This window comes from Neotabrizicola paludis, assembly GCF_044142105.1.
GTDB lineage: Bacteria > Pseudomonadota > Alphaproteobacteria > Rhodobacterales > Rhodobacteraceae > Pseudogemmobacter.
In genome coordinates this window covers 1-52,135 of record NZ_JBGTYM010000008.1, presented here as the reverse complement: position 1 = coordinate 52,135, position 52,135 = coordinate 1, and the positions used below count along the sequence as shown (strand labels likewise).

Genomic DNA, 52,135 nt, shown 5'->3' with positions numbered 1-52,135 from the left:
AAGATGGGCTGATCCTTCTGGACGAGGTGCCGGTGATGGTGGCCGGGGTAACGGTGCTGACCGGTACTGCGGGATCGGGCGGCAATGCCTGCAACGCGGCCCCTTTCGTGCTGGTCCTGCCGCAAGGCGGGCCGGCCCGGCTCGACGGACCGCTGGACAGCTGTGCCTGGATGGAACGCCAGGTGCAGGAGGCGGCGCTGGTCTTTGCCTCCGAGGCGCTGCCCGGCGCTGCGGGTGAGGTCTGGACCTGGACGCCCATGGGCGGCTTTGCCGAGGCTCTGCCCGAAGCCTTTACCCCCGACGCCGGGCAGGGCTGGGAGGCGATGACGGGTCTGGCCAGGGCGCATCCGGTCGAGGCGCTGAAGCTGGCCCCGGTCTATGCCATGCTTCAGGCCGGGCTGGGCGCGGCTTGGGGGGAGTTCGCCGAAAGGATCGAGGGGCTGGGGTCGGGCGACCTGGTCGCTGGCGGCTATCGCGGCGAGGCCTGCCTGAAATTCACCTGTGAGAGCGATTTCGCCGTGCTGTGGCTGGATCAGGCCGGGCAGGGCGCCTATGCCTATTGGCGGGTCGACGGCAAGGGCTGGGTCTGGCCCGCCGATACCAAGACCTGGCCGGCCTGGGTGGCCGCGGACCTGGATCAGACGCTGCGGCGCTAGAAACTTTTCAGAGAACAGTTTCTTTACATCGGAAAGACATGATGGAAAAGGCCGAAGCTGTACACTTCGGCCTTTCGGTTTTAAGATTTTTATAAAAAATCAGTGTGTTGTGATCAGTTCCGCGCGCGGTCGACCATCTTGCCCTTGGAGATCCAGGGCATCATGGCGCGCAGCTTTTCACCGACCTTTTCAATCTGGTGTTCGTCATTGATGCGGCGGGTCGCCTTGAAGAAGGGCTGGCCGACGGCGTTTTCCTGCATGAAGTCGCGCACGAACTTGCCGGTCTGGATGTCGCGGAGGACTTCCTTCATCCGGGCCTTGGTCTCGTCATAGGGCAGGATGCGCGGGCCCGAGACATATTCGCCATATTCGGCGGTGTTCGAGATCGAGTAGTTCATGTTGGCGATGCCGCCTTCGTAGATCAGGTCCACGATCAGCTTCACCTCGTGCAGGCATTCGAAATAGGCCATTTCCGGCTCGTAGCCAGCTTCGACCAGGGTTTCAAAGCCCATGCGGATCAGTTCGACCAGGCCGCCGCAGAGCACGGCCTGCTCGCCGAAGAGGTCGGTCTCGCATTCCTGGCGGAAGTTGGTCTCGATGATGCCCGAACGGCCGCCGCCGATGGCCGAGCAATAGCTGAGGCCGATATCCATGGCCTTGCCCGAGGCATCCTGATGGACCGCAACCAGGCAGGGCACGCCGCCGCCCTTGGTGTATTCGCCGCGCACGGTGTGGCCGGGGCCCTTGGGCGCCATCATGATGACATCGACGCCGGGCTTCGGCTCGATCAGGCCGAAATGCACGTTCAGGCCATGGGCGAAGGCGATCGCCGCGCCTTCGCGCAGATTGTCATGGACGTATTTCTTGTAGGTCGCGGCCTGAAGCTCGTCGGGCATGGTGAACATGATCAGGTCGCACCAGGCGGCGGCTTCGGCGATGCCCATGACCTTGAGGCCTTCGGCTTCGGCTTTCTTGGCCGAGGGCGAGCCTTCGCGCAGCGCCACGACAAGGTTCTTGGCACCCGAGTCGCGCAGGTTCAGCGCATGGGCATGGCCTTGCGAGCCGTAGCCCAGAATGGCGACTTTCTTGTCCTTGATCAGGTTCACATCGCAGTCGCGGTCATAGTAAACGCGCATCTTGCGTCTCCTCTTGCTTCATCTGCCGGCAGGATAGGATTTTCCTTCGCGCGGATCGTGCAATATTTGACGATTTTCGCGTATTCTGCGAATGATCATGCAAGAATTTGTCTTGTGATGGATTATTCATGCAGCTTGATGAAGCCGACCGCCGCATCCTGCGCCATTTGCTGGCGGAACCATCCCTGCCGCGCGCCGATCTGGCTGAACGCGCCGGGGTAACGCCGGCCACCCTGTGGCGGCGGATCGAGAAGTTGCGGGCGGGCGGCGTGATCCTGGCCGAAGCGGCGGTGATCGACTGGCGGCGGATGGGCTATGAGGTCGAGGTCTCGTTGCGCTTCACGCTGGAAAAGTCGAACCCGCGCGCGCTGGACGAATTCATCGCCGCCGCGCGCGACGTACCGGAAGTGATCGGAATCGAGACCTTCCTTGGCCGTGTCGATGCCCGGCTGAACGTCATCGCCCGCGACATGGGCCATTGGACCGAGCTGTACCGCGCCCGCATCCTGGCCTTGCCGCATATCGCCGAGGTCGAGGCCTTGATGCTGGTCTCGACCATCAAGGACGCCGGGGGGCTGCCGATATGATCGACCTTGACGATATGGACCGCAGCCTGCTGCGCGCCCTGGCTGGCGATGGCACGCTTTCGGCGGGCGAGCTGGGGCGGCGCCTTGGACTGAGCCAGCCCGCCGCCTGGCGGCGGGTGCGGCGGCTGGAAGAGGCAGGGGTGATCGCGGGGCGGCGGATCGTGGTCGATCTGTCGAAGCTGGGCTTTGGGGTCACGGTCTTTCTGGGGGTGAAACTTGCCACCAAGGGCCGGGTCAGCCTGGAGGATTTCGAACGCGCGGCCACGGCCATTCCCGAAGTGCAGGTGGTGCAGCATGTGCTGGGCCTGTTCGACTATCGGCTGCGGGTGGTGGCACGCGACCTGGCGGATTTCGAGCGCGTGCTTCGGCGGCGGATCATGACCCTGCCGGGGGTTGGCAATCTTGAGGCCAATGTGCTTTTGACCGAGGAGCGACGTCCCGGCCCGCTTGGCGCTGCGGATTCGGTCGTGAAAGGGTGATGCGGGGCGGGTAGCCTGCCGCCGACCTGGCAGGGAGAAGAGCCATGAAGATCGTCAAGCTGGAAACCTTTGGCACGGAATTTGTGTGTTTCGTCCGGGTGACGGATGAGACGGGCGCGACCGGCTGGGGCCAGCTTTCCACCTATTGCGCCGATATCACGGCCGAGGTCTTCCACCGCCAGGTCGCGCCCCATGCTCTGGGGACTGATACCGAGGATCTGGAAGACACGCTGATCCGCATCATCGAACGCGAGCACAAGTTTCCCGGCAGCTATATCCGCCGCGCACAGACCGGGCTGGACACCGCGATCTGGGATCTGCGCGGCAAGGCGGCGGGCCAGCCGGTGGTTGCGCTTCTGGGCGGCACGCCGGGGCCCTTGCGCGCCTATGCAAGTTCGATGCGCCGCGACATCACCCCCGAAGATGAGGCCGCGCGGCTGTGCAAGTTGCGCGACGAACAGGGCTTCACCGCCTTCAAATGGCGGGTCGGTGCGGAATATGGCCGCGACGTGGACGAATGGCCGGGCCGGACCGAGGCGGTGATCGAAACCGTGTCGAAGGCGCTGGGGCAGGGGTATGACAAGCTGGTCGATGGCAATTCCGCCTTCACCCCTGCCCGCGCCATCGAGGTGGGCAAGCGGCTGGAGCAGAATGGCATCGGCCATTTCGAGGAGCCCTGCCGCTATTGGGAATACGACCAGACCGCCGAAGTGCGCCGCGCCTTGCAGATCGATGTGGCCGGGGGCGAGCAGGATTGCGAGTTTGTCATGTGGCAGATGTCGATCGCGAAGCAGGCGGTCGATGTGCTGCAACCCGATATCATGTATCTGGGCGGCATCTGCCGCACGCTGGAGGTTTGCCGCATGGGTCATGCCGCGGGCCTGCCGATCACGCCCCATGCCGCGAACCTGTCGCTTGTCACCATGTGCACGATGCATCTGTTGAAAGCGATCCCCAACCCCGGCAAATATCTGGAGTTTTCCATCGAGGGGCTGGATTACTACCCGTGGCAGGACGGACTTTTCCTTGGCGACCCCTACCGGATCGAAGCGGGCCATGCCATTGTCCCCGACGCGCCCGGCTGGGGCGTCGAGATCAACCCCGACTGGCTGGCGCGCGCCGCCTATCGGGTGTCCGAGAAGACCTGAGGAGGAACGCGATGCCCGGACTGCTGCCCAATGTCGACCCCGAGGGGCTGGAGGAATTTTCGGTGGTCTTCACCGACCGCAGCCTCAACCACATGTCGGCCAAGTTTCAGGGCGTGATGCGCGATGTCTCGGCCCTGGTGAAAGAGGTTTATGGCGGCACCTCGGTGGCGCTTGTGCCGGGCGGCGGTACCTATGCGATGGAATCGGTGGCGCGGCAATTTGGTCGGGGCAAGGTTCTGATCGTGCGCAACGGCTTTTTCTCGTTCCGCTGGAGCCAGATCTTCGAAGCGGGCGGGTTCGCCACCGAGACCACGGTGATGATGGCACGCAGCACGGGCAATGCGCCGGGGGCGCCTTTCGCGCCGCCGCCGATCGAAGAGGTGGTGGCCAAGATCCGCGAGGTGAAGCCCGAGGCGGTCTTCGCCCCGCATGTGGAAACCGCGAGCGGCATCATCCTGCCCGACGATTACATCGCCGCCCTGGCCACAGCGGCGCATGAGGTGGGCGCGCTGATGGTGCTCGACTGCATCGCCAGCGGGTGCATCTGGGTCGATATGCAGGCGACCGGGGTGGATGTGCTGATCTCGGCCCCGCAAAAGGGCTGGAGCGCCTCTCCCGCTGCCGGGATCGTGGTCATGGGTCCGCGCGCCGAGGACCGGCTGGCGGCGACGACGACCGATTCCTTCGCGCTGGATCTGAAGAAATGGCGGGCGATCATGGCGGCCTATGAGGGCGGCGGACATGCCTATCATGCCACCATGCCGACCGACGCGATCCTGGGGATGCGCGACGCCATGACCGAGACCAAGGCCATGGGCCTGGCGGCGGCGAAAGACGCGCAATGGGACCTGGGCCGCAAGGTGCGGGCGATGTTCGCCGAACGCGGCATCCGCTCGGTCGCGGCCGAGGGCTTCCAGGCGCCGGGCGTGGTGGTCAGCTATACCGACGATCCGGCGGTGCAGAATGGCGCCAAGTTCCGCGACAAGGGCGCGCAGATCGCGGCGGGCGTGCCCTTGCAGATCGGTGAGGGTGACAGCTATCGCAGCTTCCGTATCGGGCTTTTCGGCCTGGACAAGCTGAAGGATGTCGATGGCACCGTGGCGCGGCTGAGACGCGCGGTTGAGGCGGCGCTGTAAGGTCCCTTGGGCGAATTCGAAAGCTCCGGCCCGGATCCTTCAAAGGCTCCGGGCCGATTTCTTTCAAGAGAACGGCGCTCTAGCTGACGCCAAGCCCAGCCTTCATCAGCGTCTTGCGCAGGGGCGCGAGCGAGTAAAGCGCGTCCAGCGCGCCTGCCCGCAGATCGCGCAGCCCCTGCGCCCCCAGCATCGACGCGCGGTTCAGAAGGTCGATCCCTGTCACGCGCGCAAGCACTTCGGCATGGCGAGCCTTGTGATAGGCATCCAGCATCTTTCTGCTGCCAAGATCATCCGGCGCCTGCTGGGCCAGATCCAGAAGCACCCGCAGATCACCCAGCGACATGTTCAAACCTTGGGCGCCAATGGGGGGCACGACATGGGCCGCCTCGGCTAGAAGGGCAGTGCGTTCGCCCATCATCCGCGCCGCCACCTGGGCGATGATCGGCCAGAGGCTCCGGCGGCTGACAAGGGTCAAAGGCCCTAGAATATGGCAGGAGCGCGCATTCATCTCGGCCTCGAATTCGACGACGGGAAGGGCGGCAAGTCGTTGAGCTGCCGGACCTTCCTCCATCCAGACCACGGCAGAGCAGGGCTTGCCATCGCGATCTGGCAGGGGGACGAGGGTGAAGGGGCCGCCCGAGCGGTGAATCTCGGTCGAGACATTCTGATGCGGGATCGGATGAGTCACGGCGAAGGCCAGCGCCTTCTGGCCATAGCGCAGGGTGCGGACCGGAATGTCCAGCGCCGCGCGCATGGGCGAATTGCGGCCATCGGCGGCTAGCAGCAGCCGAGCTGCGACGGTGCTGCCGTCAGACAGGGTGACCAGCGCCTCGGCCTCGCGGGTCAGGAGCGCCTTGGTGGCTGTGCCGGGACGGAAGCTGACATTGGAAAGTTCGGCTAGCCGCGCCACCATCTCGCGCCGCAGCAGCCAATTGGGCAGGTTCCAGCCAAAGGGCTGCTCGGAGATTTCGGAGGCGTCGAAATCCTTGATCACGCGCGGCTCGGCCACTGGTCCGCCAGCGTCGACGATGCGCATGATCTGCAGCGGCGCGGCATGGGGGGCGAGCCTGTCCCACAGGCCCGCCGCTTGCAATACGGGCAATGAGGGTTGCAAGAAGGCCGTGGTGCGCAGGTCGGAGGCGGGGTCGCTCTCGGCCGCCACGGGCGGTTCGGGATCGACGCAGATCACGCGGAACCCGGCAGAGCCGAAGGCGGCCGCGGCGGTCAGCCCGGCGACACCGCCGCCGGAGACGAGGATATCGGTCTGGATACGCATCAAGGACCTGCCTTTCGGCCCCGGTCTAGCGCAGCCAGCGGCGCTTGGCGAGGCGGCAAAGCGTCCCGGTTGGTCCCTCGGGCCGCGGCTCAGGGCCAGCTTATCGCGATGAAGAAGACGAACATCAGCGGCACGGCGGGCAGCGCCGCGAGTGTCAGGGCGAAAAGCCCCCAGGTCTTGATGGCAAGGACGAGGCCCAAGAGAAGAACCGGAACCAGCCAGAGGATCATCTCGGCGGCCCGGTCGGTCGGCGCGGCTTTGCCGGTCAGCGGCGCGGCATGGTCGTTGCGGGGGGCGGCGAAACTGGTGGGCAGGTCGGCGGCAAGGGTCATGGCTGGTCCTCCGGGGCGCGTCGGGCGCAAAGCGGCATTTCACATGCAGCTTCAGATACGGAGTCTGCGATAAAACCAAAGAGGCGTGTTGCCGCAGTGCGGCAATCTGTCAGGGGCGGAGCCGGGCGTCTGCCCGGAGGCGGGGCGCATCAGCGGCGTTCAGCCCTGGGTCAGCCGCGCGAGAAAGCCTGCAAGATCAGGCGTGTGGTGGTGGATATGCGGCGCGGGTGCCGGATCCGGCGCAACATGGACGGTGCGCAGGCCCATGGCATGGGGCACTTCAAGATTGCGTGCGTCATCCTCGAACATGGCCGCTTTTCCGGGCAGGAGCCCGTCCTTGGCGAAAACCAGCTCGAAGGCCTCGCGCTGGGGCTTGGGGCGGTAATCGGCATCCTCGACGCCATAGACCGCATCGAAGACCCCGCTCAAGCCGCGGGCGGCCAGGACCTTGGCCGCATAGGGCCGGTCGGCGTTGGTAAAGACGATTCGGCGGCCGGGCAGAGCGGTTATGGCCGCGGCCAGAGCCGGATCGGGGCGCAGGGCCGAGAAATCGATGTCATGCACCGCTTCGAGATAGGCGCTGGGCTGGATGTCATGTTCCTGCATCAGCCCCGCCAGCGTGGTGCCGTACAGTGCCCAGTAGTGGCGGCGCAGATGATCGGCCTTTTCGCGATCCACTGCCAGCCGGGCCATGACCCAGTCGGTCATCTTCACTTCGATCTGGTCGAAGAGCCGCGCTTCGGGCGGGTAAAGCGTCTTGTCCAGGTCGAAGACCCAGGTGGTGACATGAGTGAAATCATCTTTCGCCATGGTTTCTTCTAGGCCGGGCCTGCGGCATTTGGAAGGGTTGAACGGGCATTGACGCGCGACTAGGGTCGCGCGTCAGGGAATGGAGGTCCGAAGGGTGCAGAAAGATGCCTATACGCTGATCCTTGAGGCGATCGAGGCGGGGACATACAAGCCGGGCGACCGCCTGGTGGAAAGCGAGTTGGCCGAGCGGCTGGGCGTCAGCCGGACGCCGGTGCGCGAGGCGCTCCAGCGATTGGAGACCCAGGCCATGCTGACGCGCGACGGGCGCAGCCTGATCGTGGCGACGCTGGATCACAACCAGTTGGCCGAGCTTTACGCCGTGCGCAGCGAGCTGGAAGGCCTGGCGGCGCGGCTGGCGGCCCGGCATGCGACCGAGGAGGAAATCCGGGTGCTGAAAAGCATGGTGGCCGAGGATCGTGCCCTGCTGGGCGGCGATCCGCGCGCCCTGAGCCGGGCGAACAAGCGCTTTCACCGCCAGATCCACCTCGCCAGCCACAACCGGTTCCTGGTGCAGCAGCTTGATCTTGTGCATCGGTCGATGGCGCTGATGGCGAACACTTCCTTTGCCGCCGAAGGCCGCGACGAAGTGGCGTTGGACGAGCATGAGGCGATTGTCGCCGCGCTGGAGCAGCAGGATGGCGAAGCCGCCTATCAGGCGCTCAAGACCCATATCAGCAAGGCATTCGAGACGCGGCTGCGGGTCGAGGCGGGCGAGCTGAAGCTGCGCTAGGTGCGGCGGGGCTGGGCCCGGGGCGAAGGCGGCGCGAAAAGACTGATGGTTCTGGCCGCGCCTGGTGTCGCGCGCAGAGGCGCCGCGAGGCGGGCCGGGAGTGCTTCGCCATGGCCTGGCTCGCCCGGGTCGAAAAGGCCATGATGGGTCTTGTCCCAGTAGAAGGGCCGCGCCGCCACTTCCCACAGCGCCTTGTAAGCCGCGAGCGCCGCCAGTGGAAAATACAGATGCAGCGTCGGCACCCAGAGCGGTGACAGCCGATGGCCCGAGCGGCGCAGTGCGATGATCCCCGTGGCGATGTTCAGCGCCTCGGAGATCAGGAACAGCGCGATCAGCAGAGGCAAGCCGCCGGGCGGAAGGCTTTGCGCCAGGGGATGCGGCAGGCCAAGCGCGAGCAGCCAGAAGCTCCAGAGCAGGGGGGCGAGCAGCGCTTGCAGGATCGAGCCCAGGAACATGACCTGAAAGCCCAGAAAGCGCCGGGGGCCAAGCTGGCGCCAGAGCAGCACTGGGTCGCGCATGTGCACGAGCCAGGTCATCATATAGCCCTTGATCCAGCGTGAGCGCTGCTTGACCCAGGCGAGGGGACGGCAATTCGCCTCTTCGCCGGTCACGGTGTCGATCAGCTCGGTCCGGTAGCCATGGCGCGCCAGGCGGATGCCCAGATCGGCATCCTCGGTCACGTTATGGGCATCCCAGCCGCCCAGCTCCTCAAGCACCGAGCGGCGGAAGAACAGGGTTGTGCCGCCCAGGGGTACGGCAAGGCCCAGACGTGCGATGCCGGGCAAGATCAGGCGGAACCAGGCGGCATATTCTATGGTGAAGCAGCGCGACAGCCAGTTCGTGCGCGGATTGTAATAATCCAGCACGCCCTGAAGGCAGGCGACATCGGGGCCACAGCGCTGGAACCGCGCCACGACTTTGCGGATCTGGTCGGGTTCGGGCGCGTCTTCGGCGTCGTAAATGCCGATGATCGCGCCCCGGCAATGGTCAAGCGCCAGGTTCAGCGCGCGGGGTTTGGTCGTGATCCGCCCCGGCGGGGCGATCACGACCCGCATCCAGGGCGGCAGATCGGTCCCGGCCAGGGCGGCGCGGGTCATTACATCCTCGGCCTCGACCACCAGCACGACCTCAAGCAAGTCGCGCGGGTAACTCAGCCGCGACAGCCGCCGCACCAGCCGGGGGGCGATGCCGCTTTCCCGGTAGAGTGCAACGATCACCGAAACGGGCGGCAGGCGGGCAAGATCGGGCAGGGGCGGTTCGGGCGTGGCCGGACGGAGGGCGGCAAGGCAGGCTGCGAGTTTCAGGCCCATGGCAAGAAACAAGGACAGGACGGCCAATGCCAGGAGAAGCTGTGGCAGAAGAAGAGGCGCGATCGCAAGGCTTGCCGCGACAAGAATCGCTACGAAAACAAGATATTGTCGCACGGTCGCGCCACCCCAGACATTGCCCCAGTCGCGGCAGCTTTCGGCCGCAGCGACGCGATTCTCGGCCAGATGCGCCAGCCTTGGGCCATGGCGCAGGTGAAGGGCGGCCTCGATCTCGCTCGCGCGGGCCAACGCCATGGCGACGGGGCCAAGCCGCGCCTCGAGCAGCGGGCGCAGGCGGTGAAACGCCTCGGGACGCGACGTGACCACGATCACCACTGCCCCGGCGCTCCGCCAGGGAAGAAGGCCATGGCGTAGGCAGCCGGTCAGCCCGAAGCGATCGATCAGCCGGGGATCGGGCGGCGGGAAGCGCGGATCCACCCGGGCCGCGCCGAAATAGCGGGCAGCGGCGTCAAGCAGGCGATCTTCATCCAGCGCGCCGCGTGCGATCAGCGTGGCCGAGTCGGCCGGTGTCTGCTGCGCGCCGCGTGCCAGCGACTGCAAGAAATCATCGGGCCTTGCGAGCCCCTCGCGCAGCAACTGCCGCGCGAAACTTTCGGCGGCGCGTGCTGACGCGCCAGGACCCGAAGCCTCGGGTATCGGGTCTACCGTCGGCAAGGCCAGGGCCCGAGGTGTCGGAGGCGCCAAGGCAGGCAGGTCGCCCGGCGCCCGTTCCCGGAGCATCAGCAGTGATGGCGCCATATTTCCCCCCTTGTCCGCCGCCAGGGGAAGGCTGCGCCCACGGGGTTAATCGCGGGTTAATGGCAGGTTAACGGGTCGATGCAGGGGCTTGGCAGCGCGCGTCAGGCGCTGCGGCGGGCCTGCATCGCCGCGGCGAAACGGTCGAAGAGGTAATAGCTGTCCTGCGGGCCGGGGCTGGCCTCGGGGTGGTACTGCACCGAGAAGACCGGCCTGTCCTTGAGCGCGATGCCGCAATTGGTGCCATCGAACAGCGAAACATGGGTTTCCACCACGCCTTCGGGCAGAGTGTCGGCATCGACGGTGAAGCCATGGTTCATCGAAGTGATCTCGACCCGGCCGGTGGTCAGGTCTTTCACCGGATGGTTGGCGCCGTGATGGCCGTGGTTCATCTTGCGGGTCTTGGCGCCAACGGCCAGGGCAAGCATCTGATGGCCAAGGCAAATCCCGAAAAGCGGCAGGTCGGCTTTCAAGACGCCCTGGATCATCGGCACGGCATATTCGCCGGTCGCGGCCGGATCGCCCGGGCCGTTCGACAGGAAGACGCCTTCCGGGTTCAGGGCCAGGACATCCTCGGCCGTGGCGGTGGCGGGCAGGACGGTGACTTCGCAACCCGAAGACGCCAGGCAGCGCAGGATGTTGCGCTTGGCGCCATAGTCGATGGCGACGACGCGCAGCCCCGCGCCTTCACGCTTGGCATAGCCTTCGGGCCAGGCCCACCGCTTCTCGTCCCAGCGGTAGCTTTGTGCGCAGGTCACGTCTTTCGCGAGGTCGAGGCCGACCAGGCCTTTCCAGGCACGGGCCTTGGCGACCAGGCGTTCGATGTCGAATTTCCCTTCAGGATCATGGGACAGCGCGACATGCGGTGCGCCCTGCTGGCGGATCGCGCGGGTCAGCCGACGGGTGTCGACGCCGCCCATGCCGATGCGGCCGATCTTTGTCAGCCAGGCTTGCAGCTCGCCGGTGGCGCGCCAGTTCGAGGGTTCTGTCGGGTCCCATTTCACCACCATGCCGGCGGCGGCGGGGGTGGCGGTTTCGTCATCTTCCGGCGTCACGCCGACATTGCCGATATGGGGGAAGGTGAAGGTCACGACCTGGCCCGCATAGGAGGGGTCGGTCATCACTTCCTGATAGCCGGTCATCGCGGTGTTGAAGACCAGTTCGGCCACCATCTCTCCCGTGGCGCCGAAGCCCTTGCCGTAGAAGATCGTGCCATCGGCGAGGGCAAGGCAGGCGGTAGCATCGCGCGGGGCGGGCATGGGCGACTCTCCTATCGGCAAATTGGCGCGAACGTAAAGAGGCAGGCGGGCGGGGTCAAGGGCCGATGGGAAAAGGATTTTTAAATGAAATCAGTATCTTATCTTTCTGCGCCAGAGTTGCGTGGCTGGGCGGGCTGGGGTATGGTCAGGGCTTCGGAGAAACCATGGGGATGGCCGGAGATGTCTTTGCGCGAGCGGCTTCAGACCGCGTTGAAAGAGGCGATGAAGGCAAAGGAGGCGGACCGGCTGTCGACGCTGCGGCTGATCAACGCCGCGATCAAGGACCGCGACATCGCCAACCGGGGCGAAGGTGGCGAAGGTCTGGTGCAGGAGGCCGAGATCGTCGCCCTGATGGGCAAGATGGTCAAGCAGCGCCAGGAGTCTGCCCGCGCCTATGAAGAAGGCGGGCGGCTGGAGCTGGCCGATAAGGAGTTGAACGAAATCAAGGTCATCCAGGAGTATCTGCCCCGCCAGATGACCGAGGCCGAAGTGGCCGCAGCGGTCGAGGCGGCCATGGCCGAGACCGGGGCCGCATCGATCCGCGATGTGGGCAAGGTGATGGCGGCGCTGAAGGCGAAATATGCGGGGCAGATGGATTTCGGTGCCGTGGGCGCGGTGGTGAAGGCGCGGTTCGGCTGAAACAGAGCGGCGCTTTCCACGGCGTTTACAGTCGTCTTCCGAAGGTCTTCCTTTTGTCTTCCGAAGGTCTTCCGCATCGTCTTTCCCTTTCGGGGGAACTTTCGAATGCCGGGGGCGGTTGATCCGGCAGGCCATCGCCTGAAAAGGAACTGACATGCCCGCCACATCGAAAGCCCAGCAGCGCGCGGCCGGGGCCGCGCTTGCCGCCAAGCGCGGCGAAGCGAAGATCAGCGAATTGAAGGGCGCCTCGCGCGAGATGTTCCGCGACATGACGGAGGCCGAGCTGGAAGAGCTGGCCTCGACGCCGCATGACGGCCTGCCCGACCGGGCGCCGGACGCGGATTAGCCCGGGCGTTTGAGATTCGGGGCCAGCAAGGGCGGCGCTCTCTGCGCCAGGACGCAGCTGAGCGGAATAGCCGCGTGACGGGCTGGCCTTCGACCCGACTTGGCGGCAGAGTTCCGGCCATGACGTTCCTTCTGTATCCGCTGGCCGCGCTGGCCGAGATCGCTGGTTGTTTCGCCGTCTGGGCCGTGTGGCGGCAGGGAGCGCATGCTCTGTGGCTGCTGCCGGGGCTGGTGTCTCTGGCGCTGTTTGCCTGGCTGCTGGCGCTGGCCCCGGTCGAGGCGGCGGGGCGGGCCTATGCGGCCTATGGCGGGGTCTATGTGGCTGCGTCGCTTCTGTGGCTGTGGCTGGTCGAGGGGCGCCTGCCCGACCGTTGGGATGTGATCGGCGGCGCTGTCTGCCTGCTGGGCGCGGCGGTGATCCTGTTCGGGCCGCGCGGCGGGTGATCCTGCCGCCTGGGCAGACGTGGGCGGCCCGACGCCCGGGGGGCCACATCCCCGCTCGCGAGCGGGCTTGAACCGATGGCGTCTCGCTGGCGCACCCGTGGGATATTTGCGAAGAGGTGAAGGGGGCAGGGCAGCGATGCCGCGCGATCAGCGCAGCACCGCGAGCGCCCTAGCCAGTTCGTCATGCAGGGCGAGACGTTCCTCTTCCGAAAGGAAAGCGCCCAGCTCCACCTCGCGCGGGCCGCCGCGCAGGGTCAGGTAATTCGGCACCGGCCCGCCCTGCCGGTGCAGATGCGGGCGCACCCAATGCGGGTTCGCCTCCCAGTCGCGGCGGCCCTGCCGGTCATGGCGGGACAGGGTGATGCGCGTGGGGGTGAGGGTCAAATCTTCGAGGATCTCGCGGTCGCGGGCATTCTTGCGCAGGGCGAACCACAGGGCCGCAATGGCGGCGGCGAGGAAGGGCAGGAGCGCCCAGAGGACGGGAGAGCCGAGCGCCGCGAAAAGCGGCAGCGCGATCAGCGCCGAGGTGACGCCGATGAACCCCGCGAAGCCGCGTTGGGTAAGCGGGCGGTGGGGCCAGAGGTGTAGGCGGCGCGTCTCGCCTTCGAGGGGGAGCCATTGATGGGGCATCGGGCATGCCTGAGGGACGGAGGCCGATATGATCCGGCTGCGGAGAAATGTGCAAGGCAGGATGGGATTGACGCTTGCCTGACCGGCAATCAACTCTTGCCCTTAGTCCGAGGAGGAACCGGGATGAAAGAGACCATCTTGCCGCCTGACGCGGACGCCAAATCGCCCGCAGGGGCGGATATCCGGTTCCTCATGGACGGGACCACCGGCAACATGATTCACAGCACGGTTCCGCCGGCGCAAATAAATCGCGCGACGGTGCACAGGACAGTGAGCGAGTTCTGGTATGTGCTGGAAGGCCAGGGCGAAATCTGGCGGCGGGACGGCGTGGAGGAACGGATCACCCCACTGCGGCCCGGCGTGTCGATCGACATTCCGGTCGGCACAGCCTTTCAGTACCGCAACACCGGAACGGCGCCGCTGACCTTCATCTGCATCACCATGCCGCCCTGGCCGGGCGATCAGGAAGCGTCGCATCTGAAGGGGGCATGGACCCCGACCGTGCGGGAGACCTAGGGACAATTTCAGCGGTTTCGTTCAGCTCGTCGGACCAAGCCTGATATGTATGGCTTTAGCACGGGGGGGGCGCGCGCGCTGCGGGCGGCCCGGCGGTGGCGCGGCGCGGGGCCATCTGGCCGGGATTGGCGCTCCGCTGGCGGCAAGGCCGGTCTTCCGTGGCGAAGCGGCTGGTCACGAAGGCGGTCGGGCAGGGCGCGGAAGGTCCCGCCCGACCTGTTCTCATCCCCTCAGACGGAGCGTCGCCGTCGGGAAGGGAAAGCCGAAGTCGTCGATGTCCCGCCGCGACACCTCGTGGAAGCCGAGCGCCTTGTAGAAGCGGAGGGCCTGCTCGTTCGCGAGATAGACGTCAAGCGACAGCTCTTGCTTGCGGGCCAGCGCATCTGCGATCAGCCTGCGCCCGATGCCATAGCCCTGCCGGTCAGGCGCGATGAAAATTCCGCCGATGAAGCAGTCCAATAGGCTGATGAAGCCGACAGGCTTCTGGTCAAGGCAGGCCACCGAGGTTTCCGCCTTGGGCAGATAGATCTCTTCGATCATCCGGCGCTGTTCGATCAGCCTTGGCTCACCGATGAAGGGATGCGCCTTCAACGAGGCGTCGAACCAGATCGTGGACAGTTTTTTCAGGTCCGTTGCCGCATTATAGGGCCGGACCACCAGGCCATTGTTCTCCATGAGAACTCCACAGAATTCACGCAAAAAGGATCGGCACCCCTGTGCCGAGCGATGCCGCTACAAGCGGTTCAATCGAAGCCTCTGCGCATAAAATTCCTTCTGTGGCTGCCCGAATATAGGCGGCTCGCAGCGGTGCCGCAATGACCGCCTTCTGCTTGACCCTCTGGGCGAACGGCCTTGCCCCAAAGCGAAAGGCCCCGGGTTTCCCCGGGGCCTTCTGTCATTCCATTGGCCTAGCCCTCGTGGGCGTGCCCTCAATGGGCGTGGCCCTTGTCCCAGTCGCTCTGCTTCGGCAGCTGCTCGAACGTGTGTTCGGGCGGCGGGCAGGGCAGGGTCCATTCCAGCGTGTCGGCATATTCGTTCCAGTAGTTGTTCTCGGTCACGCGGCGACCGGCGAACAGCGTGTAGAACACGATGCCGAGGAACAGGATGAAGGACGCGAAGGAGATGAAGGCGCCGATCGACGAGAGGTGGTTCCAGTAGGCGAACTGCTCGGGGTAGTCGATATAGCGGCGCGGCATGCCCTGACGGCCGAGGAAGTGCTGCGGGAAGAAGGTCAGGTTCGCGCCGATGAACATGAGCCAGAAATGAATCTTGCCCATGAATTCGGGGTATTGGCGGCCCGACATCTTGCCGATCCAGTAGTAGATCCCGGCGAAGATGCCGAAGACGGCGCCCAGCGACATGACGTAGTGGAAGTGGGCCACGACATAGTAGGTGTCATGGTAGACGCGGTCGATCGGGGCCTGCGACAGGACGATCCCGGTCACGCCGCCCACGGTGAAGAGGAACAGGAAGCCGAAGGCGAAGAGCATCGGCGTCTTGAACTCGACCGAGCCGCCCCACATCGTCGCGATCCAGGAGAAGACCTTGATGCCGGTCGGCACGGCGATGACCATGGTTGCCAGCATGAAGTAGCGCTGCTGGGTCAGGCTCATCCCCACGGTGTACATGTGGTGCGCCCAGACGACGAAGCCCAGAACACCGATGCCGACCATGGCATAGACCATCGGCAGATAGCCGAAGATCGGCTTCTTCGAGAAGGTCGAGATGACGTGGCTGATGATGCCGAAGGCGGGGATGACGATGATATAGACTTCCGGGTGGCCGAAGAACCACAGGATGTGCTGGTAGAGGATCGGGTCGCCGCCGCCTTCGGGCTTGAAGAAGGTGGTGTCGAAGTTGCGGTCGGTGATCAGCATGGTGATCGCGCCGGCCAGGACCGGCAGGGCCAAGAGGATCAGCCAGGCGGTGACGAAGATCGACCAGGCGAAGAGCGGCACCTTGTGCATGGTCATGCCCGGTGCGCGCATGTTCAGCATGGTGGTGATCATGTTGATGGCGCCGAGGATCGAGGACGCCCCCGACAGGTGGACGGCGAAGAGCGCGAGGTCAAGCGCATAGCCGCCCTCGTTGTTCGACAGCGGCGGATAGAGCACCCAGCCCACGCCCGCGCCCAGCTGGCCGCCTTCGGACGGCGAGAAGACCGAGGCCACGGCCAGCGAGGTGCCGGCGACATAGAGCCAGTAGGACAGGTTGTTCATGCGCGGGAAGGCCATGTCCGGCGCGCCGATCATCAACGGCATGAAATAGTTGCCGAACCCGCCGAACAGCGCCGGGATGACGACGAAGAACATCATCAGGATGCCGTGGGCGGTGACCGTCACGTTCCAAAGATGGCCGTTGGGCGTGCACTGGTCGACCGTCGCGGCGGTGAGGCGCATGCCCTCCATGCACATATACTGGACGCCCGGCTCCATCAGCTCCATCCGCATGTAAACGGTGAAGATGACCGAGATCAGGCCGACGAAACCGCCGGTGAAGAGATAAAGGATCCCGATGTCCTTGTGGTTCGTCGACATGAACCAGCGGGTGAAGAATCCCTTCTCCGCGTGGTCATGGCCGTGAATGGCGGCGTCGGCCATAGGCTGCTCCCGTTGCTGTTCCCTCGCCCGGCCCCTTGCAGCGTCGCGCCGCGGAGTCGGATATTCAGGCTTCGTAATATCTTCGCGAGCGCGCAGGGGCAACGCAGGAAATTGATCTGGATCAACGCCAATCGTCGCAGGGGCGGGCGTGCCACGGCGCCGGAGCGGAGGCGGGAGGGGGGCGGGACAAAAAACCATCGCGAGCCCGCCGCTGCGGGTGCGCTCGGACGCGAGTATACGGCGCAGGGGGCGGTTTGGTCGCCTGCGCGTCCCAAGAGCCTTGCCTCAAAGGGCTTCGGGCGATCGGCCGCGCGGCGCGTGTTGCGCGGGATCACGCGGCCCGGCGGCGCGCGTTGCCCTGCGGTTCTGGCGGCGGCGGCTGGCCGACGCCTGGCCGTGGCGTTGTGCCGGGGGCGGCGGGGCGGTTAGATGGGGGTGAGGCAGAACAAGAAGCAGGGCAGAAAGATGCAGAAATTCCTTTTCCCCCTGATCGCCGCCGCCCTTCTGGGCGGGCTTGCGACGGGGCCGGTGCAGGCCGAGCAAAGCGGCTGGTATGAGGTCACCGGCGTCGAGGCCGATGACATGCTGAAGATGCGGCTGGGGGCCGGGATCGGCTACAAGGTTCTGGTCGGCCTGCCGAATGGCACGGTGGTTTGGGTGCAAAGCTGCTCACGCGAGGGCAAGACCAGCTGGTGCAAGGTCTCGCTCAAGGCGGCGCGGGGGCTGAAGGGCTATGTCTCGGGGGCCTATCTGACGAAGATGTAGGGCATTGCTTCCGTCGACAGGCGCCGGGGGCGCAGGCCGGTCCGGCATGGGGGCGGCCTTGGCCGCGGCATCATGACGGGTCAGGGCCTGCGAAGGGTGGACGCAGAAGAGGATGTGCCAATGTCGGGAGCGGTCACGGTTTTTGCGCGCCAGTATTTCCATGGCACGAAGGCTGATCTGCGGCCGGGCGATCTTGTCGCGGTCGGCAATCCGTCGAATTTCACCGGGGCTGCCGCCCTGTCCTGGGTCTATTGCGCCGGGACGCTTGATGCCGCGATCTGGGGCGCCGAACTGGCGCTGGGCGAGGGGCCGGGGCGGATCTATGTCGTCGAGCCGACCGGGGATCTGGTCGACGATCCCAATGTGACGGACAAGAAGTTTCCCGGCAATCCGACCCTGTCCTATCGCAGCCGTACACCGCTGCGGGTGGTCGGCGAGGTCGTGGGCTGGCAGGGGCATGCGCCCGAGGCGCTGCAGGCGATGCGGGACGGCTTGGCACGGCTGCGGGCGACGGGGGGCGATGTCATCATCGACTGAGCGCGCGCGCGTCCGGTTTTGGGCGCGCAACTGAAAAGGGGCGCCGCGCGATGCGACGCCCCTTGCGCTGGTTTTCGCGCCTTATTTGACCGAGGCGAGATAGGCGGCCACGTCTTCGCCGCCCGTGGCAAGCTTGAAGGACATCTTCGACTTCAGCGAGGGATCGCCGGCCTTCTCTTCAAGCCATTTGGACGGATCCTGCACATAGGCGGCCAGCGAGGCCTCGTCCCAGACCGCGCCAGTCGCGGCCACGGCAAGGATGCCGTCGCCATATTTGAAATCGGGGTCCGAGCCGACGGCCCGGCCGATCACGCCATAGAGGTTCGGCCCGGTCTTGCCGCCCTTCTGGATCGCGGTGCCATCCGGCGCGATGACCGAATGGCAGGCCTTGCACTTCTTGAACTCGTTCTCGCCCGCAGCCGGATCGCCCGCGAGTGCGGGGGCGGCGAGGGCGGCGAGCACAAGGGCAGCGGCGAGGGGGGTCTTGATCATCTTGGCCTCATGTCTTGGGTGGGAGCGAGTCGTGCGCCTTGGGTTGAACATGGGATTTGCGCGCCTTGTTATGCAATAGCATCTTCGTCGCAGTCGCCCGGGCGGGATTGTCAGCCGATAGCAGGGCGGTCAGCCCAGCCCGCAGGTCGCGCCGCGGCCGAAGCTGTGCTCGAAAGTCTGGCGCAGCGCGATGTCGAGATCGGCCATGGCGACGGGCAGGCCCAGATCGACAAGGCTGGTCACGCCGTGATCCGAAATGCCGCAGGGCACGATGCCGGAAAAATGCGTGAGGTCCGGTTCGACATTGATCGAGATGCCATGAAAGCTGATCCAGCGGCGCAGCTTGATGCCAATGGCGGCGATCTTGTCTTCGGCCGGACTGCCATCGGGCAGGGCGGGGCGGTCGGGGCGCGGAACCCAGACACCGACGCGGCCGGGGCGGATCTCGCCATGCACGTTGAATTCGGCCAGCGTGTCGATGACCCAGTTTTCCAGCGCGCGGACGAAGCAGCGCACATCGGCGCCGCGCTCTTTCACGTTCAGCATGGTGTAGATCACGCGCTGGCCGGGGCCGTGATAGGTGTATTGCCCGCCGCGCCCGGTCTGGAAGACGGGGAAACGGTCATGATCGCGCAGGTCGGCCGGTTTGGCCGAAGTGCCCGCGGTGTAAAGCGGCGGGTGTTCGAGAAGCCAGATCGCCTCCTCGGCCTCGCCCCGCGCGATGGCCTCGGCGCGGGCTTCCATCGCGGCGAGCGTTTCGAGATAGGGCGAAAGGCCCGGAAGATGGCTCCATTCGACCAAGTCAGCCTCCTTTGGCCGGGATTTCGGCGGAAAGATGCGGAATTCCCGTCTTTGCAGATGCGCGGCCCGTGCTAGAGTATCGGCATATTTCTGCCGACCCGCGCCTTTGCCCGCGCCCATATTCTGCCCGGAGTGATGCTATGAAGATCAAGGGAATTGCAACCAGTGCCGTCGTCGCCTCGCTGTCGCTGACCCCCGTTTCGCCGATGGTGACCATGGCCCGCGCCGACAATGGCGATGTAATCGCCGGGATCATCGCCGGGGCCATCGTGGGCGCCGCGATCAACGAGGGCAGCAAGAAAAAGAAGAAATCCACCAAGTCGGCGCCGAAGAAACCGTCGATCTCGGCCGAGCAGAAGGCCGAGAATGTCGAGGTGCAGCAGGCGCTGAACTATTTCGGCTGGAATGTCGGCACGGCGGATGGCGCGCTGGGCGCCAAGAGCCGCGCCGCGATCAAGGATTACCAGGCCTTCATGGGCTATGGCGCCACGGGTGAATTGACCGAGGAGCAGCGCATCATCCTGACCACGGCGCATAGCCGGGCCGAGGCGGGCGGCGCGGTGATCCAAGAGGTCGTGTCGAGTTCGGTCTATGGCATTCGTGGCGTGCTGCTGGCGCAGCGCGACGAGATGTATGCGCCGAAGGGCACGATTGTCGCCAATGGCACGCTGGCGGATGATGGCGAACCTGCCCCGGGCTCGATCGCGGCCAAGGCCGAGGCGGCGCTGCCCGCGCTCTTGCCGCCGGTGGTGGCCGCGCCTGCGGCCCCGATCCAGGGCTCGCCCGCTCCGGCTGCTGCGCCCGAGCCGATGCCGGTGATCGTGGCTTCGGACCCGGCCCCCGCGCCTGCGCCCGCCCCGGTGGTGGCAGCGGCGGAACCGGCGGCCCCGGCGATGCCGTCCTTCATGGATCCGAACGGGGCCAAGGGGGCGCTGGGCGATACCTGCACCGCCGCGATGCTGAAGGTCTCGACCAAGGGCGGGTATGACACGGCCGCAACAATGACCGATGCCAATGCCGCGCTGACCGAGCAGTTCTGCGTGACGCGGGCCTCGGCCATCGCGACGGGCCAGGCGCTGGCCGCCAAGGTGGCGGGTTTCACCCCTGACCAGATCGCGGCGCAATGCGCGGGCTTCACGCCGCTGATGAAGGATCATGTCGCGGCGCTGTCCTTGAAGCCGGAAGAGGACGTGCTGGCGGGGGTGCAGGAGTTCATCGTGAAATCCGGCATGTCGCCCGCGCAGTTGTCGGGCACGGCCAAGGTCTGCCTGGGCGTGGGCTATCAGACGGAGCAGATGGACATGGCCATCGGCTCGGCGCTGTTGCTGACGGCGATGGGCGAGAAGGGCTATGCCGAAGTCCTGGGCCATCATCTGAGCCAGGGGTTCGGCGCGGCGGACCGGCCGGATCTGGCGGCGGCGTGGTATGACGTGGCGCTGGACGGGCTGGCGGCGGGGAATGACATTTTCGCGCCCGCCATGGCCGGACGGGCCGATCTGGTGAAGAAGGCCGCCTATACGGTGGCCGGGCGCACGGCTGAGCTGGCCCCCGAAATGAAGGTCGAGGAAGCGGCGATGCCCAGCTTCGTCATAACGCCCGACGCGCCCGCTGCGCCGGCCCCTGCGGCGACGGAGCCGGTGGCGCCCGCCCCGGTCGCGCCTGCGCCGCTTGCCCCGGCCCCGGTGGCGCCCGCGCCGTCGGAAGTGACGGCGGTGGAACCGGCGCCCGCGCCTTTGCCCGGGGCCGCCCCGGCCCCGGTGATGCCGGTCGCCGCGGCAGCGCCGGTCGCGGGCGAGAATGCCGAGGTGATGCGCAGCGGGGCCGAGGCGGTTGCGGCGGCGGCGCGGCTGCCCTTCCTGTTCTTCGCAAGCTACTGATCCGGCGTCCGCGCAAGCCGTTTCGCACCCCTGTTACGATCTGGCATCGGGGGCGCGGATTCCCTCTTTTCTTCCCCGGCGGCTGCGGCTACATACGCGCCACCAAGGGCCGGGTGCATGCGGATGTGGCGGAATTGGTAGACGCGCAGCGTTGAGGTCGCTGTTCCTTAACCGGAGTGAAAGTTCGAGTCTTTTCATCCGCACCAACTTGGTCGCTTAAGCCCCGGAATTACCGGGGCTTTTGCTTTTCAGGTCCCTGCCGGTCCCCCAACTGGTCCCCCAATGCTTCGTTGCTGGGCGGGTTTCGCTTCGATGAAGGCCATGACCTCAGCGACCTTCAGCAGGGCCTTGCCGCCGCTCTTGTAGATCGTGATCTCGGCTCGAGATGCCATCTCGTATATGGTCGAGCGCGAGATGCCGAAAACGGCGCGCGAATCGCAGACGCGGACATAGATCGGCTGCAGGTCAGCCATGGGCGATCCTCCTCTCGAATTCAGGCCAGTAGATGCGCCGAGCCTCTTCACAGGTGCGGCGGCAGATTTCGGCAGCGGAAAGGGGCAGCCAACCCACGCCCTTGCAGACGTTGCACTGGATCTCGGCTCGGGTGATCGGCGCGGTGTCCATCACCTCCCGGCGCAGCGCGCAGGCAGGGCAGGGGTCGTGGTTGCCGTGCAGGTCTGGGTCAGGCATGCCCGCCCCCTTTTCTGGCGTCCCTGGCAATGGCCCGGTCGATGGCGTTGATGGTCTGGGCGGCCTTGGCAAGGCGCGTGCCGCCCGAATGTCCCCAATGCCAGCCGCCGCACTTTGTGCAGGGATAGACGTCGCAAGAACCGATCACCCGGCCAGCGGCGATCATCCGGCGCATCTGGGCGCGACCGGCACCATCGTGCGCGCCGCCTTGGCCCACGGCCTTACGGCGAGGGGTTTCGATCTGCGTGACCGCGGTGCGGGCGATATCGTCACCCCTTTCGTCGACTTCTTCGCCAAGGACGAGGGGGGCGGGGACCGCGTCGACAACATCGTCTCGAATCCGCCCTACGCCACATGGACCCAGCTGCGCCGCAGCCGCCCGGAAGGCGCAATGGCCAGGTCAGAGGATGAGTTCCTTCGCCTCGCCCTGCAGCGCGCCCGCGGCAAGGTCGCGGTCCTCTTGCCGACTGGCTGGATCAGCGCCGGCGACCGCAGCCTCTGGATCGAGAGCCTTCCGTTCTATCGCGAATATCGCCTCGCGCCGCGGCCCTCGATGCCGTCCGGCGCGCACATCGCCGCAGGCGGAAAGGTCGGGGGCGGAAAGACCGACTTCAGCTGGTTCGTCTTCCTCCACGGATTTCAGGGCCTGCCGACAATCCATTGGTTGCGGAGGGACGAATGACATGGTGCCACGTCCCGAACACGGCCTCTCCCTCTGCGCAGGCGGCGGCGGCCTGGATATGGGCCTCGGTCTCGCGGAACCCGGCTTCCACACGCGATGCTATGTCGAATGGGAGGAATACCCGCGGCGCGTCCTCATCTCCGCCCAGGAGGCCGGATACCTCGCCCCGGCCCCGATCTGGGACGACCTCACAGCCTTCGACGCTCGGCCTTTCGCCGGAGCCTTCGACACCCTTCTCGCCGGATACCCCTGCCAGCCGTTCAGCGCCGCTGGGCAGCGCAAGGGGGCCGATGACGAGCGCCATCTCTGGCCCGATGTTGCCCGGGTCGCCCGTGAACTCGGCCCCGGCCTCAACTGGATTTTCCTCGAAAACGTCGCCGGGCATGTCAGCCTCGGCCTTGAAACCGTGCTGCGAGACCTTCGAGAAATGGGCTTCACGCCTGCGGCTGGCCTCTTCACGGCGGCTGAAACAGGCGCGGCGCATGAGCGGGAACGGGTCTTCATCGTGGCCTACCGCCGACACCCCGAGCGGCGGGCGGAAGATGCCGGAAGGGACCAGCCCGACCGGGAAAACACCGGATGGTCGGAAGGTGACGGTTGGGTTGGAAAACGCGGCGCAGACCTGGCAGACCCCGCGCGTCTCGATCGGCCCCTACACCCGGGACAAGGGACAGACGGGGGCGGAGCGCCTGACGCTGGAAGGGCAGAGCCAGATGTGGGGCACGCCCCGCGCCTCGGATGCGGAAAAGGGCGGGCCGAACCAGAGTTTCGGAGCGGGTGGAATGCCGCTTCCGGCGCAGGCGGCGCAATGGGCCACCCCGGCCCCGATGCAGACGCGCGAGGGCTGGACGGCGGAACAGATCGAGGCGGCCCGCGAGATCGAGAAGGCCAAGGGCCAGAACGGCAACGGCTTCGGGCTGGGGCTGGCGGCACAGGCGGGGATATGGCCGACGCCAACCTGCCAGGACAGCACGCAATCCCCGGCCCCGCCATCGAAGAATGGCAGGACGGACGAGTTGGTCTTCGCGGCGGCGGCGTGGCCGACTCCGTCAGCTCGGGACTATCGGACGCCGAACAACGAGCCATTTCAGGACCGCGGCGGCGGGGCGAAGGGGGACCAGCTTCCGAACTTCGTCGCCCACTGCTTCACGCCCCCGGCCCAGCGGACATGGACCTCTGGCGTTTCACCCTCGATCTGGCGCCCGATCTCGCGCCGGCTCTTTCGCTCGGCCATGTCGTCGGTGTCGCCGACCGTGCAGCGCAGATGGTTGCGCAAGGGCTCATGGCGGAAGCGGCGGCTGAATCCCTCGTTCGTCGAATGGCTGATGTCCTGGCCGCCCGGGCACGCGGTCTGCGCCTGCTCGGAAACGGGGTTCATCCACTGGCAGCAGCATATGCGTGGCGCACTCTCAGCGCTGCCCACGGCCTCTGGCCCGTGGATCTGGGCGCCGCCATCGGTCGCGGCTGCGCCGGAACAGATGAGCTTGTGGGGGTGACGGGATGACATGGCTCCTCATCATCACCCTGTCCGTCGATGGTCAGACCGCCACATTCCCGGCGGGCCTCATGCTCGACCAAGGCCTTTGCAGCATGGCCGGCGCCGGAATCGTCCACTTCCTGAAGGAAGGGACGCCCGGCGTCGAGGCCGGTTGGGCTTGCGAGCTTGTCCAGAACGGGGAGGCGGTATGACCTCTCTGTCCCCTGAAACCCGCCGCCTGATCGACGAGGCAGTCGCCTCGGGTCGATTTACGCGCATTCCGGCGGGCATGCGGGCGGATTCTGCCCCCATCCCGCGACCCAAGCGCGGGCGGCCGCGCAAGAACGGCGAAACCCTGAGCGAGCTGAAAGCGCGGCGCGCCACGAAGGCGGCGGGAAAGATTGCCGATCGACGGCGATTCAAGGTCTCGCCCGTGCCCAGCGGAACAACCCGCGTCATCGTCGCGGCCGACACGCCGGGCACCATCTTCTCGACCAGGATTGCCACGCCAGCATCGGGAGACCGGGTGCTGAAGGACGGCGCGTCGAGCTGCAAGATCGGCGGCGATGTCCATAAGGGCCGACTGCGCGGTGCCCGCATCTACACCCTGACGCTTGAGGAGCGGGCGACATGCCCGCGCTCCTGCGGCCTCTGGCAGGCCTGCTATGGCAATGCCATGCCCCATCCGACGCGCTGGCAGCGGGGCCCAGAACTCGAGCGCGCCGTTGCCGAAGAGGTGGCCGCCCTGTGCGCGCCAGGGGATCCGGTGCTGATCCGGCTGCACATCTTGGGCGACTTCTACAGTTTCGATTATCTGCGCCTCTGGGTCGCGCTCCTCGACGATCATCCCAACCTGAACGTCTTCGGCTTCACCGCCTGGCCCCCGGGAACCCACATCGGCGATGGCATCGCGCGGGTCCGCGCCGCCCTTGGTCGTCGCTTTTCCATCAGGCACAGCGGGCGCACCGGCCCGTGGGGCAGCTTCACCATCAATTTCCCGACCGAGCGCCCGCGCCTCGGTGACGCCGTGGTCTGTCCCGAGCAGGCCGAGGCTATGAACGGACGCCAGGGCCGCCATTGCGGCAACTGCTGCCTGTGCTGGCAATCCGACCTTCCCATCGTCTTCGTGGAGCACTAGGGGCCATGACTGCCGACATCCATGAAGAGTTCGACGCCAAGTCAGCCAGGACGCGCCAGCCTTTGCCGCTGTGGACCGGTGCGCTGGACCGAGCGACCATGGAACACACACCAGAGGTGATCGGGGCCTACATGCTGATCCTGATGGCCATGTGGGAATCGAAGTCCTGCGATCTTCCCGCCGACGACAGGTTTCTTGCGCGCATCACCAGAGTGTCTCCCACAATCTGGCGCAGAAGGCTCGCGCCCATCATCTTGCCGCTTCTATCCCAAAAAAACTCGCGAATTTTCTCGGAAAAACTTCAAGAAAATGCGGGGAAAACTGAGGAATATTGCCGCAAACAACACGAAAGAAAGTCTGGAAAAAATACGAATAAGGTATTGAAAAACAACAATACCAAACCAACCACGGATAAAACCGCGGAAACTTCCACGGAACGAACCGTGGAAAATCCAAAACCATTAACCATTAACATAGGTAAGGAGGAGGAGGGCGCGCGCACGCGCGAGGCTGGATTCGCTGAAGAAGGGCAGGGGGCTGTTAATCAGCCCACCGCTCCGTCAGAACCGCCGCCATCGACCCACCCGACCATCCCGCCCGGTCTTCTCGACGACGTCCGCGCCGCCGTCGGCATCCAGTCCCACGACACCGGTGCCTATTGGGCCGACCCATCGCTCGCCGAGCACGTCGCTGCCTGGATCGGCAGCGGGCTGGCGCCTGACCGCATCGTCGCCGAGGCCAAGGCCAGCCGGGCCAAGAATCCCGAGCCGCCGGACGGGCCCCGAGCCCTTGATCGCTGGATGGCACAGGCCGCATCGGCCAAGGCCAGCACAGCGCTGGTCAAGCCTGCCGCAAAGGCCAAACCGGCGACAACCCCGGTCAGCCCAGAGGATCGGCTGAATTTCTTCGCGGACTGGGTCAACGGCGACAAGCTGCTCCCGGCCAGCGTTATCTCGCCCGTCATGGCCCGCGCCCTTCTCGAGAGCGGGAAGGTCACCCAGGAGCGAATGCGCGAAAGGGGCGTCCGATGACCATCGCAATCACCAACATGATCTCGTCCGCCGGAGAGCTTCGCCGCTGGGCCGCCAACGCCAGGCCCCGCGATTTCGTGACCTATCACATCGGCAATGTCGCCCGGGACCGCGCCGAATCCCAGATCCTCCACGACCTGGCCGAACTCGTTCTCCTCCTGCAGGAGACCGGGTTCATCATCGGATCGACCAAGCGCGTCGAACTCGCCGCAGTGCAGGGCTTCGTCTATTTCGCCACCCGCACCGGGGCAGGATACGCCCCCCACTGCATCATCCGCGGCACCATCTCCTGCCGGGAATTCCGGGCCCTGCAGGCCATCCGTGACCGCGTGGGCTATTCCTCTGCACAGCGATCCGTCCGCGATGCTCTGTCCTGCGCCGATGCCGAAGCCGCTGACCTCCTGGCCCTGCTCTATGCCCGAAAGTGGGTCGAGGACGCCCCCGAGAAGGGCTTCCAGCTCTCCGAAACCGGCCTCGCGGCCATGTTGTGACTTTGGAGGCAGCCATGCAGCCCAAGCACTTCATGCAGTTGATCGGCCAGCAGGCGGGGGAGACCTCGCGCAATGCCAAATACGACCCGGCCCACTGCGACACCGTCCGCTTGCTCGCCCAGGGTGGCGAGTTCCCCGAGGCCTGGTGCGCGACGATCGGCGTCACCCCCCAGACCATGCGCAATTGGGCTGCCGAGCATGAGGAATTCCGCGAGGCGATCATTCAGGGCCGCATCCTCCTGCAAACCTTCTGGACCCGCGACATCGTCGAGAACCGCACCAACCCGAACGCCAAGCCCGGCCTCTACAGCCTGATCGCGCGGCGGTTCCGCGACCTCTATGGCCGAGACGGCGGCGTCGACCTGACCGCCTGGTTCCTCAACGAGAAGCAACCCACCGTCGCGACAGAGGCCCCGGCCGGCGCGGGGGCGATCCACCCACCCACCATGTCCGACGACGCGCTCCAACGCCGCCTCGATGAGCTGCGCCGTCGCGACGACATCAACAGGGAGAGCGAAGCATGACCACCCCCGAAGAACTGGACGCGCTGCCCGTCGAACTGTCTGTGGCGCAGACGAAAATCATCGACCTGCGCGCCCGTGTCGCTGAGTTGGAGCGTTATGGTGATCCAACATTCTACACCAACCGACTACACATTGCGGAGAGCAGTCTGGGAAAAGCGGCTGAATACGCCGCTGAGCTTCGTCAGAAGCTGCAATCAGCCAACGGGCGCGCAAATGCTGCTGAGGCAAGGGCATCCAGTGAGCAGAAGAAGCGCGAAGCCGCCGAGGCCGAACTGGCGCGCCGGGCGCATGTCGAGAAAGCGCTGAAATATGCGGCCGGGTGCGCACAGCAAGAGGCCACGAACTGCGATGAGGTCGGCGACCGGAACGGGATGCGCGCCTGTGAGCGGATCGCGAATTACCTGCTGACAGACTCCACCGCCGACGATGTGCTGCGCGAGATGGGAGGGCGGGGATGAACGTCGCTCATCTCGCCGGGATGGATGATGAGTGGTTTTGGGAGCCGGTGCCATTCGGAAGCGAGGGCGGAAGGATTTGGATCATGTGTGAAGAAGGCTTCGAATATCGCATGATGGCTTCAGGCAAGGAGATGTGGGCGGTCGAACGTCGATCCGTTCGCCCGTGTTCGCGCAAGGAAGGCCAGAGGAATGGATAAGACACGAATTCCACGAGCAACGCGGCCCCTGCGGGGCATGATCGCGGCCTTGGCCAAAGTGCTAGAAGAAAAGGACGCATCCGGGGCAGATGCCTATCTCAACATGACCCGGGCTGAATTCGTTCGCAAGGTTATGGCCGCGTCACATGGTGGCATCAGCCCTGCTGAGGCTTCCCGATGGTATGACCGGCTCATGGATGATGCGGGTCTGCCGCCGGTTATGAGAGGGCGGGGGAATGGGTAACGTGCCGCTGAAGCCCTCCATCTCCGCCAAACCGCCTGCACCAAAGGGCCGCCGCGGCGAGAGCATATCGCTGGCCAAGTCGATCCGGCCCCATGTCCCGGCCAAGTCGCACCCTTGGAAGCGGAAGCGGGGGCAGAAATGAAAGCCCGACTCCTGGCTGACAGTGCGACGGTCGAACTCTTCGACGGCGACTATCGCGACCGCTTCCCCGCTGAATCGCTGGGGGCGAAGCTGAGATTCTATCGCGGCCTGCGCGACAGAGACGCCAGGCCAGGAGGCGGGCCGGGGCCCTATCATAGGTTCTACCAGCCGACGGTCGAGGCGCTGGAACGCGTCGAGAAGATGGTAAAGATCATGGGGGCAGGGGTTGCGGCCAGATGACGGGGCAGGGGCACGATGATCATCGACCCGCGCTTGATCGAAGAGCTGGCGATCCTCGAGGAGATCGACCGCCGGCGCTCGCGTGCCTCGTTCCTGGCCTTCTACCTTCGCATGACCGGCTTCTCGCTCCCGGCCCATGTCAAGCTGATCTGCCGCCTCATCCAGTCGATGGAAGAGGATCTGATCGACCGCGCCATGGTCTTTGCCCCGCCGCGCCATGCCAAGACGCTCCTTTGCACCAAACTGGCCCCGGCCTGGATCATCGGCCGCACGCCCATCTCCAAGCTGATGAGCGTGGTTCACACCGCCGACTATGCCGCCAAGACCGGCCGCGCCGTCCGAAACCTCCTGCGGCACCCGCTCTGGCCCTTTGACGACGTCCGCCTCGCCGAAGACAGCCAGGCGCGGCACCAATGGGCCACACCGCAGGGGGGCGAATATAACGGGTTCGGCGCCACGGCGGGCAACCAGCACGGCAACCCCGCCGAATGGCTCTTCATGGACGACCTGGTGAAGGGCCGCGAGATCGCCATGTCTCCGCACATGCGCGAGGCGATCTGGGAGAATTACACGACCGACCTTCTGTCCCGCCTCGAGGGCCGCGCCAAGCAGCTGATGGTCTTCACCCGCTGGAACCAGGATGATCCGGCGGGCCGAATCCTGCCAGAGGATTTCGACGGCCGCACCGGATGGTACAAGGATCGCGCCACGGGCGAAGATTGGTATGTCCTCTGCCTGCCTGCCGTGGCCGAGCGTGACGACGACCCATTGGGCCGCGCCCCCGGCGAATGGCTCTGGCCCGAGCGCTTCGGCGAGGCCCGCCTGGGCGGCATGCGCAAGCGCGGCGGCTGGCAGTGGTCAGCGCTCTACCAGCAGCGCCCGAGCCCCGAAGAGGGGCTGATGTTCACGAAAGACCACATCCAGCGCTTCGACCTGGGCGCGATCGACCGGACCCGGCTGCAGTTCTACATCTCGTCGGACTATGCCGTGACCGAGGAGGGGACGACCAGCGACGACCCGGATTACACCGTCCACATGGTCTGGGCCGTCGATGGCGAGCACAACATCTACCTGATGGACATGTGGCGCGGCCGGACGCAGTCGGATAAGTGGATTCTGGAATGGCTGAGCCTGGTCATCAAATGGAAGCCCCTGCGGGCTTTCGAAGAGCAGGGACAGATCATCAAATCTGTCGGGCCCATGCTGCGCACCATGATGCAGCAGCGCCGCGTCTTCGTCGATCGAGTGCAGATCGCCTCGACCGCCGACAAGCCCAGCCGGGCCCAGGCGCTTCTCGGCTATGCCGCCCTGGGCAAGATGTTCCTGCCCACGCACGAAACCTGCCCCCTGACCTGGCGGCCGTATCTCGAGGCATTCGAGATGGAGATGCTACAGTTCCCGACTGCCAAGCACGACGACACCGTTGACGCGGCGACTCTCTTCGGTCGCGCCCTTGATCGCATTGTTGCGGGCCAGCACCCGGGCAACTGGCTCAACAACAACCGCATGCTCAACGGTCTCCTGACCCACTGACGCAACGAACGGGGGCCCGGTCGCGCGGGCCCCCTCTGACATCCCGCACCCGCCCAAGGAGGCTTTCCCGTGCAGCCCGGATTCACGCCCTTCTCCCCGTCCCACTCCGCCGCAATCGACCTCACCGACCGCGACCTGTCGCACGATATGGCCCCAGTCGCGGGCCGCGGCGGTCTGCATGTCCAGTTCTTCTACATGCAGGTCCGCGTCTCCGATCCCGACCCGCTCAAGAACGGCAGCTATGTCACGAAACTTTGCGTCGCCAAGATGCCGATCGGCGACAGGCTGACCTGCGCCACCCGCTTCATCAGCGAAGCCGAGGCCATGCGCCAATTCCCCCAGCAGTTCGCCCAGTTCAAGAGCACCGGCGAAGTTCCGACCACCGGCACGCCGATCACCGAACTGCCCGGCATTTCTCAGGCCCATATCGGTCTCCTGATGATCCACAATATCCGCTCCATCGAGGATCTGGTCAGCCTGCGCTCCGAGCAGGTGCAGACCATGGGCCTCGACATCAACCACGCCTGGACCGTGGCCAAGCGCTGGGTCGAGCGGCGCGAGGAAAATTCCGACCTGACCGCCTCCGCCGCCCGCGAAACCGCGATGGAAATGGCGTTGGTCGAGGCGAACCGCCAGAAGGAAGCCTCCGATCGCCAGGTGCTTGAACTCAAGGCCCAGATCGAGGCGATGAAGGCCATGGGGGCAGGGGGGCAGATCGTGCCCGGCATGGCCGCAGCCGCCACCATCGCGGCCAATGGCGCGATGTCCGTCGAAGGCGAGACCTTCGATGCGCCCGCGACCGAGGAGCTGTTTTCCGGCGGCATGGCCAGTGGCAGCGACGATCTGAACGACGATCCCCCGCCCGTGACCCGCGCCGACCCGCTGGGCATCAGCAAGAAGAAGTGACATGCCGCGCACGATCCTGGAGATCGCGAAGGAAGCAGCGGAGCGGGAGCAGACAGCCCCCGCTCCGACATCGCTTTTCGACACCAATACCAAGGTCGCCAAGACCCTGCGCATCGCGGCAGGCGACACCATGCGGGAATACCTGACCCGGCTGAACTGGGTCGGAACCTCGGAATTCTCCTCGACCTGGGTCTTTGCCCTGCGCCCGGGCCGATACGCCTATCCCCTGCCGCCCGACTTCCTACGGATCGTGCCAAACACCGAACACCGCGGCGGTTGGCCTCTGGGCCTCGTCGGACCTGCCACGCCCCAAGCCTGGGCCGCATGGCTGCACGGCGGTGTTGCCGCGCCCGCCTCGATGGGCTGGCGCATTCGGAACAACGCAATCTGGATCGAGCCCGTCCCGACCAAGCTGGAACTTGTCGCGATCGAGTATGTTTCGCGCTATCCCGTTGTCTCTCGCATCAAGGCTGGCGATTACGATAGCTGGCAGACCCCCCCAGCGGCTGTCTCGCCCTTTGTGCCGCGCGACGGTCACATCGACCTGCCGCGCGAACTCGACATCACGCCGCCGGTCGAAGGCGAGGGGCATTTCGACACCGCGCCGCCCGGCTACGATGTTGCGGTCTGGGGCCCGGAGACCTTCGAGGAGTTGCGCCGCATCGCGGTCCAATCCGGGATCGCGCCCTTCCCGCAGGTTCGGCGGCCCGAATTCAAGGCTGACGATGATCTGCCTGCGTTCGACGACGACTATCCCCTCTCCCTCGGCATGACCTTCCGGCTGCGCCGCGCCATGGGCAAGGACTATGCGGAGGTGGCGGCCGAGTATGAGGCGGCGCTCGAGAAGAAGGCCGCAGATGACGCGGGCGGTGCTCGGGCCTTCCGCCTGGGCGCAGACGGGCGCAACTGCGACGTTGTTCCGTTGGGCGGCCAGAACTGGCTCGTATCATGAAGCGGCAAAGGGCGAAGGCGCAGCGCCGGGCGCAGGCCTTCGGCAACGGCCAATCCATCGTGTTCCTCGACTATTTCGGCGTTCTGCACGCAGCGCTCAAGAGCGCTCTGACAAGGATCGACGTTTTGGAGAGGACGATTTACGGCGAGAGGGTCCACTGATGGCGAAGTTCGGTCCCGGGGCCCAGCCGGTGCGCCCCATGCCCAATACGAATCCCGGTCTAACCCAGCCACGCTATGACCTCGCCATGGATTTCCTTTCCAAGGCCATGGCATCGGCGCCGCAGACCAATAGCCCGCTTGCCGCGCTTCTGACGCCCATCGCAAGCGCGGCCATCGGCAAGAGCGCGGAAAAGCGACGTGAGGAAACGAGGCAGCGAGAGGCAGCGTCCATCAACGACGCGCTTTTCGGAACGACGGCGCCAAAAGGCACCAGCGGCCCACGATCAGCCACCGCGTCGGCTGCCGCATCTCCGTCTCTCGGTCCCGTGGATCCGAAGTCTCCGGCTGGCATCGCTGACGACGCGATGCGCGCGCTTGGCAAAACCCCGATGCGGCCGTTCCGGGACGCTATTGCCTCAATCGAAAGCGCGGGCAGTGGCGACTATTCTGCGATCGGCCCGAACCACCCCACCCTTGGCCGCGCTCTTGGACGCTATCAGGTCATGGAGGCCAATATCGGCCCTTGGTCAATGGAAGCGCTGGGAAGAGAGGTAACCCCTGAGGAGTTCCTCGCAAACCCTCAAATTCAAGACAAAATCTTCGACTACAAGTTTGGCCAGTATGTCCAGAAATTCGGCGAAGAGGGCGCGGCTCAGGCATGGTTCGGCGGCCCGGGCGGCGTTGGCAAAGTCACCAGGTCCGACAAGCTAGGCACCACTATCGGCGAGTACGGCCAACGCTTCATGGGCGCGATTGGCGGTGAGAGCGCTGTTGGCGGTTCGGCCGACAGCGAGCGCGCTGTGCAGCTGATGGGCATCATGAACAACCCGGAAGCGACGCCGGAGCAGAAGGCCATCGCGGGTAAGATGCTCGAGCGGATGATGACGCCCGCCGATCCGATGGGGGCGGTGTCTGGTGCGCCCGAAGGGTTCATGTGGGCCCAAGCCGGAAACCCGGCTGCGGGGCTTGTGCCCATTCCTGGCTATCAGTCCGCACCGTCTGATCCGACCAAGGGCGCTCCGGATGGAACCATGTGGGCGGATCCCAACAATCCTGCCGCTGGCGTTGTGCCAATCCCGGGCGCGCCGGCAGACCGAAACAACTTTCGGCAGGCGACACCGGAAGAGGCCGCCCGATACGGTGCAACTGGCGGGCAATTTGGGCCGGACGGTCGGTTCTATCCGATCAATCCTCCGTCTGGCATGACTGTCGAGACCGGCCCGGATGGCCAACTGCGCATCGTGCAGGGGCCTGGCGCCGCAAGTGGTAAACCGCTGACGGAATCGCAGGCCAAGTTCACCGTGTTCCAAACCGATATGGCCCAAGCGGCCCAGGTCCTGAACGAGTTGGAAAAATCCTATGATCCGACCAACATGCAGGACGCCATGTCTGGTATCCTCGGCGACAAGTGGGGCAGCTTCCTGCAAACGCCGCAGGGCCAGATTTACAGGTCCGCCGCGCTACAATGGCTTGACTCTGGCCTTCGCATACGCACGGGCGCGGCAGCGACCGAGGGCGAGGTCCAACGGCAATTCACGATGATGTTCCCGCAGCCCGGAGACAAGCCGGACACCGTCGCTTACAAGCGCCGAGCGCGCGAGAACTTTCAGCGGGCCGTCGACGAAGCCCTGTCCGGCGTGCGCGAACCGATCGCCCCTGCCGCGCCGCCCGACCCATTCACCCCCTCCTGGCAGGGTGATGGTGCCGATCCGACAGCCGCCTCTCCGCCCAAGATCACAGACAAGGCGCAATACGACGCCCTGCCGCCGGGTTCGACCTATATCGCTCCGGATGGCATCACCCGGAGGAAGAACTGATGGCTGGCGAAGACCAGTGGTGGCTGGCTGACCCGATCGCCGAAACGACCGGACCGCAGCCCGCGCCAGCCGCCCCGCAGGCGGGCGCCGCAACCGGCTGGTGGCAAGCTGACCCGGTCGTCACACCGCCCGCCCAGAGCGCCGCCATGACCGAGGGCTTGGCAAAGCTCAGCGATCTGACCACCAACCCGCCACCCCCTGAAGCCGGGTGGCTCGATCAAATCCGCCCCACAGCGACCTTCCTCATGGACCGGATGGTCCCCGGCATGGGCACCTATACCGAGGCTGCCCTCGGGCCAGCGCCTCAGCCCGGTCAGCAAACGGTCGGCGAAGCGATCTACGGTAACGTCGTCGGAAACCCCGACGACGGCATCACCAACACCGGAGAAGCCCTCCGCACATGGCTGCGCCGCGCCGGCGAGACCATGACGCTCGGCGTCATCGGCGACGAGGCCCATGCGATACTCTCGTCCAAGCTGACCGGTCGAGACTATGACGCCGAACTCGCCCGCCTCCGCAAGGAGGAAGAAGGCATGAGCGGTGTCGGTCGCCTCTCCGCTGACCTCGTCGGCGGCGCCCTGCCAGCCTTCACCGGCGTCGGAATCGCAGCAAAGGCGCCATCGCTCATGAAGGCCGCAGCTCGCGGCGTGGGGTTGGGTGCTGGTGCTGGTGCGGTCCAAGGGTTCATGGAAGGCGAGGGTGATCTTTCGCGGCGGGCGCTTGCGGCTGCTATGTCGGCAGGAGTTGGCGGCTCTATGGGCGGCGTGATCCCCTTTGCCGGTCACGTCGCGGGCAAGGTGGGGCGGGCTGGTGCGGAATGGCTCGGCAACCGCAGGCTGGCGTATTCTGCCTCCGATGCCCTGGGCATCAGTCCGCAGACAGCCCGCGGCCTTTCCGACACGCTCGGCGTCGACGATCCCGCCGCTATCCGCGCCTATCTCGACCAAGCGGGGCCAGACGCCATGCTGGCCGATGCCAGCCCGGCCGCAGCCGGTGCGCTGGATGCCGCCATGCAATCTCCAGGCCGCGCCGCGCGGATCGCACATGACCGGGTGACGGGCCGTGCCAGCGAGTCGGCGCGCCGGTTGGAAGACGCTTTGGACGGCGCGATGGGTCCAGCGCAGGGCGCCCGCGCTCTGAGCGATGATATTCGCATCGGCTCGGCCCCGGCCCGCGCGGCGGCCTATGACGCGGCCTATGCCGCGCCAATCGACTATTCCGGCGATGCAGGTCGCCAGATCGAGGATCTTCTGAGGCGCGTTCCGGACGCCGCCATCCGGCGCGCCAATGAACTGATGGCGCTGGAAGGCAACCAGAGTGCCCAAATCCTCGCAGAGGTCGGAAAGGACGGAACCGTCAGCTTTTTCCGGCTGCCGGACGTGCGCCAACTCGACTACATCACCCGGGCGCTTGGTGATGTCGCCGCGGCCGCAGATGGCCAAGGCAAACTCGGTGGCACCACAGCCATGGGCCGTGCCGTCGGGAATCTGTCCCGAGAACTCCGCGGCGCGCTGCGGACGGCCGTTCCAGAATACGGCGCGGCGCTCGACGTCGCCAGTGACGCGATCTCGGAGCGCAACGCTCTCGACCTGGGCCAGAAAATCTTTTCGCCTCGCACCACCCGCGAAGAGGTGTTTGACGCGCTGCAGGGAGCCTCGAAAGCCGAGGTCGACGCGATGAAGCGCGGCGCGCGCTCCTTCATCGACGAGAAGCTCGCCAATGTCCGTGCCGTGATCTCAGACCACAGCATCGAGCCGCGGCAGGCCATGGAAGCGCTGCGCCAACTCGGATCGCCTGCCTCCCAGGCCAAACTGGCCGCTCTCCTCGGCGACGCCTGGCCCGGACTTCGTGCCGAACTGTCAAAGGCCTCGCGTGCCCTTGCGCTGCGCGCCAGGACGTCCGGAAACTCGGCAACCTTCGCCCGCAATACTGCGAACGACGCATTGAAGGATGCGATCGAGCCGAACCTTCTGCGGCAGGTCAAGCCACTGGCATGGGCCAAGGAGTCGCTCGCCACCGCAATGGGCGCCAGCCGTCGCGCGGTGAACCGCATGACCGCCGATTCCAAAGCCGAACTCGCTGACCTGCTGACGCAGCCAGGCGCGGCTCAGGCGATCATGGACGCGATGGAAGGGGCAAGAGGCAAGTTCGCCGTCGGTCCCGAAGCGGCCAAGCTGCCGAATTTCGCGATGCAATCGCTTCTCGCGGCCATGGCTCCGACTGGCGCTGCAAGCGCCGGGCAGGGCGTCGCGAACTGGCTGCAGGGAAGGTGAGACATCAGAATCCCCGCTGGACCAGCGGCGGGTGATCCCCCCGGTTCTCCTCCCGGGGCAAAAGTCGCAGGCGGTCGATGCGGGCCGACCGCCTGCGGCGAGTGGGGGCGGTTCAGCGGTCAGTGTCGTCGGGGGGATTGCGGCGGAACAGGCGGGCAAGGCCGGAAAAGGTGAAGTAGCTGAAGAGCATGCCGAGCACGATCGTTTCTAACGATATCGAGAAGAGCCGAAGCCACAATGGCGACCACGGCGAAAAAGCGCCACCGCCGACGATCCCGAACAGACTCAGTCCAAATATCAGATACCACCAAGGCGGCTCGCCTTGCTCGAGTTCGGCGCGATTCCCCAGAACGAAAATCGCTGCGATCGGGATCAGAACGAATCCTGCCGCAAACGCAGCTGCCAGCGGCAACGCGAACTGTTCAACCAGGGCTCGGGCTGTACCCATTTCTACGACGTTGCGGACTGGGTCATGGCTTTCGCTTTAGCGCCATACTGTGCCAGCCGACGAAAAGGCTCAGCGATAGAGCCAGAAGTACCTGAGGCCAGACAATAGGAAGCTGTTCCGCCGAAAGCATGTTGTCGATTCTGGCGGAGTAGCCACCTTCGCCTTCGGCAAAGCCGCGAACGAAAAAAGCAATCACTCCGGCGACCGCGACAGATACCACGGTAGAGACGGGGGTGAGTTGCGCCCGGAAAATCTTACGGCCCAACCACGCGATGAGCAGGATCGGTATCGCCCCGGATACCCACATGGTAAACAGCGACACCATCCAGTGCGTCCTCCATCGAATGAACGATTAGGATCGTCTGTGTTCTACGCCAAGGTCAAGACGGCAAATTTTCCGGCAGCTTTGCATTGCGGGCGTTTGGGTCGAAACCTAGGTCTGAAAGATGAAGCACCGAGGTTTCAGCGATCGACCGGCACGCATGGCTGGAAAGGTGCCCTTGGCGGGCAGGGCCGTGCGGCAGCGTCCGACTCCGGCCGTCACGCGGATCATTCCCGGGCTGCGGGCAGAGCTGGACAGGTTGGGCCTGAGGCGCGTCAGGCTCGATGTCGAGACGGGTGTCGACTGGCAGGGGGCATTTGCCATGGGTCGCGATGGTGCGCTCGAGATCGTCATCGGCGCGGCGCTGGACCCGATGGCGACCTTACATCACGAAGTGATTCATGCGATGCGGCACATGGGGCTTTTCTCCGCTGCCGAGTGGCGCGCGCTCGAGTTGGCCGCACCGGCGTGGATCGCAGAGCACGACATTGCGGCGCGGTATCCGGGTTTACCTGCGGCAATGCTGGTCGAAGAGGCCATAGCCGAACAATTTGCGGCGGCGCTGGCCCAGGGCGGCAGGCCGGCCGGTAGCGCGGTCGCCCGTGCCTTCGACAAGGTGCTGCGGCTGTTCGAAGCTGTCCGCAACGCGATAGCCGGCGCAGGGCTGCAGACAAGCCGCGGGGTCTTTGAACGCGTCAGGACCGGCGAGATAGGGGCGCGGTCATTGAATTCTCAGGTTGACCTTCCTGGCGGCTACCAGGTCGACGCGAAGGTGATCGGCGGTCGGGCAACGCGAGCGACGAACACGCCATAGACGGTTATTCCCGGCCAAACCTCCTGAATCAGGTCCTTGCACACCCGGAAGCCGCATCCGGTGGTCATGACGTCATCCAACATGATCACCTGTTTTGGGCGCGGCACCCGAAGCTTGTCGTCGACAGCGATTGTGGCACGTAGAGCGGCGGTGTCGCGCGGAGCTGTCGAAGTGTGCCGCGGCGGCCTTTCAACAGTCGTCAGAAGCAGTTCCCTTACATCTCCAGTTGGCGCGATCCGGCGCGCAATCTGCGTCATGCGATCGTCGTGGTTAGGGTGCCCCTTCGGACAGGACGGCGGCACGGGGATAAATGCCGAGACGGCGATCGCGCCCGGTTGCAAGCCTTCGCGCAAGGCATCTGCGGCATCACGGATCGCTTTGCGCTTATGGGGCCATTCCGGCGTGCCTTGCTTGGACATCGGCTTTTTCAGATTGTTGATCAGGTTATTGGTGAAGCTATGTGCATACCCAGCCCCTGACGTATACGACCCCATGAAATAGCACTCATCCTCCTGCCGCAGCAGGTGGTGATCTGGCCTTTCCAGATCGCCGACGATCCTAAGGCTACCGTTCCAGCTCGCGTCGGATTTCGGCATAGTCGCGGACTCGAATTGCACCTTCGGCCGCAAACTTTGCGGGCCATTTCAGATCCGGCCTTTCAAAAAGATTGTTCAGGATGAAAAGCTTGCGCTTTTGCTTCAGCGCCTCTCGGGCCTGCACAAGCGTACCCGAGGTCTCGCCAGCTTCGATGATGATCGTGGCCTCAGTCAGCGCCGACATTGTCTTGTTCCGCTCCGGGAAGAAGAAGCGGTTCACGGTCGGATTCTGCGCCTCGTAACGCTCGATCGGAACTTGGCTGATCAAAAGATGATCGCGCGCGATCCGTTCCTGCAAGCCCGCATTGGACTTCGGATAGGCGTGGTTCAGCGGCGTTCCGATAACGGCGATGGTGCGGCCACCGGCTTCGATCGCGGCGGTGTGAGCCGCAGTGTCGATGCCCTCGGCCAAGCCGGAGGCGATCACGAAGCCATCTTCGACCAGCTTGCGCGTGATTGCACGGGCCCGGCTCAGCGCGTCCTCGTCGGGCTTCCGCGTGCCCACCACGGCCACGGATCGCCGACCGATCAGATCCCAATCGCCCTGGATGTAGAGCAGCTCGACCGGATGCGTCGCGTCCCGAAGCCGGGACGGATATTCGACATCTCCGAACAATCGGACATCGAAATGATGCAACTTCCGGCGCAACTTTTCCAGCACGCGACGCCCGACGGAACGGGCTGTATCCTCGTCGACGAAATCAGAAGGCCTGGCTTTGGGGGCGTCTCGGAAACGCTCCGCGATCGTCTTGAAGCTCGCGTTGCGTTCCGACCAGAGCGCCTCATATGCGCCAATCTCGAGAGCAGCGTCGATCGGATGGTTGACCGGCCCCGAGAGCGCCGGCGCGGCCCAGAGGTTTGCTTGCATCGTTCCCGTCTCCCCGTTCCCCCCTTGTCACATTGGCCGCTGGGCGAGGTCAACGTCAGAGTTTGGCGACCCAATGCGACCGAAGTAGGGCAGGAACACCTATCAGAACATTGTGTGAACATCAACGCGTCAGTTGTTCACAAATTGGGCGCCAAGCGCCGGATGACGCTGAGAAAGGCCCTAGAATTGGGGTCGAGCAACGGGTTGAGCGCGATATGCAGTCAGCGACTCTTCGCATCGCGCATGTGCGGGCGACAGGCCGCAGGTTCGAGCGACTTTCCGCCATCTTGCTGGTCAACAGCGATTCCCCCGCCTCCTCTAGCCGCATGTCACTGCTAGCCGGCAGAGGTCAACGCCGAGGTGGCGCTCCATGGACCGATCATCATTTCGAGGATTCTGTAGGCAGCACCGATATCCGGGACCTTTGCCAGGACGCGGATACCCGGCGAAGTCTGATCAGTGCATTCCTCGTATAGATAGAGCCCGTCGGGGGGCCCAGGCAGACCGTTCTCGTGCAGGGTTTGCGACGACAGTTCCGACATATAAAATCTTGTGCCATCCTGAGCCCGGCCGACAACGACGAGATCATCCATGGCATATCCTCCAACATCGAGATCAGAGCCGCGCTTAACGGCGGCGCAGCTCGCCGACTATGTGGCTGCTACCTCAATGCTATCACAACTGGCAATCCTGCGGCAGGCGAAATACCCAGGAGAAGCCCGGGCGCTGATCGTCCAGTATCAGATCGCCCGGAAAGGCATCGCAGCCGCCCTGATGTCGCCGAGCCAGGAAGCAAGAATTCTGGCGTCAACGCGCGTCGCTCTCGAACAGCGCCGCGACGATCCCTCGAGCAGCCCGTTTGTGGCCGACGATGCGCGGCGATCCATCGAGACGGTTGACGCCTTCGAGCGGCAGAGAAATCTGTTCGATCTCGGTGGCGTGCAGTTCAGCATTGCGCCTAGGTCAGACCCGCTCCAAGTCAATGGTGTTGAGGTGAGCGTCGTACCTGATGCTGTTTGCACGGTTTCTTCGCGACAGGGCGGCCGCGTCGGAGAACTATTTGTGCGGTGCGCGATCGGTGGTCAGGGGGAGGCGGCCGAGAGTCGCAGAATTGAGGCCAACGTTCATCTCGCGACGATTGCTCATATGCACGCAGCGGCAAATCTCGAGGATCTGGGGACGCCATATGCTTCGGCGTCGATGGTGATTGACGTGCCTCGCGGGCGCTTGGTTAGGGGGCCAGCTAGCATCGTCAATCGAACCAGGAACATTGAGGCCGCGTGTACGATGATCGCTGCAATCTGGCCCACCATATGACAGGTGCGCGGCCGGGTCCCCCCGGCCGTGCCCCAACGGTTGGACTCGCCCCGACCCGCCATGCCTGCCCCGCCACGCCCGGCCCGGCCTCGCCTTACCTGCCAGACCAAGCCCTGCCTTGCCAAGCCCCGCCTCACCGAGCCTTGCCTGCCGTGCCATGCCGCACCGCGCCCCGCCGTGCCTCGCCTTGCCTGCCATGCCCTGCCGCGCCTAGCCCTGACGGACATCACCTAGCCTCGCCTGCCGCGCGCCGCCAAGCCCTGACCCACCTTGCCTCACCTTACCTCGCCTGGCCGTGCCTGCCGTGCCATGCCTCACCCCTTGCGGGAGAAGGCAATTTTCACCGTGACTTCATCCACGACGCGGATCAGCTGCGCGAACTCCTCGAGATCCTTGTAGCGCTTCCGCCACTGTTTCAGTTCCTCCAACGCGCGGCGCAAAACCATGTCACGGGTATGAGTCTGGGACAGGGCGTGATCGGCTGACCGATAGTGCTGGGCCCCTGGCTCATTGATGTGGACGAAAGCCTTCGTCCTGACGGCAGGGGCATCTTCCCTGACGTAGACGGCGACCACGGCCCGGATGAGGCCTCGCGCCTGCTGCAGCCGGTACTGTTCCGCAGCTTCGCCATCGTTCCATTCGAAAAAAGAGTGCAACGGGCTGTTTGGGTTTCGGGCGTCGGCGACGACATCATTGGGTGTTAGCTCGCCGTGCTGCTGCTTCCGAAGAAGCTCGATGTGCTGCCCGATGATGTTTGGGTCGTCTCGCTGAGCGCCAGCCTGAAACCTGGCGCCTTCCGCGATCTCATAGCGCGCGACTTTCATGCAGCCTCCATCCGCCGTAGGTCCGCCTCGGTCGCGACATGGAACATACCGTGGCTTCCGTCCTTTTCCGGTCTCCACTCGCCGATGCCGACTGCGAAACCCGCGACATTCAGGATGTTGAGAATTTGCTCTTCGGACAAGACGTTGGCGTTGTAGCGGACGAGCAGCTTCGCCGCCCAATCCGCGAACTCGCCGCGATACCGCAAATCGGCCGTGCCCATGCCGACACGAACCAGATCTTCCCGCATCGAAGGTTCATCGCAGAGCAGCCGAACGAGGTTCTGCCGCGCCTTGGTTCCGTCGAACGCGCCGTACACATCGACGTCTTCGCCCAAGATGTGGAACGCCTGCCTGGCTGCTATCTTCGTCAGGCCGTTAACGCTCGTGATCGCGGTGACAGCGGCGGCCTTGAACGCCACCGATGGAAACCCGTATCCGCCGTCTGGTAGCTTGTAGAGCGAGGCCTGAAAATCGGCGGCCGGGTCTTTCGCCTCCTTTGCGCCGGTCGCGCGCTTCAGTTGCTTGTCGAGCATCTGGCGCTTCGCCTTTTGGCTCCACGCGTGCACGATCAGAGGACTGTCGCCGATGATGGTTACTTCCATGAGGCGGATGTCGATGCGGGGCAGGGTGATTGCGGTTTCGGTTTTCACAGCCATGTTCAGTTCTCCACGATGAGTTTTGCGGTTGGTCTGATGACCTTCGCCAGGGTGGCGAGGCCTTTGGGGGTGATGCGGACCTGCTCGCAAATCCGCTCGGTGCCATCTGGACGGAGGACCGTGGTCACGCGATGGATGAGGAGGCCGTCGTTGCAGCGGCGCTGAAAGCCGAGCCAGGTTGCCGAGCCTGGGCGGCGGTAGATCCAGCCGTGGGTCTGCAGCCAAAGGAACAACTCTTTCGGCGCGATGCCGAGGCTTTTCGCGGCTTCGGTGCCGGTCAGGCTGCCGTCGGCGGCGGTCAGGCGATGGTGGGCTTCGACGTCGGACTGCATCGCGTCGACCTTGGCTTCGGCGGCATCGGCGCGCTGCTCGGCCTCGATGCGTTTGGCGGCGTGCTCGAGGAGCAGCCCGGTCAGAACCGTTGGGTCGGAAAGGTCGGGGATGGTCGGCTTTGCCTGCGCTTCGAGTTCCTGCCAGCGATCGACAAGCCGGGCGGTGAATTCAGGCGAAAGCTGTGCCACGACGACGAAGGTGTCGCGCTTTGCGAGGTGGAAAACCGTCGTCGGCTTCGTCGCTGTGGGGATTTCCTCAATCTGAGGGAATTCGATAACTCCACGATCCGCAAGGGTTTCGACCGTTCGTTTCACGTTGTCATGGCGGCGTTCTACCAGATCGGCGATTTCTCGGCTCGACATCGTCATCGGAGCACGGTCGGTGAGAAGTTGCACGTTCATCACGATCACCCGGCGATCCGGCTTTGCGCAGCGACTGCCCAATCATCGGTGCGCCGCTCGAGCACGATGACGACGCGGCCGATGATGCGACCGGCGAATTCGCCCGGCAGGCAGTCGCGCCAGCCCGAGCCATCGTTGCAGCGGTCGCGATCGAGGCGCTCGGCCAGGATCGTCCTGCCGTTCGACAATGCGTAACGGTGGGCGTGACCAATGGTGCGGGCCGGGACGCAGACGGCGAAGGCACGCGAGTCGCCTGCCAGAGGCAAAAGGAAAGGCACATCATCGACGGTGTCGCCGGTGATAGCGCCTGTTTCCATCACGCAGGCCGCGCCGACGGCAGAAGCCGAAAGGGCTGCCGCAAGGGCAGGGGTGGCCAGAAGCACTGCGCGGCGCGCAGGGTCTTCCAGTTTTTCGGGTGTGGTGCTAGGATTGGCCAAGGCCATTTTCGATCTCCAGATGGTTTGTGGTCAAGGCCTTCGGACGCGCTGCAACGCTTCCGGAGGCCGCTTAGTTTTTGGCGTGCGTTTCCGCTTGTTCGCCCTTGCGCTCCGCTCGCTCTCCCAGCGCTACACGAAGGTGGAAGGTGATTTCGGCGTTCATGCTCCGGCCGTTCTCTTCAGCCATGGCGCGAATCTCTGCGCGCATCCCCTTGGGCATTCGAAGCCCATAGGGAGTGTCCTGCTTTCTGGCTTCCATAGCTCCCCACTTAGTTACCAATGGAAGTTAGTTACCATTGGTCGGCATTCTCCGTCAACGTGATTTTAGCTACCAGTGGAAATCATGGTCGATGAATCGAAGTACCCTACGAGAATCGCGCCCTACGGGTTGCGGATGCCCGACGACCTCAAGGCGCGGGTCCAAGCGGCCGCCGAGGCGAGCAACCGCAGCCTGAACGCCGAGATCGTTTCGCGTCTTGAGGCGTCGTTTGGTGGCGATGCGGTCGATCTGGATGACGCCAAGGGTCGGATCGACACTGCTCTGGCGGCGCTCCATGCGCAGGCCGACAAGTTCGAGGCGATCACGGAAGCGGCGCTGGCCGAGATGCGGCGAAACAGAGAAGCTTACGCCAAGGCGCTGCGCTTTGTCCTGGATAACCACGCAACTTTGCCACAAGATCTGCTTGAAAAGACGGTTGAAGCCATCGTTGAGCTTCCGGGTCATCAAGCAATGGCTCAGGTACCTGCATTTCACGAAGACCAGCCCGAGTTCCTCGACGTGGATGCGATTATCTCGCGCATCCGGCATATGGGAATTGCTGACCTGGCGAAGTTGAACCTGACATCTTCTCAATGGCGTATGGTCGTCGCGCGGATGGCTGAGGGCGGCCCCGAAGAGGCCAGTGTCGCCGTTCTGATGGATGATTTGCTCGCCAGGCACGGGCTGATCGACAATGCAGATCGTCGTGTGAGCGTCGATGATCTCGTTCAACGCATTTCATCGGAAAACACGGCTCCCTCGCCGCAGCGGACAGGCGGGAAGCGCAAGATCACGATCAGGGGCGGGCAGGGCGGTTGAGGTAGCAGAGGCGGGCTGTGATGGGTATTGCGGAGATACAGAACGAGAAGACGCGCTACCTGTCTGCGGCGCTTCAGCAGTGTTCGGTCGCGTGCTTCGCGGCTGGTTTTGCGACGCCGATCTTCGCGCAACTGCTCGACGTGGCCCGGGACATGAGCGAGCTGGGTGTGGCCCGGGTGGGTTTCGGCCTGATCCTTTGGGTTATCGCGGGGTTCGTCCTATATTCCCTTGGTCTGCACCAGCTCGGCAACCTGATTGTTGATGACGAGTCCTGACGCCGGAGGGTCCGATGCTCTACATCATTGTGTACATCGTTATCCCGATCCTGATTGTCGGGATCGCGTACACGGCGAGTGTCAGGAATTCTCGGGCGGTTCAGCGCACGCGAGATGAGTTGAGACGCAGACAAACGGTAGCTGATCGGGACGGCGGGCGAGTGCGCGTCAGCTCTTTTTTGGATCGCTCCGCGAGGTCAAAGGTCAAGTCAACGTCCCGCGACGAGGTCACTTTCGTACGTTCGATCCGCAACGCACCTGAAGGCGACAGTGAGACGTGGCTCCCTCCGATAGCAGCATCTTTTGCCGACGATGATGAAGATCGGCCGGCAGCAGCGCCTTCAGGGGGCAAAAAGGAAGAGATGAGGGTCGCTGCTTTTCGGGTCGCACCTGTCGCGGCTGCCGCCGCCGTGCGCGCTGCCGCTCCGCTCGCCAATCCGGGAAAAGGTTCACGCGTAGTTCGGAGAGGCGCCGACAAGTCAACAGGGAGGTTTGAACCGGATTTGGGCCCATTCCCCAATCTTCTGTCGGTGCAAGTGATTGGTGCTACGCCTGATATTGCAGCAATCGCTCGAGAGGCGAAGGTTGCCCCTCTCGAAGTCATTCGAGAGTCGAAAATCGGTGAGCCGGTCTGGCGTGCGGTTCTTATGCATTTGGCATCCAGCGGCACTGAGGGTATAAATTATGCCCGCGTGATTGAGCTGGCTTTGATTGCCGAGGGTAAGATCGCTGGGCCGGAAGTCAGGCCGTGATTTGCTCTCATCGACCGAATGCGTCTTTTGCGCTCTCGGCGTCCTGACCCCTGATCAGGATATACCCTTCGCGCTCCAGCAGAGCCAAGTCCGCGGGTTCGCTGTGATCTAACGGAATCGGGTCTTCCCAGTCCCAGTCCTCGCTGATCTTTGGCAGGTGATCAGGCGTGCTGCGCGCGCTGATGGCCTTGTAGCCATCGCCGCCGCTGAAGATCCAGACTCGCATCGACCGTCCAATCCCTGTGTATGCGGCTCGACCATTCCGCGCGAAAGCGCGACGGTCAAGTCAGTAGAACCGCTCGACCTGGCCGCTCCGCCACCCTCGCCGCACCTTCCCTGAGGCCTCTGCCATAGTCCCGCTGCGAGCGGGCCGCGCCCGCGCCAACCAGCACGGGAACAGAGACCATGTCGACAAAACACCTGATCATCGCCCACACGCTTCTTGCGGCCGCGGGCACCTTCACCGTCCCTTATCCGAACGGCATCCAGCCCGAGGACATTCTGGGCGGCACCGATCACATGATCGTTTCGAACCAGGGCCGGACGCTTTTCGCGAAATCCGGCGACTTCAACGTGACGCCTGGTGCCTCGACCATCAGCATCACTCTGGTTGCCGCGCAATTTGCCGCGGGCACGCCCCTGTATCTGCACCTTGATCGTGCGGACACCGTTGGCGAGTTCCCGGTCGTTCCCGATGTCGCGAACGCGGACAAGATGAGCCTCGCTGATATGGTCAAGATCAACCTGGGCGTCCCGTCGACCGCTGTCTCGACCGCCGTCTGCGCCTCGCAGGCCGCGACGGCTCTTGGTGGCTTGGGCACCGGCATCAACGGCACCCTTGCGGCGAACGGCGTCGCAACCTTCGCCACGCCCCGGAATGTCGTCGCGGCGTGGACCGGCACCGCTGTGCTGACCGTCACCGGCACCGACGAGTATGGCAATGTGCTGCGCGAGTCCTCGGCCTCCGGCACCTCGTTCACCGGCAAGAAGGCCTTCAAAACTGTCACTGGCATCTCGGTCTCTGCCGATGTCACCGGCCTGACCGTCGGCAATGGCACCGTTCTGGGTCTGCCGGTCGTGCTGCCCGATGCCGGCGACGTGTTGAAGGAAATTCAGGACGGGGTCGGGGCGACCGCCGGGACCATCGCGGCCGCCGATGCCAACACGCCGACGGCGACCACGGGCGACATTCGCGGCACCTATGCCCCGAACTCGGCCCCGAACGGCGCGCGCCGCTATGAGCTGATCATCGCCTCGCGCGCCCCGACCTATAAGGGCGGCGCCCAGTACGCGGGCTGATCGCTGACCGAAGACCAAATGACCGGGGGCTAGGGCCCCCGGTTGTCCATCATGAGCCAGGCGGTCCACATGCCCTACAACCCCATCTCCGGCATTTTCACCCGCGTCTGGAAATTCATCGACCAGTTCGACATTGACGGCGCGATCAAGCGTTCTGACCTCGACGACGCGCTGGATGATTTCGTTCCAGCGGTGAATGCCGCCCTGGGAACGTTGGCCGATGCCGAGAATGCGGCGGCGCAGGCGCAGGCCTATGCTGCCGGGGCAGCGACGGCGGGCGCTGCGGCTGGGGCAACAGCCGGTGCCGCAGCGGCCGTGACGGCTGCGGCCCCCTATGCAGCGGCGGCTTCAGGCAGCGCAAACAGCGCAGCCGCGTCCGCAGCGCAGGCCGAGGAATATTCTCAGACTGCGCTCGAGGTTCAGGAAAAGCTGACGACCGGCTTGCCGGGCTTTGTCGTTCGCAAGGACGCGGCCACGATCGTGACGCGGCTTCTCAACGCGGGGGTTGGCATCGAGATCAACGATCCCGACGGGAGCGATGCCAACCTGGTCTTTGCGGTCAAGGATGTGCCTGTCGGCAAGATTCTGGCGAACGGCACACCAGGGGGAGGGAATTTCTTGCGGGGCGATGGGGTCTGGGCCTATCCGGCACCGCGTTTCGCGATCCTTGTTGCGCAGACCGCTTCGGGCGTGGATGGACCTGCGGTGCCGACGTCTTGGGGCACGCTCGACCTGAACACCGAAAAGCATGACGATATCGGGGTCAGTCTTTCCTCCAACAAAATCGTGTTTTCCGAGGCGGGCAAGTACCGGATCAAGGCGACGCTGGTGGCCTATAACGGCTCAGGTGGCGGGCGGCAGGTGCAGCTCCGCATCTACAACGTGACGACGCTGTCCGTTCTCGATCTGGGACAGGTGACGAATTCGTCGACTGCGACTCCCATGACGCTCTCGGTCACCACCCTGGCCTCTGTTGCGGCTGGTGCCGAGGTGACAATTCAGGGTCAGGCGAGCGGGTCGGGCGTCCTGCAGTGCGATGCCGCCGGCTTCGGCGACGAGATCGGCTTGGTTGTCGAGATCGAGCGCATCTCCTGACAATCACCCTCGCCGCACGTCGGCGGCAGGCAAGGCTAGGGTCTCCGCACAAGCAGGTGGAGCACGACGCCGATGCCCTACAATTCGGAAACAGGCCAATTCGAGCGGGTCTGGCAGTTCGTCGACCAGTTCGAGGAAGCGAACGAGATCAAGCGCTCTGACCTTGACACGTCCCTCGATGATCTGGCCGAGGGCATCAATGCCGCGCTGTCGAGCGGCTTCAACTATGTCGGCGACTGGATTGCAGCTGGTGCTTTCCCGACGACGCGGCCCGATCTCGGCAAGATTCGCGCCAGGGACACATGGCGGGTTTCGACCGCAGGTACGGTCGGAGGCGTAAGCTTCATCGTCGATGACTATCTGATCGCGCTCGTGGACAACCCGCGTGCCGCGTATGCCGGCAACTGGGGCAAGATTCCCGCAGGCTACATGCCAGCGATCGTCGATTATGTCGCCCAGGTCGAGGCGGATGCTGACCGGGCCGAGGCGGCGGCGGATTCGATCAACTGGCGCAATGTCGTCAGTGCGGCGGCGCTCTCTGCGCTTAGTTTTACGCAATATGGCGCGGGCTATGCCCATGACTTGGCGCCAGTTCCCTATGTCTGGCAGGACGAGAATTACTCGGCGCGCATCGCCGCCGGGGATCCCCGTTACGTCGCACCGACCATTGATACGAGCGGTGCAAGCGGGGCATGGGTGCGGGCTTGGTCCGCCGTCAATACCTGGGCACCCCCGAAATGGCCCAGCGTTGACGGCTCGCTCTACGCTGGCCCGATTGCGCATGTCGTCCACCGCACTGGCGGCTGGGGAACCTATGGCCTGGCGCTGTTGCAACTGTCCGTCGACGATGTGCTGCCGAGCGGCGAACTTGACAGCGTCATCTCAGCCTGGGGCAGTGCTGCAAACCAGACCGGCGGCACGATCTTTGGCGGCTGGATCGGCGCCAACAGCCCGAACAGCTCCATTGTGGGCCATGTCTGGACCGCTGGACCGGCCGTTGGCTTCGAGGTCAATGCGGGCAACCGATGGGGCGAACTTGGCTTCCAGAGCGACTATGGCGCCCAGCCGCGCTGGACGGTCGGTATCCAGATCGTGCCCGACGTTCTCCCCGCCGATGGCATGGCACCGCCGGCCTCCATCTATCACGGCACCTTCGGCGCCGCCGTGCACCAGTCGATCTGGGGCCACAAATGGCACACCGGCTGGATTACGTCGGTCGACTCCATCGTGGCAGGTGGCATGGGGTTCCACATGCGCGGCGGGTCGGTCCTTGGCAATGCCCCGGGCCATGGCCTCTATATGGACGGCTACCACACCAACGGCATCGTCATCGCGGGCACCCTGACCGACGCCTTCGCGATCACGGGCGCGGCGACGCGGGGCATCAACCTCTCGGCCGGCGCGTTCACCACGGCTTTCCGCTTGGCCGCGGGGCAGGGATTTTCTTGGGGCACGGGCGGCGCGCAACTGTCGACCACCGGCGGCAGCCTCGCGCTATCGACCGGCAACGCCGATGATGATTTTGCCGTCTACGCGAACAACTTCGCAACCCGCGTTATCTCGGCCGATGCGACGGGCGGCGTCGCGCGCACTGCCGTGAATGGCAACACCCCGGTCGCAAAGGCGTCCTTGCCAGCCAACGCGACTGATCTTGCGACAGCAATTGCCCTCGCAAACGCGATCAGTACCGCCCTTAAAAACTTCGGAAGCGGAGCCTGACAATGTCAAGAAAGACCAAACCTGCCAGCGCCGCCCAGATGGCCGAGCGTGACCGCCAACGCCGGGCCGCTGCAGCGGCGGCCGCCTCGGCCGATCAATCCGCGCCGCTGGCCATCGCGCCGGAAGCGCCCCTGAAATCGGCGATGCCGGCCAAGGGCAAGGGATCGCCGCGAAAGGAGACGCCGCAGCAGGCCGCCACGCCAGCCGCTGCCTTTCCGGGGCAGATGATGCGCCCATCGCTCGATCCGGTCAGCTTCGGGGCAATCGGCCTCGATATCTTCAATTCGGCCCCGATCCCCGGCGCTATGCACGATCGGGCCACCGCGTGGCGGGCCATCTGCATCGCCCTGGCGCAGGGGCGCATGACGATCGTGCCTGTCGCGGTCCCTGATCCGTCGGAGGCCTGACATGAAAGACGCGGCGGCCGACATCTCGCGCGACTGGTTGACCCTGTTGTTCGCCGGGTTGGGCATCACCTTCGCCCCGCATGAATGGCTGGGCGGGCTGTTCCTGGCGCTGGCCGGGGCCAGCTTTGCCCGGCACATGGACCCCGAGCAGGACCGGCGCGAGCTGTGGGCCGTGATGCTGGGCGCCTTCCTCGCCTCGCACCTCGCCGCCCTGGTCTGGTCGCGCTGGCCCGATGGCTGGTTCACCCTGACCCCGCCCGTGCAGGTGGTGATGATGGCCACCGGCTTTTTCAGCCGCCGCCTGACCCGCTTTGTCATGCGCCTGGCGGGCCTGATCGAGGCACGCACCGACACGATCGCAGACCGGCTTATCGACCGCATCCTGCCCGGCAGCAAATCCGACAGGGAGAATGACCAATGAAGGGCACCTATGCGCTGGCCTTGCCCAAGGTCCTGGTTCACGAGGGCGGCTTCGTCGATCACCCCGCCGACCCGGGCGGCGCGACGAACAAGGGCGTGACCATCGGCACCCTGAAGCGGTTGGGCATCGACGTGGATGGCGACGGTGATGTCGACGTGGTCGACCTTAAGGCACTGCGGCTTGAACACCTCGAACGGATCTACCGCGTGTTCTACTGGGATGCTGTCCGAGGCGATCTGCTGCCAGCGGGCCTGGACTATGCGGTCTTCGATTTCGCGGTGAACAGCGGCCCGTCGCGTGCCGCAGAGCATTTGCAGCGCATCGTTGGCGTGGCGGCGGATGGGGACATCGGCCCCAAGACCCTGGCGGCGGTGGCACGGCATGATCCGTCCACCCTTGTCGAGACGCTGTGCAACAGCCGCCTGCGGTTCCTGAAGGGGCTGAAAATATGGGCCACCTTCGGCAAGGGCTGGACACGGCGCGTCGAAGAGGTGCGCACCCAAGCGCTGATTTGGGCCGCAAGGTAATGCGCGCCGCCCTCATCATAGCCTTCGTGGCGCTGCTGTCCTGGGCCCTCTGGCTGCGCGGCGAGGCGATCGACGCTCAGGCTGAGGCCGCCGCTGTCACGCGCGAGCTGAACACGGCGCGGGCCGACCTTGCCACCGCTGCCGAGGCCAACCGTGTCCATCGGGCGCATATCAAGCGCCTCGAGGCGCAGGAAGCCGAGTGGGCAGACATGGCCCGGGAACTTCAATCCATGGAGGGACGCGATGCGAGGCTATCCGATCATCTGCGCGCTGCTGCTGGCCGGCTGTGGCCGTGAGGTTCCGGCAGTGTCAGCGGCTCCCCCGCCGATACCGGCCGATCTTCTCAAGCCGCCCGCCGGTTGGACCGGCCCGCAGCCCGCGACCGAAGGCGCGTGGGTCGATGCGGCCTGGGCCGAAAAGCGCGGCCGCCTGCAATGCGTGGGCCAGTTGCTGACCATCGACGAGATCATCAATCCGGCCCAGGCGCCGCAATAGGAGGCAGAGATGCACGAGATCGTTCCAGTTCCTCCGGGCGTGTGGACCCGGCTTTCCGCCCAGGGCGCCTCGATCACCGCGGCGACGTGGCTTGTGAACGGGCCCGGTCCGGTTCGGGTCAATGCGACCAGTGGTGCGGCGCCCAGCGGGACGGCGAGCGGCTACGACTATCCCCCGGGGCGGGGCGAGATGAACGTCGCGCTGGCTGATTTCGCCCCCGGTGTTGCTGGCGCCGCAACCCTCTGGGGCTGGTCCGACACCGGCTCGAGCGTGATGGTGAGCCATGCGTAGCATCTTCGGGCGCTCTGGCATCTCTTCCGGCTTTGGCCGGAAGCGGGGTGGCGGGGGTGCGTTCGCGCTGACCAATGCTCAATGGACGGTCATTGAGCGCCCCGAGGACGCGAACCGCAAGCGCCCGCAGGTTGATATCTACGCCGAACCGCCTGCTGGCACGCGGTTTCTGGCGTCGCGCACGGCCAATCCGAACGGCATCCCGACTTCTGGCAACTTCGCGGAACTGACCTTCATCGGGGTCGGGCATTATCGCTGGCAGGGGTCGTCGCAGGTCACTTCCGCAGAGGAGCAGATCGTCGTCTGGACCGTGGCGTCCGATGTGTCTGCGCCTGTGCCGACGATGGTTCTTGGCGCGCCGAACCCGGCAGTTACCCGCGTCTCGCTGAACAAGCCGTTCCAGCCGTCCGGCGTGCCGTTCGCTCCGGCCTTTACCTATTACGCTGATGGCTCGGGGACGGCGGCGCAAATCCGCCTGTCGCCCCGCGCCGTGAACGAGGGCAATGGCCGCAACGGCGTGACGCCATGGCGGGCCGTTGATCAACTG

General features: G+C 65.0%; 68 protein-coding genes, 1 tRNA gene and 1 pseudogene (1 of these 70 cut by a window edge). 45 read left to right on the top strand and 25 right to left on the bottom strand.

Features of this window, described 5'->3' with window-relative positions; all coding sequences use genetic code 11:
* Nucleotides 1-656 carry the 3' portion of an Ivy family c-type lysozyme inhibitor gene (locus tag ACED67_RS16200; protein ID WP_395542755.1) on the top strand. The gene continues 163 nt to the left of window position 1, outside the view, so the window shows 656 of its 819 coding nt (coding positions 164-819); its start codon lies beyond the left edge, outside the window; its stop codon occupies nt 654-656.
* Between the two features lie 113 nt (nt 657-769).
* Here the strand turns inward: ACED67_RS16200 and ilvC are convergent, their stop codons facing one another.
* Nucleotides 770-1,792, bottom strand: a complete 1,023-nt coding sequence (gene ilvC, locus ACED67_RS16195) for a ketol-acid reductoisomerase (RefSeq protein WP_395542754.1) — start codon at nt 1,790-1,792, stop codon at nt 770-772.
* Between the two features lie 128 nt (nt 1,793-1,920).
* Between ilvC and ACED67_RS16190 the strand changes: the two genes are divergently transcribed.
* The 4 genes from ACED67_RS16190 to ACED67_RS16175 are packed head-to-tail and all read left to right on the top strand — an operon-like array spanning nt 1,921 to nt 5,142.
* Nucleotides 1,921-2,379 carry an Lrp/AsnC family transcriptional regulator gene (locus ACED67_RS16190; RefSeq protein WP_395542753.1) on the top strand — a complete coding sequence of 153 codons (459 nt, stop codon included), beginning with the start codon at nt 1,921-1,923 and terminating at the stop codon, nt 2,377-2,379.
* Nucleotides 2,376-2,858, top strand: a complete 483-nt coding sequence (locus ACED67_RS16185) for an Lrp/AsnC family transcriptional regulator (protein ID WP_395542752.1) — start codon at nt 2,376-2,378, stop codon at nt 2,856-2,858. The genes ACED67_RS16190 and ACED67_RS16185 overlap by 4 nt, the downstream gene beginning before the upstream one ends.
* A 44-nt stretch (nt 2,859-2,902) precedes the next feature.
* On the top strand, nt 2,903-4,006 hold the full coding sequence (locus ACED67_RS16180) for a mandelate racemase/muconate lactonizing enzyme family protein (RefSeq protein WP_395542751.1): 1,104 nt from the start codon (nt 2,903-2,905) through the stop codon (nt 4,004-4,006).
* Between the two features lie 11 nt (nt 4,007-4,017).
* A complete protein-coding gene (locus tag ACED67_RS16175) occupies nt 4,018-5,142 on the top strand; it encodes an aminotransferase class V-fold PLP-dependent enzyme (RefSeq protein WP_395542750.1) in 1,125 nt (374 codons plus the stop codon).
* 79 nt (nt 5,143-5,221) lie between these two features.
* Here the strand turns inward: ACED67_RS16175 and ACED67_RS16170 are convergent, their stop codons facing one another.
* The 3 genes from ACED67_RS16170 to ACED67_RS16160 all read right to left on the bottom strand — a co-directional run bounded on the left by ACED67_RS16170 (nt 5,222) and on the right by ACED67_RS16160 (nt 7,560).
* Nucleotides 5,222-6,421 carry a UbiH/UbiF family hydroxylase gene (locus ACED67_RS16170; RefSeq protein ID WP_395542749.1) on the bottom strand — a complete coding sequence of 400 codons (1,200 nt, stop codon included), beginning with the start codon at nt 6,419-6,421 and terminating at the stop codon, nt 5,222-5,224.
* 86 nt (nt 6,422-6,507) lie between these two features.
* Nucleotides 6,508-6,750 carry a hypothetical protein gene (locus tag ACED67_RS16165; RefSeq protein ID WP_395542748.1) on the bottom strand — a complete coding sequence of 81 codons (243 nt, stop codon included), beginning with the start codon at nt 6,748-6,750 and terminating at the stop codon, nt 6,508-6,510.
* 159 nt (nt 6,751-6,909) lie between these two features.
* Nucleotides 6,910-7,560 carry a pyrimidine 5'-nucleotidase gene (locus tag ACED67_RS16160; RefSeq protein WP_395542747.1) on the bottom strand — a complete coding sequence of 217 codons (651 nt, stop codon included), beginning with the start codon at nt 7,558-7,560 and terminating at the stop codon, nt 6,910-6,912.
* Nucleotides 7,561-7,654: 94 nt separating this feature from the next.
* Here ACED67_RS16160 and ACED67_RS16155 point away from each other — a divergent pair, with 94 nt between their 5' ends.
* Nucleotides 7,655-8,290, top strand: a complete 636-nt coding sequence (locus tag ACED67_RS16155; RefSeq protein WP_395542746.1) for a GntR family transcriptional regulator — start codon at nt 7,655-7,657, stop codon at nt 8,288-8,290.
* Here ACED67_RS16155 and ACED67_RS16150 read toward each other — a convergent pair.
* On the bottom strand, nt 8,287-10,356 hold the full coding sequence (locus ACED67_RS16150; protein WP_395542745.1) for a glycosyltransferase: 2,070 nt from the start codon (nt 10,354-10,356) through the stop codon (nt 8,287-8,289). The two genes, ACED67_RS16155 and ACED67_RS16150, sit on opposite strands and share 4 nt — an antisense overlap.
* Nucleotides 10,357-10,457: 101 nt before the next feature.
* A complete protein-coding gene (gene carA, locus ACED67_RS16145; RefSeq protein WP_395542744.1) occupies nt 10,458-11,612 on the bottom strand; it encodes a glutamine-hydrolyzing carbamoyl-phosphate synthase small subunit in 1,155 nt (384 codons plus the stop codon).
* Between the two features lie 180 nt (nt 11,613-11,792).
* Here carA and ACED67_RS16140 point away from each other — a divergent pair, with 180 nt between their 5' ends.
* From ACED67_RS16140 to ACED67_RS16130, 3 genes are all read left to right on the top strand, one after another.
* The gene (locus ACED67_RS16140; protein ID WP_395542927.1) at nt 11,793-12,251 is read left to right on the top strand and encodes a GatB/YqeY domain-containing protein; all 459 of its coding nucleotides are present in this window, start codon (nt 11,793-11,795) and stop codon (nt 12,249-12,251) included.
* A 154-nt stretch (nt 12,252-12,405) separates the two neighbouring features.
* A complete protein-coding gene (locus tag ACED67_RS16135) occupies nt 12,406-12,597 on the top strand; it encodes a DUF3008 family protein (protein WP_395542743.1) in 192 nt (63 codons plus the stop codon).
* A 119-nt stretch (nt 12,598-12,716) separates the two neighbouring features.
* Complete coding sequence (locus ACED67_RS16130) at nt 12,717-13,040, top strand: YnfA family protein (RefSeq protein WP_395542742.1); 324 nt, start codon at nt 12,717-12,719, stop codon at nt 13,038-13,040.
* A gap of 147 nt (nt 13,041-13,187) precedes the next feature.
* Here the strand turns inward: ACED67_RS16130 and ACED67_RS16125 are convergent, their stop codons facing one another.
* The gene (locus tag ACED67_RS16125; RefSeq protein WP_395542741.1) at nt 13,188-13,670 is read right to left on the bottom strand and encodes a DUF2244 domain-containing protein; all 483 of its coding nucleotides are present in this window, start codon (nt 13,668-13,670) and stop codon (nt 13,188-13,190) included.
* Nucleotides 13,671-13,793: 123 nt separating this feature from the next.
* Between ACED67_RS16125 and ACED67_RS16120 the strand changes: the two genes are divergently transcribed.
* Nucleotides 13,794-14,186 (top strand): cupin domain-containing protein, encoded by a 393-nt coding sequence (locus ACED67_RS16120; protein ID WP_395542740.1) that lies wholly within the window; start codon nt 13,794-13,796, stop codon nt 14,184-14,186.
* 222 nt (nt 14,187-14,408) lie between these two features.
* Here the strand turns inward: ACED67_RS16120 and ACED67_RS16115 are convergent, their stop codons facing one another.
* Nucleotides 14,409-14,861 (bottom strand): GNAT family N-acetyltransferase, encoded by a 453-nt coding sequence (locus tag ACED67_RS16115; RefSeq protein ID WP_395542739.1) that lies wholly within the window; start codon nt 14,859-14,861, stop codon nt 14,409-14,411.
* Between the two features lie 254 nt (nt 14,862-15,115).
* Complete coding sequence (gene ctaD, locus ACED67_RS16110; RefSeq protein ID WP_395542738.1) at nt 15,116-16,786, bottom strand: cytochrome c oxidase subunit I; 1,671 nt, start codon at nt 16,784-16,786, stop codon at nt 15,116-15,118.
* Between the two features lie 465 nt (nt 16,787-17,251).
* On the opposite strand from ctaD, the gene ACED67_RS16105 reads away from it, so the two are divergent.
* Nucleotides 17,252-17,551, top strand: coding sequence for an SH3 domain-containing protein (locus ACED67_RS16105; RefSeq protein ID WP_395542737.1), 300 nt, complete (start codon nt 17,252-17,254; stop codon nt 17,549-17,551).
* Nucleotides 17,552-17,671: 120 nt separating this feature from the next.
* Nucleotides 17,672-18,088 (top strand): NAD(+)--rifampin ADP-ribosyltransferase, encoded by a 417-nt coding sequence (gene arr, locus ACED67_RS16100; RefSeq protein WP_395542736.1) that lies wholly within the window; start codon nt 17,672-17,674, stop codon nt 18,086-18,088.
* 81 nt (nt 18,089-18,169) lie between these two features.
* On the opposite strand, the gene ACED67_RS16095 is transcribed toward arr, so the two are convergent.
* Nucleotides 18,170-18,577 carry a c-type cytochrome gene (locus tag ACED67_RS16095; RefSeq protein WP_395542926.1) on the bottom strand — a complete coding sequence of 136 codons (408 nt, stop codon included), beginning with the start codon at nt 18,575-18,577 and terminating at the stop codon, nt 18,170-18,172.
* A gap of 132 nt (nt 18,578-18,709) precedes the next feature.
* Nucleotides 18,710-19,417, bottom strand: coding sequence for a lipoyl(octanoyl) transferase LipB (lipB, locus tag ACED67_RS16090; RefSeq protein WP_395542925.1), 708 nt, complete (start codon nt 19,415-19,417; stop codon nt 18,710-18,712).
* A gap of 104 nt (nt 19,418-19,521) precedes the next feature.
* On the opposite strand from lipB, the gene ACED67_RS16085 reads away from it, so the two are divergent.
* Together ACED67_RS16085 and ACED67_RS16080 are read left to right on the top strand one after the other, a co-directional pair.
* Nucleotides 19,522-21,258, top strand: coding sequence for a peptidoglycan-binding domain-containing protein (locus ACED67_RS16085; RefSeq protein ID WP_395542735.1), 1,737 nt, complete (start codon nt 19,522-19,524; stop codon nt 21,256-21,258).
* Between the two features lie 119 nt (nt 21,259-21,377).
* Nucleotides 21,378-21,464, top strand: a tRNA-Leu gene (locus tag ACED67_RS16080).
* Nucleotides 21,465-21,506: 42 nt separating this feature from the next.
* Here the strand turns inward: ACED67_RS16080 and ACED67_RS16075 are convergent.
* The 3 genes from ACED67_RS16075 to ACED67_RS16065 are packed head-to-tail and all read right to left on the bottom strand — an operon-like array spanning nt 21,507 to nt 22,114.
* Nucleotides 21,507-21,731: a helix-turn-helix transcriptional regulator gene (locus ACED67_RS16075; RefSeq protein ID WP_395542734.1), complete on the bottom strand. Its 225-nt coding sequence runs from the start codon at nt 21,729-21,731 to the stop codon at nt 21,507-21,509.
* Entirely contained in the window at nt 21,724-21,948 is a 225-nt protein-coding gene (locus ACED67_RS16070; protein WP_395542733.1) for a hypothetical protein, read from the bottom strand. Before ACED67_RS16070 ends, ACED67_RS16075 begins: the two co-directional genes overlap by 8 nt.
* Entirely contained in the window at nt 21,941-22,114 is a 174-nt protein-coding gene (locus ACED67_RS16065; RefSeq protein ID WP_395542732.1) for a hypothetical protein, read from the bottom strand. Before ACED67_RS16065 ends, ACED67_RS16070 begins: the two co-directional genes overlap by 8 nt.
* 30 nt (nt 22,115-22,144) lie before the next feature.
* On the opposite strand from ACED67_RS16065, the gene ACED67_RS16060 reads away from it, so the two are divergent.
* From ACED67_RS16060 to ACED67_RS15985, 16 genes and pseudogenes are all read left to right on the top strand, one after another.
* The gene (locus ACED67_RS16060; RefSeq protein ID WP_395542731.1) at nt 22,145-22,630 is read left to right on the top strand and encodes a DNA methyltransferase family protein; all 486 of its coding nucleotides are present in this window, start codon (nt 22,145-22,147) and stop codon (nt 22,628-22,630) included.
* A gap of 1 nt (nt 22,631) precedes the next feature.
* Nucleotides 22,632-23,096: pseudogene (locus ACED67_RS16055) on the top strand (DNA cytosine methyltransferase); the annotation flags it as partial.
* Nucleotides 23,097-23,220: 124 nt separating this feature from the next.
* Nucleotides 23,221-24,126 carry a DNA methyltransferase gene (locus ACED67_RS16050; RefSeq protein WP_395542730.1) on the top strand — a complete coding sequence of 302 codons (906 nt, stop codon included), beginning with the start codon at nt 23,221-23,223 and terminating at the stop codon, nt 24,124-24,126.
* Between the two features lie 4 nt (nt 24,127-24,130).
* Nucleotides 24,131-24,319 (top strand): hypothetical protein, encoded by a 189-nt coding sequence (locus ACED67_RS16045; protein WP_395542729.1) that lies wholly within the window; start codon nt 24,131-24,133, stop codon nt 24,317-24,319.
* A complete protein-coding gene (locus ACED67_RS16040) occupies nt 24,316-25,245 on the top strand; it encodes a hypothetical protein (protein WP_395542728.1) in 930 nt (309 codons plus the stop codon). The genes ACED67_RS16045 and ACED67_RS16040 overlap by 4 nt, the downstream gene beginning before the upstream one ends.
* 5 nt (nt 25,246-25,250) lie before the next feature.
* Nucleotides 25,251-26,276 (top strand): hypothetical protein, encoded by a 1,026-nt coding sequence (locus ACED67_RS16035; protein ID WP_395542727.1) that lies wholly within the window; start codon nt 25,251-25,253, stop codon nt 26,274-26,276.
* A complete protein-coding gene (locus ACED67_RS16030; protein WP_395542726.1) occupies nt 26,273-26,767 on the top strand; it encodes a hypothetical protein in 495 nt (164 codons plus the stop codon). Before ACED67_RS16035 ends, ACED67_RS16030 begins: the two co-directional genes overlap by 4 nt.
* A 14-nt stretch (nt 26,768-26,781) precedes the next feature.
* Nucleotides 26,782-27,291 (top strand): hypothetical protein, encoded by a 510-nt coding sequence (locus ACED67_RS16025; RefSeq protein ID WP_395542725.1) that lies wholly within the window; start codon nt 26,782-26,784, stop codon nt 27,289-27,291.
* Complete coding sequence (locus tag ACED67_RS16020; RefSeq protein ID WP_395542724.1) at nt 27,288-27,749, top strand: hypothetical protein; 462 nt, start codon at nt 27,288-27,290, stop codon at nt 27,747-27,749. Before ACED67_RS16025 ends, ACED67_RS16020 begins: the two co-directional genes overlap by 4 nt.
* Before the next feature lie 579 nt (nt 27,750-28,328).
* Nucleotides 28,329-28,571 carry a hypothetical protein gene (locus ACED67_RS16015; protein WP_395542723.1) on the top strand — a complete coding sequence of 81 codons (243 nt, stop codon included), beginning with the start codon at nt 28,329-28,331 and terminating at the stop codon, nt 28,569-28,571.
* 15 nt (nt 28,572-28,586) lie between these two features.
* Nucleotides 28,587-30,104 (top strand): hypothetical protein, encoded by a 1,518-nt coding sequence (locus ACED67_RS16010; RefSeq protein WP_395542722.1) that lies wholly within the window; start codon nt 28,587-28,589, stop codon nt 30,102-30,104.
* Nucleotides 30,105-30,173: 69 nt separating this feature from the next.
* Nucleotides 30,174-31,010, top strand: a complete 837-nt coding sequence (locus tag ACED67_RS16005) for a hypothetical protein (RefSeq protein ID WP_395542721.1) — start codon at nt 30,174-30,176, stop codon at nt 31,008-31,010.
* A 1-nt stretch (nt 31,011) separates the two neighbouring features.
* Nucleotides 31,012-31,962, top strand: coding sequence for a phage adaptor protein (locus ACED67_RS16000; RefSeq protein WP_395542720.1), 951 nt, complete (start codon nt 31,012-31,014; stop codon nt 31,960-31,962).
* Nucleotides 31,959-32,123, top strand: coding sequence for a hypothetical protein (locus ACED67_RS15995; protein ID WP_395542719.1), 165 nt, complete (start codon nt 31,959-31,961; stop codon nt 32,121-32,123). The genes ACED67_RS16000 and ACED67_RS15995 overlap by 4 nt, the downstream gene beginning before the upstream one ends.
* Nucleotides 32,123-33,940, top strand: coding sequence for a hypothetical protein (locus ACED67_RS15990; protein WP_395542718.1), 1,818 nt, complete (start codon nt 32,123-32,125; stop codon nt 33,938-33,940). Before ACED67_RS15995 ends, ACED67_RS15990 begins: the two co-directional genes overlap by 1 nt.
* Nucleotides 33,940-36,213: a hypothetical protein gene (locus ACED67_RS15985; RefSeq protein WP_395542717.1), complete on the top strand. Its 2,274-nt coding sequence runs from the start codon at nt 33,940-33,942 to the stop codon at nt 36,211-36,213. The genes ACED67_RS15990 and ACED67_RS15985 overlap by 1 nt, the downstream gene beginning before the upstream one ends.
* A gap of 112 nt (nt 36,214-36,325) precedes the next feature.
* On the opposite strand, the gene ACED67_RS15980 is transcribed toward ACED67_RS15985, so the two are convergent.
* On the bottom strand, nt 36,326-36,661 hold the full coding sequence (locus ACED67_RS15980) for a hypothetical protein (protein ID WP_395542716.1): 336 nt from the start codon (nt 36,659-36,661) through the stop codon (nt 36,326-36,328).
* 22 nt (nt 36,662-36,683) lie between these two features.
* Nucleotides 36,684-36,986, bottom strand: coding sequence for a hypothetical protein (locus ACED67_RS15975; RefSeq protein WP_395542715.1), 303 nt, complete (start codon nt 36,984-36,986; stop codon nt 36,684-36,686).
* 157 nt (nt 36,987-37,143) lie between these two features.
* Between ACED67_RS15975 and ACED67_RS15970 the strand changes: the two genes are divergently transcribed.
* Nucleotides 37,144-37,797, top strand: coding sequence for a hypothetical protein (locus tag ACED67_RS15970; protein ID WP_395542714.1), 654 nt, complete (start codon nt 37,144-37,146; stop codon nt 37,795-37,797).
* Here the strand turns inward: ACED67_RS15970 and ACED67_RS15965 are convergent.
* From ACED67_RS15965 to ACED67_RS15955, 3 genes are all read right to left on the bottom strand, one after another.
* Nucleotides 37,737-38,393, bottom strand: coding sequence for a hypothetical protein (locus ACED67_RS15965; RefSeq protein ID WP_395542713.1), 657 nt, complete (start codon nt 38,391-38,393; stop codon nt 37,737-37,739). The genes ACED67_RS15970 and ACED67_RS15965 overlap by 61 nt on opposite strands.
* Nucleotides 38,362-39,261 carry a DNA-processing protein DprA gene (locus tag ACED67_RS15960; protein WP_395542712.1) on the bottom strand — a complete coding sequence of 300 codons (900 nt, stop codon included), beginning with the start codon at nt 39,259-39,261 and terminating at the stop codon, nt 38,362-38,364. Before ACED67_RS15960 ends, ACED67_RS15965 begins: the two co-directional genes overlap by 32 nt.
* Before the next feature lie 335 nt (nt 39,262-39,596).
* Entirely contained in the window at nt 39,597-39,854 is a 258-nt protein-coding gene (locus tag ACED67_RS15955; RefSeq protein ID WP_395542711.1) for a hypothetical protein, read from the bottom strand.
* Here ACED67_RS15955 and ACED67_RS15950 point away from each other — a divergent pair.
* Nucleotides 39,853-40,578 carry a hypothetical protein gene (locus tag ACED67_RS15950; RefSeq protein ID WP_395542710.1) on the top strand — a complete coding sequence of 242 codons (726 nt, stop codon included), beginning with the start codon at nt 39,853-39,855 and terminating at the stop codon, nt 40,576-40,578. The two genes, ACED67_RS15955 and ACED67_RS15950, sit on opposite strands and share 2 nt — an antisense overlap.
* A gap of 314 nt (nt 40,579-40,892) precedes the next feature.
* On the opposite strand, the gene ACED67_RS15945 is transcribed toward ACED67_RS15950, so the two are convergent.
* From ACED67_RS15945 to ACED67_RS15925, 5 genes are all read right to left on the bottom strand, one after another.
* Nucleotides 40,893-41,402 carry a hypothetical protein gene (locus ACED67_RS15945; RefSeq protein WP_395542709.1) on the bottom strand — a complete coding sequence of 170 codons (510 nt, stop codon included), beginning with the start codon at nt 41,400-41,402 and terminating at the stop codon, nt 40,893-40,895.
* The gene (locus ACED67_RS15940; RefSeq protein ID WP_395542708.1) at nt 41,399-42,058 is read right to left on the bottom strand and encodes a hypothetical protein; all 660 of its coding nucleotides are present in this window, start codon (nt 42,056-42,058) and stop codon (nt 41,399-41,401) included. The genes ACED67_RS15945 and ACED67_RS15940 overlap by 4 nt, the downstream gene beginning before the upstream one ends.
* Nucleotides 42,059-42,060: 2 nt before the next feature.
* The gene (locus tag ACED67_RS15935) at nt 42,061-42,792 is read right to left on the bottom strand and encodes a phage antirepressor KilAC domain-containing protein (protein ID WP_395542924.1); all 732 of its coding nucleotides are present in this window, start codon (nt 42,790-42,792) and stop codon (nt 42,061-42,063) included.
* A gap of 5 nt (nt 42,793-42,797) precedes the next feature.
* Nucleotides 42,798-43,235, bottom strand: a complete 438-nt coding sequence (locus ACED67_RS15930) for a hypothetical protein (RefSeq protein WP_395542707.1) — start codon at nt 43,233-43,235, stop codon at nt 42,798-42,800.
* 64 nt (nt 43,236-43,299) lie between these two features.
* Nucleotides 43,300-43,488, bottom strand: a complete 189-nt coding sequence (locus ACED67_RS15925) for an Arc family DNA-binding protein (RefSeq protein WP_395542706.1) — start codon at nt 43,486-43,488, stop codon at nt 43,300-43,302.
* Nucleotides 43,489-43,623: 135 nt separating this feature from the next.
* Between ACED67_RS15925 and ACED67_RS15920 the strand changes: the two genes are divergently transcribed.
* The 3 genes from ACED67_RS15920 to ACED67_RS15910 are packed head-to-tail and all read left to right on the top strand — an operon-like array spanning nt 43,624 to nt 45,334.
* On the top strand, nt 43,624-44,307 hold the full coding sequence (locus tag ACED67_RS15920; RefSeq protein WP_395542705.1) for an Arc family DNA-binding protein: 684 nt from the start codon (nt 43,624-43,626) through the stop codon (nt 44,305-44,307).
* 20 nt (nt 44,308-44,327) lie between these two features.
* Nucleotides 44,328-44,582, top strand: coding sequence for a hypothetical protein (locus ACED67_RS15915; RefSeq protein ID WP_395542704.1), 255 nt, complete (start codon nt 44,328-44,330; stop codon nt 44,580-44,582).
* 14 nt (nt 44,583-44,596) lie between these two features.
* Nucleotides 44,597-45,334, top strand: coding sequence for a hypothetical protein (locus ACED67_RS15910; RefSeq protein ID WP_395542703.1), 738 nt, complete (start codon nt 44,597-44,599; stop codon nt 45,332-45,334).
* Nucleotides 45,335-45,341: 7 nt separating this feature from the next.
* On the opposite strand, the gene ACED67_RS15905 is transcribed toward ACED67_RS15910, so the two are convergent.
* Nucleotides 45,342-45,560: a hypothetical protein gene (locus ACED67_RS15905; RefSeq protein WP_395542702.1), complete on the bottom strand. Its 219-nt coding sequence runs from the start codon at nt 45,558-45,560 to the stop codon at nt 45,342-45,344.
* A gap of 179 nt (nt 45,561-45,739) precedes the next feature.
* On the opposite strand from ACED67_RS15905, the gene ACED67_RS15900 reads away from it, so the two are divergent.
* From ACED67_RS15900 to ACED67_RS15855, 10 genes are all read left to right on the top strand, one after another.
* Entirely contained in the window at nt 45,740-46,633 is an 894-nt protein-coding gene (locus tag ACED67_RS15900) for a hypothetical protein (protein ID WP_395542701.1), read from the top strand.
* Between the two features lie 51 nt (nt 46,634-46,684).
* Nucleotides 46,685-47,728: a hypothetical protein gene (locus tag ACED67_RS15895; protein WP_395542700.1), complete on the top strand. Its 1,044-nt coding sequence runs from the start codon at nt 46,685-46,687 to the stop codon at nt 47,726-47,728.
* A 72-nt stretch (nt 47,729-47,800) separates the two neighbouring features.
* The gene (locus ACED67_RS15890; RefSeq protein WP_395542699.1) at nt 47,801-49,447 is read left to right on the top strand and encodes a hypothetical protein; all 1,647 of its coding nucleotides are present in this window, start codon (nt 47,801-47,803) and stop codon (nt 49,445-49,447) included.
* Between the two features lie 38 nt (nt 49,448-49,485).
* Nucleotides 49,486-49,854: a hypothetical protein gene (locus ACED67_RS15885; protein WP_395542698.1), complete on the top strand. Its 369-nt coding sequence runs from the start codon at nt 49,486-49,488 to the stop codon at nt 49,852-49,854.
* Between the two features lies 1 nt (nt 49,855).
* On the top strand, nt 49,856-50,275 hold the full coding sequence (locus ACED67_RS15880; RefSeq protein WP_395542697.1) for a hypothetical protein: 420 nt from the start codon (nt 49,856-49,858) through the stop codon (nt 50,273-50,275).
* A complete protein-coding gene (locus ACED67_RS15875) occupies nt 50,272-50,802 on the top strand; it encodes a glycoside hydrolase family 108 protein (RefSeq protein ID WP_395542696.1) in 531 nt (176 codons plus the stop codon). Before ACED67_RS15880 ends, ACED67_RS15875 begins: the two co-directional genes overlap by 4 nt.
* On the top strand, nt 50,802-51,098 hold the full coding sequence (locus ACED67_RS15870; RefSeq protein ID WP_395542695.1) for a hypothetical protein: 297 nt from the start codon (nt 50,802-50,804) through the stop codon (nt 51,096-51,098). The genes ACED67_RS15875 and ACED67_RS15870 overlap by 1 nt, the downstream gene beginning before the upstream one ends.
* Before the next feature lie 10 nt (nt 51,099-51,108).
* Entirely contained in the window at nt 51,109-51,297 is a 189-nt protein-coding gene (locus ACED67_RS15865) for a hypothetical protein (protein ID WP_395542694.1), read from the top strand.
* A 9-nt stretch (nt 51,298-51,306) separates the two neighbouring features.
* Nucleotides 51,307-51,588 (top strand): hypothetical protein, encoded by a 282-nt coding sequence (locus ACED67_RS15860; protein WP_395542693.1) that lies wholly within the window; start codon nt 51,307-51,309, stop codon nt 51,586-51,588.
* The coding region (locus tag ACED67_RS15855; RefSeq protein ID WP_395542692.1) for a hypothetical protein at nt 51,581-52,135 on the top strand (555 nt) is incomplete at its 3' end. The genes ACED67_RS15860 and ACED67_RS15855, both read left to right, overlap by 8 nt.

Bases quoted from the DNA above. Each gene is read 5' to 3' on its own strand.
- ilvC (WP_395542754.1), bottom strand. From the start codon at position 1,792: ATGCGCGTTTACTATGACCGCGACTGCGATGTGAACCTGATCAAGGAC.
- ACED67_RS16190 (WP_395542753.1), top strand. From the start codon at position 1,921: ATGCAGCTTGATGAAGCCGACCGCCGCATCCTGCGCCATTTGCTGGCG.
- ACED67_RS16185 (WP_395542752.1), top strand. From the start codon at position 2,376: ATGATCGACCTTGACGATATGGACCGCAGCCTGCTGCGCGCCCTGGCT.
- ACED67_RS16180 (WP_395542751.1), top strand. From the start codon at position 2,903: ATGAAGATCGTCAAGCTGGAAACCTTTGGCACGGAATTTGTGTGTTTC.
- ACED67_RS16175 (WP_395542750.1), top strand. From the start codon at position 4,018: ATGCCCGGACTGCTGCCCAATGTCGACCCCGAGGGGCTGGAGGAATTT.
- ACED67_RS16165 (WP_395542748.1), bottom strand. From the start codon at position 6,750: ATGACCCTTGCCGCCGACCTGCCCACCAGTTTCGCCGCCCCCCGCAAC.
- ACED67_RS16160 (WP_395542747.1), bottom strand. From the start codon at position 7,560: ATGGCGAAAGATGATTTCACTCATGTCACCACCTGGGTCTTCGACCTG.
- ACED67_RS16150 (WP_395542745.1), bottom strand. From the start codon at position 10,356: ATGGCGCCATCACTGCTGATGCTCCGGGAACGGGCGCCGGGCGACCTG.
- carA (WP_395542744.1), bottom strand. From the start codon at position 11,612: ATGCCCGCCCCGCGCGATGCTACCGCCTGCCTTGCCCTCGCCGATGGC.
- ACED67_RS16140 (WP_395542927.1), top strand. From the start codon at position 11,793: ATGTCTTTGCGCGAGCGGCTTCAGACCGCGTTGAAAGAGGCGATGAAG.
- ACED67_RS16135 (WP_395542743.1), top strand. From the start codon at position 12,406: ATGCCCGCCACATCGAAAGCCCAGCAGCGCGCGGCCGGGGCCGCGCTT.
- ACED67_RS16130 (WP_395542742.1), top strand. From the start codon at position 12,717: ATGACGTTCCTTCTGTATCCGCTGGCCGCGCTGGCCGAGATCGCTGGT.
- ACED67_RS16125 (WP_395542741.1), bottom strand. From the start codon at position 13,670: ATGCCCCATCAATGGCTCCCCCTCGAAGGCGAGACGCGCCGCCTACAC.
- ACED67_RS16120 (WP_395542740.1), top strand. From the start codon at position 13,794: ATGAAAGAGACCATCTTGCCGCCTGACGCGGACGCCAAATCGCCCGCA.
- ACED67_RS16115 (WP_395542739.1), bottom strand. From the start codon at position 14,861: ATGGAGAACAATGGCCTGGTGGTCCGGCCCTATAATGCGGCAACGGAC.
- ctaD (WP_395542738.1), bottom strand. From the start codon at position 16,786: ATGGCCGACGCCGCCATTCACGGCCATGACCACGCGGAGAAGGGATTC.
- ACED67_RS16105 (WP_395542737.1), top strand. From the start codon at position 17,252: ATGCAGAAATTCCTTTTCCCCCTGATCGCCGCCGCCCTTCTGGGCGGG.
- arr (WP_395542736.1), top strand. From the start codon at position 17,672: ATGTCGGGAGCGGTCACGGTTTTTGCGCGCCAGTATTTCCATGGCACG.
- ACED67_RS16085 (WP_395542735.1), top strand. From the start codon at position 19,522: ATGAAGATCAAGGGAATTGCAACCAGTGCCGTCGTCGCCTCGCTGTCG.
- ACED67_RS16075 (WP_395542734.1), bottom strand. From the start codon at position 21,731: ATGGCTGACCTGCAGCCGATCTATGTCCGCGTCTGCGATTCGCGCGCC.
- ACED67_RS16070 (WP_395542733.1), bottom strand. From the start codon at position 21,948: ATGCCTGACCCAGACCTGCACGGCAACCACGACCCCTGCCCTGCCTGC.
- ACED67_RS16065 (WP_395542732.1), bottom strand. From the start codon at position 22,114: ATGATCGCCGCTGGCCGGGTGATCGGTTCTTGCGACGTCTATCCCTGC.
- ACED67_RS16045 (WP_395542729.1), top strand. From the start codon at position 24,131: ATGACATGGCTCCTCATCATCACCCTGTCCGTCGATGGTCAGACCGCC.
- ACED67_RS16040 (WP_395542728.1), top strand. From the start codon at position 24,316: ATGACCTCTCTGTCCCCTGAAACCCGCCGCCTGATCGACGAGGCAGTC.
- ACED67_RS16035 (WP_395542727.1), top strand. From the start codon at position 25,251: ATGACTGCCGACATCCATGAAGAGTTCGACGCCAAGTCAGCCAGGACG.
- ACED67_RS16030 (WP_395542726.1), top strand. From the start codon at position 26,273: ATGACCATCGCAATCACCAACATGATCTCGTCCGCCGGAGAGCTTCGC.
- ACED67_RS16025 (WP_395542725.1), top strand. From the start codon at position 26,782: ATGCAGCCCAAGCACTTCATGCAGTTGATCGGCCAGCAGGCGGGGGAG.
- ACED67_RS16020 (WP_395542724.1), top strand. From the start codon at position 27,288: ATGACCACCCCCGAAGAACTGGACGCGCTGCCCGTCGAACTGTCTGTG.
- ACED67_RS16015 (WP_395542723.1), top strand. From the start codon at position 28,329: ATGAAAGCCCGACTCCTGGCTGACAGTGCGACGGTCGAACTCTTCGAC.
- ACED67_RS16010 (WP_395542722.1), top strand. From the start codon at position 28,587: ATGATCATCGACCCGCGCTTGATCGAAGAGCTGGCGATCCTCGAGGAG.
- ACED67_RS16000 (WP_395542720.1), top strand. From the start codon at position 31,012: ATGCCGCGCACGATCCTGGAGATCGCGAAGGAAGCAGCGGAGCGGGAG.
- ACED67_RS15995 (WP_395542719.1), top strand. From the start codon at position 31,959: ATGAAGCGGCAAAGGGCGAAGGCGCAGCGCCGGGCGCAGGCCTTCGGC.
- ACED67_RS15990 (WP_395542718.1), top strand. From the start codon at position 32,123: ATGGCGAAGTTCGGTCCCGGGGCCCAGCCGGTGCGCCCCATGCCCAAT.
- ACED67_RS15985 (WP_395542717.1), top strand. From the start codon at position 33,940: ATGGCTGGCGAAGACCAGTGGTGGCTGGCTGACCCGATCGCCGAAACG.
- ACED67_RS15980 (WP_395542716.1), bottom strand. From the start codon at position 36,661: ATGGGTACAGCCCGAGCCCTGGTTGAACAGTTCGCGTTGCCGCTGGCA.
- ACED67_RS15975 (WP_395542715.1), bottom strand. From the start codon at position 36,986: ATGGTGTCGCTGTTTACCATGTGGGTATCCGGGGCGATACCGATCCTG.
- ACED67_RS15970 (WP_395542714.1), top strand. From the start codon at position 37,144: ATGGCTGGAAAGGTGCCCTTGGCGGGCAGGGCCGTGCGGCAGCGTCCG.
- ACED67_RS15965 (WP_395542713.1), bottom strand. From the start codon at position 38,393: ATGCCGAAATCCGACGCGAGCTGGAACGGTAGCCTTAGGATCGTCGGC.
- ACED67_RS15960 (WP_395542712.1), bottom strand. From the start codon at position 39,261: ATGCAAGCAAACCTCTGGGCCGCGCCGGCGCTCTCGGGGCCGGTCAAC.
- ACED67_RS15950 (WP_395542710.1), top strand. From the start codon at position 39,853: ATGGCATATCCTCCAACATCGAGATCAGAGCCGCGCTTAACGGCGGCG.
- ACED67_RS15955 (WP_395542711.1), bottom strand. From the start codon at position 39,854: ATGGATGATCTCGTCGTTGTCGGCCGGGCTCAGGATGGCACAAGATTT.
- ACED67_RS15945 (WP_395542709.1), bottom strand. From the start codon at position 41,402: ATGAAAGTCGCGCGCTATGAGATCGCGGAAGGCGCCAGGTTTCAGGCT.
- ACED67_RS15940 (WP_395542708.1), bottom strand. From the start codon at position 42,058: ATGGCTGTGAAAACCGAAACCGCAATCACCCTGCCCCGCATCGACATC.
- ACED67_RS15935 (WP_395542924.1), bottom strand. From the start codon at position 42,792: ATGAACGTGCAACTTCTCACCGACCGTGCTCCGATGACGATGTCGAGC.
- ACED67_RS15930 (WP_395542707.1), bottom strand. From the start codon at position 43,235: ATGGCCTTGGCCAATCCTAGCACCACACCCGAAAAACTGGAAGACCCT.
- ACED67_RS15925 (WP_395542706.1), bottom strand. From the start codon at position 43,488: ATGGAAGCCAGAAAGCAGGACACTCCCTATGGGCTTCGAATGCCCAAG.
- ACED67_RS15920 (WP_395542705.1), top strand. From the start codon at position 43,624: ATGCCCGACGACCTCAAGGCGCGGGTCCAAGCGGCCGCCGAGGCGAGC.
- ACED67_RS15915 (WP_395542704.1), top strand. From the start codon at position 44,328: ATGGGTATTGCGGAGATACAGAACGAGAAGACGCGCTACCTGTCTGCG.
- ACED67_RS15910 (WP_395542703.1), top strand. From the start codon at position 44,597: ATGCTCTACATCATTGTGTACATCGTTATCCCGATCCTGATTGTCGGG.
- ACED67_RS15905 (WP_395542702.1), bottom strand. From the start codon at position 45,560: ATGCGAGTCTGGATCTTCAGCGGCGGCGATGGCTACAAGGCCATCAGC.
- ACED67_RS15900 (WP_395542701.1), top strand. From the start codon at position 45,740: ATGTCGACAAAACACCTGATCATCGCCCACACGCTTCTTGCGGCCGCG.
- ACED67_RS15895 (WP_395542700.1), top strand. From the start codon at position 46,685: ATGAGCCAGGCGGTCCACATGCCCTACAACCCCATCTCCGGCATTTTC.
- ACED67_RS15890 (WP_395542699.1), top strand. From the start codon at position 47,801: ATGCCCTACAATTCGGAAACAGGCCAATTCGAGCGGGTCTGGCAGTTC.
- ACED67_RS15885 (WP_395542698.1), top strand. From the start codon at position 49,486: ATGGCCGAGCGTGACCGCCAACGCCGGGCCGCTGCAGCGGCGGCCGCC.
- ACED67_RS15880 (WP_395542697.1), top strand. From the start codon at position 49,856: ATGAAAGACGCGGCGGCCGACATCTCGCGCGACTGGTTGACCCTGTTG.
- ACED67_RS15875 (WP_395542696.1), top strand. From the start codon at position 50,272: ATGAAGGGCACCTATGCGCTGGCCTTGCCCAAGGTCCTGGTTCACGAG.
- ACED67_RS15870 (WP_395542695.1), top strand. From the start codon at position 50,802: ATGCGCGCCGCCCTCATCATAGCCTTCGTGGCGCTGCTGTCCTGGGCC.
- ACED67_RS15860 (WP_395542693.1), top strand. From the start codon at position 51,307: ATGCACGAGATCGTTCCAGTTCCTCCGGGCGTGTGGACCCGGCTTTCC.